This window comes from Olleya sp. UBA1516 (genome assembly GCF_002323495.1).
Classification (GTDB): Bacteria; Bacteroidota; Bacteroidia; order Flavobacteriales; family Flavobacteriaceae; genus Olleya.
The window spans coordinates 428,526-486,196 of sequence record NZ_DCQO01000009.1 but is presented as its reverse complement, the minus strand read 5'-3'; the positions used below and the strand labels follow the sequence as shown (position 1 = coordinate 486,196).

The following is a 57,671-nucleotide window of genomic DNA, read 5'->3' as shown; positions in this document are numbered from 1 at the left end:
TTTTGTTTTCTCCTTTTACTAATGTTAGCACTGCGTCTTGTTGTAAATTAATAGCAACATCGTAATTATTATCTTGTCCAATAGTATAATATAACGTACCTGTATTTAAACTTTGTTTGGCAATGTTGTAAAACGTAGGTACAATTAAATTTATATTTTTAAAATTAGAATTAGTATCGTTTATTGGAGCTGAAAATAAATACAAATTTCCGTTTTGAGACAAAAAGGATTTACCGTCTTCAAATTGTAAAACGTTAGTTGCTTTAACATTATTTTGCGGATAGTAACGTTCTACTTTTGGATATTGAAAATTATCAACGCGTTTTTCAAACACACCATTTGTGTATAATGGATGGCTATAATTTATGGTAGTAATACGTTTTTGTGTAGTTAATAAATCTCCAAAAGGAGAGGTGTTAAAACGTTGTAAGAAGGTATTATAGTCCTTAAGATTACCTTTGTCTGAAGGGATTAAAACAACATAACCTCCATTGTCCGTAAATACTTTTAATGCAGTAGTTAGGCTTTCTGGTATCGTTTCAATTTCATCTAAAATCACTAAATTTTGAGCATCAAATAAACTATAATCTAATGTATTGGATTGTATTGAAGTAAATTTAAATTCGTCTTCCGTAAAAATTCTGCTTAAATAATTGCCACCAGAGTTACTAATCGATAATATGTTTGTTTTAGTAGGTTTATTAATATTAAAATATAAGGTGTTATCAAATTGTAATTGTGTGTCATCAATGGTAATTTTTCCTTTTATAATTTGATTATTTGGAAGAGAAAACACAGTAGTACCTTGCCCATTTACTTCAACTGAAGCCTTAGATAGTAAATTATCATTATTGTATAATGAAACCGGAATATTACTAGTTGCTGTATCATTGTTTTTTAAAACAACAGTTAATTCTAAATTATTAGCATTTTGACTAGAAACATATACACTATCAATGGTTGTATTGGTTTTATTTACAGGTTTTAAATTAACTAAATTTAAAGTAGATGTTGAGTCTGAATCAATATTAAAGTCTGTATTTTTTTGCTGGAAATCTGATATAAATATCACATTTTTAAGCGTGTTAGCCTGATTAGAAAACGATTGCTTTGCTTTTAATAACGCTGCATTGTAAGCTAGTTGACTAGAGGAGTAATCTAATTGCAATAATTCGTTTTTTATTGCTTTTATAGTGGTGTTTTTGTAGCTATCTGTGTTGGTTATAAGCGATAAGGTTTCGGTTTCAGGAATGGTTTCAATTAAATCTTGGATAGCACGTTTAAGTAATTCGCCTTTGTTTCCTTTGGCTTGCATACTAAAGGAGTTATCTAGATAAATAACCATCTCTTTTTTAGCATTAAACGTATCTGTTTTTGAAGTAAAAGGTTGCGCAAAAGCTATAATTATAGCAGCTAAAAGCAATAGTCTAGTAAGCAGTGTTAACCATTTTTTTATGACTGCACTTTTTCTAGTTTGTAATTGGATTTTTTTTAAAACAGCAACATTTGTAAAATACTCTTTTTGGAATTTTCTAAGCTGAAATAAATGAACAATAATGGGAATAAGCAGTAAGAAAAGCGCGTAAAGAAGTTCGGGATATTTAAACTGCATTAATTTTAAAGTTTGTCAAAGATAATAATTGCATTTATATAAAGCCTATTTCAAAATTAACAATTTAACAAAAACTTAGTGTCAAGATTGTGTAACAAATTTTATTTTTGAGCGTCTTCTAAACAAGACCATTAACAAATAAACATAAAAAATGAAAAAACTTTTAGTAACAACTATTGCAACAGGACTATTATTGGTTGGATGTAATAGCACAAAAACATCTGACAAATTAGCGTCTCAGTCGCCAATTGTAACCTCTATTGATTTGTCTAAAGTACTTAATGACAAAGCACCTGTAACAATTAATCCAGGACGTTTTACAGAGCAAATAGTAACGTATAGACTACCTCGAGTTGTTCAAGGGACGTACTCTGTAAGTGATTTTGGAAAATATGTAGACGACTTTAAAGCGTTTGATTATAAGGGTAATGAGTTGCCAACAGTTAAAGTAGACACTAATACTTGGACTATTGCTAATGCTACTCAATTAGATTATATTACTTATAATGCTAATGATACTTTTGATCAAGAAGTAACAGGTGGAATAGGTGGAGAGGCTCCTTTTTCTCCAGCAGGAACAAATATAGAGCCTACTAACTACGTGTTAAACTTACATGGTTTTATAGGTTATTTTGACAACCTAAAAGACAGCCAATATAGTTTAGATGTTACTGCACCTGCAGATTTTAAACGTACTTCTGCTTTACAAGAAACTGGCAAAACAGTAAGTAAAGATGGTAAATTAGCAACATCAAGTTATTTTGCACCACGTTATTTTGATATTACAGACAATCCAATGTTTTATGGTGATTTAGATGTCGAAGAATTTCAGGTTGGAGATATCAAAATTGTACTAAGTGTATATTCTCCAAACAAAGTGCATAGTGCTGCAAGCATTAAAGAAGTAATGCAAAAAATGATGCAAGCACAAAAAACATATTTAGGAGACGTTAATAGTACACCTCGTTACGATATCTATTTATATTTATCTGAAGGTAAGCCAGAATCACCAAAAGGTTTTGGAGCTTTAGAGCACCACACATCTACTGTAGTTGTTTTAGAAGAAGATATGCCTTTTGAAGCTTTAGCAGAAAGTATGATTGATGTAGTATCTCATGAGTTTTTTCATATTGTTACACCATTAAGTGTGCATTCTGAAGATGTACATTATTTTGATTATAACCAACCAACATTTTCTAAGCATTTATGGATGTATGAAGGTGTAACAGAATATTTTGCAACACTTTTCCAAGTGGATCAAGATTTAATTGACTCGGAAGAGTTTTATGGAGATATATTAGGTAAAATTCAAACTTCAGCTAACTTAGATGATAGCATGAGTTTTACGGTAATGAGTGAAAACGTTTTAGATGAACCTTACGCACCACAGTACTATAATGTATACATGAAAGGTGCCTTAATTGGTATGTGTATTGATATTATCTTACGTGAAGAGAGTAATGGTAACAGAGGTATTTTATCTTTAATGAAAGAATTATCTAACAAATACGGAAAAAACAAACCTTTTGAAGATGATAAGTTAATAGAAGAAATTACTGCAATGACTTATCCTAGTGTTGGCGAATTTTTAAACACACATGTTGTTGGTGGTACACCAATAGATTATTCGGTTTACTTTAAAAAAGTAGGATTAAGTTTAGATACTGGAAAAGTTAAAACTAACTACATCCAAAACGACGGAACTTTAATTTTTGCTCCAGATAGAGCAACAATGACTATTCCTTTTAGCGAAGCGGTTAAGGATAATAGTTTTTGGAATGACAATGGTGTATTACCAGGAGATGTTTTAAAATCAGTTGATGGTAAAGAGTTAACTTTAGCTACAGCACAACAAATTTTAACTGCAATGTACATGTGGCAACCAGGTACAGACATTAATGTTGTTTTAGATAGAAAAGGAGAAGAAATAGTTATTAAAACTAAATTAACTCAGTCTTATACTAACGGAACAAAATTAGTCGAAGATGCTAACGCTACAGATGCACAAAAAGCAGTAAGACAAGCTTGGTTAAAAGGCTAAATATTTGATAAAAAGTTTGGCATAAAAGTTGAAATGTTTAACTTAGAGAATGATTTACAACTAATTATAAAATCATTTGGCTAAACTTAAAAATATATAAAATGAAAAAATTAATTCTTATTGCATTTACCGTTTTTCTTGGAATCAATACTATGATGGCTCAAGACGCTAAACAGATTGAAGATTCTAATTATGTTATACTTTTAGATAGTAAAGTGTTTCATTACACAGCAGATGGTGTCGCACCATTAAAAGGAGATTTAAAATTAAATAACGGAACAATTGTAAAAAGTGATGGTACGTACATTGTGGACCAAAAAACTTTACAATTAAAGGATGGACAATGCTTAGGAATGAGCGGTACGCTTTACAAAGATCAAGAGACTTTGACTAAAAAGCTTATGAAGCAGATGAAAAAATCTTAGTTTATCACTCAAAAATTTAAAAAGCCTAATCGAAAGATTAGGCTTTTTTTATTTAGAGATGGTAAAGGTAAAAGTGCTACCTATGCCAATTTGGGATTTTAAAACAATATCACCATTCAGTTTTTTGACTAAGTTTTTTACAGTAAACAATCCAATTCCAGTCCCTTTATTACCTTTTACGTCTGTTTGATTGTTGTTATTAAATAATTTAAATACTTCGTTTTGTTGCTCTTGCGCAATACCAATTCCATTATCTGTCACAGAGAAAATATGAAAATTCTTATTTTCAGAATAGTTTAAAATAACCTCTGGATTTGGTTTGTTGTTATATTTTAAGGCGTTGTCCACTAAATTTATTAAAATTTGAGTAACAGCAGCTTTATTAATAAATATGTTTTGGTTTTTTGTATTTGTTTTAAATTGTAAACCGTCTAACAGATGAATGCGTTTAACTTCTTCAAATAGCGTATTTAAGGCAATGCTTTGTTTATCTTCATTTAATAGCTCGTTAGCTTTATAATGAATTAAAATTCCGTCAATATAATTTTTAAGAGAATCTGCAGACTCCTCAATATAATTAATGTAATCAATAGATTCTTCAGTAAAAACATTACCTTCTTCTTCCTTTAAAAAAGCAGTTAAAGAAATAATGTTAGCTAATGGAGATTTTAAATCGTGAGACACGTGACTAGCAAATTTGCTTAAATCAGCATTACGCTCTAATAACTCTTTTTTGGATTCATCCAAAAGCCTATTATTTAATCTTAGATCAAATAAATTCATAACTTGTTTACCTAAAGTTATAAGGGCTTTTTTCTGAATTTCTGTTAGTTGTCTAGGTTCATGATCGTAAACACATAATGTCCCTAAAGCTAAGCCATCTTTGTTACGTAAAGGGACACCAGCATAAAATATAGCATTAAATTGATCTATTAATGGATTATCTTTAAAACGATTATCTTTTCTAGAGTCTTCTACCACAAAAATATCTTGACTTTGTAATATAGCATGACCACAAAAAGAGATGTCTCTTGGTGATTCTTGAACATTTAAACCATGATGAGATTTTAAAAAATTACGGTCTGTATCAAGTAAGGTAATTAAAGAAATTGGTACTTCGCAAATAGTCGCAACTAGACTTGTTATATTATCAAAATCACTTTCTGGTAAGGTGTCTAAAATCTTATATTTTTTAACTTCGGATAAGCGTTCTATTTCGTTTTTGGGAAAATCTGGTACAATCATAAATGGATAGTTCTACTTACATTTTGAAAATGTATGTACGAAAATAATGATATTATAGTTTTAAAAGATTAAAATTTTTCAAAAACACCTAATCCAAATAATGCAAAATCATATTTTACTGGATCGTTAGGGTCTAATAGTCTTAAACTTGAGTCTAATTGGGCTAATGCTTTGCCATCATTTTGTTTTCGTTGTAATAATCCTAATTTTCTAGCCACATTACCAGAATGGACATCTAAAGGACATGATAGTTGGGCAGGAGATAGGCTAGTCCAAATCCCTAAATCTACATTTGTATTATTAGGTCTTACCATCCATCTTAAAAACATATTGATACGCTTTGCAGCACTATTTTTTAAAGGATCACTAATATGTTTTTGTGTTCGTTGTAGGTGTTCGATTTCAAAAAAAACATGCTTAAAATTATGTATAGACTTTTGCAAACTATCCTTTTCGGAATGTTTTTTAAACACAGCTTCTAAACCGTCATGATTTAAATAAATGTGTTGTAAACCTTTTATAAAAGTTATAAAATCTAAACCATTAAATGTGCGATGTACAAACGATTCTAATTTCTCTAAATCTGATGGTTCATGATTCATTACAAAATCAAAAGGTGCTTGATCTAATAATTGCATCATTTTATGTGCATTGGTATTTATACTTTTTCTATTTCCCCAAGCAATTGTAGCACTTAAAAAACCAGCAATTTCAATGTCTTCCTTTTTACTAAATAAATGCGGAATTTGTATTGGGTCACTATCAATAAAATCAGGTTTGTTATATAGCTCTACTTTAGCGTCTAAAAATTCTTTTAACTCTTTGTTAGTCATTAATTATTTTGTTATTAATGTTTTATTTGTCAATAGTAAAAGTACTATTATCTAAAGTTTGTATGTTGAAAATTTAGTTAAAATCAAGTTTGAAAATAGGCCAAGCTAAATTTATCGTCTTAATTTTGGTTAAAATCGCTGTCTAATATAACCCAAGTATTGTTTATCTTCTTAAATTCAAAAAGCTCTCTACTTGTGTCGTTATAACCATTTATAATAGTTTTGGACATTAATATAGCATATGTAAAATCACTATTAAATAAAGGAACTGCTAAATTATGGTAAGTATATTGATCCGCTATTGAATTATACTTACGCAAAGCATCTTGGTAGACTTTTAAATTAACAGCAGCATTATTAGCGTTATAATTATCTTCAGCTTCTAGCATTGAATACTTTAGTTGATCCAAAGTATTTATAGCATTTGAGTCAATAATTTTTACATTTTTTATAGGTAGAACTTTCCAGTTTTTAAATGTAACCTTTAAGTGATTATCAAAATCACTACTAGCAAATGAATCATTAATTTTTTTAATAAAATAGGGTAATTGTCGCTTGTAATTATAACTGAGAGTTACTTCGTGTATTTGTCTATAGTTTAATCCTTGAGTATCAAATTGAGGAAAAAACGCTTGGTTTAAAACAGCTAGAGTTTCTGATTTATAACGGTCTGAAAAATCTACTTTTTGCGATTTACAAGCACTAACTATTATTGTTAGCAGCAGTATAAAAAAAGTGATTAAATTTTTCATTTTTAAATCATTTATCCAAGAATAATACAGCCGGAATTACTAAAATCCCGTTGTAACTAGCATGTAAAAACATAGAATAGATTAATCCTAAACGCACACGTACATAACCAAATACTGATCCTACCACCAATTGTGGAGCTATTAATAGTGGAGACAATAATAGTATTTGAGGTGTTATTTCGAAATTAAAAATATGTACATAACCAAATATAATAGTAAGCATGTAAAAGCCTAACTTAAAATATTTTTTATTAAATAAGGTCATAGGACCTCTAAATATTAATTCTTCAAGAACAGGAGCTAATATAACAGCACTTAGTATAATATTGATTTTAGATTGCTCTTCTAATAATTTATTTATTGAGTGTGAATCAGAACTGTAAAGACCTAAAGCTTCTAATATAATAGTTAATAGACCAAATCCCATACCAAGCATAATACAAAGTGGTATACATTGTAATACCAACCCCATTTTTTGCTTAAATGTAGCGTGCTTTAAAGGTTTTAACCGTGGATTTTTAATGTAGTTAAAAACAGATTTAAAAAGTATAATCATATTTTAAACTATTTTTCCATCTACCATTGTTAATTTACGATCAGCCAAATTAGCTAAGTCTGCATTGTGAGTAACAATTACAAAGGTTTGTCCAAATTGATCACGCAGTTTAAAAAATAGATTATGTAAATTTTCGGCACTTTCGCTATCTAAATTCCCTGAAGGTTCATCTGCAAAGATTAACTCTGGATTGTTTATTAAAGCTCTTGCTACAGCGACACGTTGTTGCTCTCCACCAGACAATTCGTTTGGTTTATGGTTGTATCTATGAGATAGACCTAAAAAATCAAGTAGCTCCTTAGCACGTTTTTCTGCATCAGATTTACTAGTGCCTTTTATAAAAGCTGGAATACAAACATTTTCTAAAGCGGTAAACTCTGGCAGTAATTGATGAAATTGAAAAATAAATCCAATATTTTGATTTCTAAATTGTGCCAATTGCTTTTCTGATAAACCTGTAATTTCTTTACCGTTTATTGTTAATTGACTGTCGGTTTTATTTTCAATAAAATCTAAGGTTCCTAAAATTTGTAACAATGTTGTTTTTCCTGCGCCAGAAGCGCCAACTATGGATACAATTTCACCTTTTTTAATATGTACATCTACACCTTTTAACACGTGTAAATCATCGTAATATTTATGTATATTTTTTGCTTTAATCATAGTCTAATATAAAGTACGGAAATTACCACTTTATAACGTATTAGGCAACTTTAAGTTGTTTTAGCTTTTTCTTTGAAATACTTTTTTTAAATCGTTATAATCTATAAAATAAACCATTCTTAAAGAAAAAGTATTACGTTGTTCTTGCTTAAATAAGTCTTCTGTACTGTCAAAAAAACCAGCTTCCGAGTTATTTGAAAAATTAAAAATTTGGTTTCTATACAACGCTGTAAGTTGGCTACCAGGAGCAAACTGCCATGTATAACTTAAATCTAAATTCCAAGTATTAAAATTAATATCTGGGTCAAAATCAGGATCACTACTTATATTGTCTTTAGTGTATATGTCAGATCTGTTTAGTGAGCCATCACTTTGTAAAGTATACATGCTATCATCATAAGTAACAGTACTTAAATAGTTTCTAAAACTTAATGTTAAAGCATTAAACGAATTAAAGTTATAACTACCAGATATGCTGGCTGTCATATCTATTCTGTCACGTTGACCAAAAATAATTTCATCATTTACTTCTTGTCCATTAACATAACCTCTGTCAGCAGTATAATTATCATAATCAAAACCTAAAACCATTAAAAATTTGTCATTAAATTTAAAACGTGGATTTAGTCCAAACCAAATGTTATTAAAGTTTTTGCGATCATCATTAAAAAAACGACCATATCCTAGATTAGCATCTAACGCAAAAAACAAATTATAATTACTAGAAATCCACATATTAGATTGTGCATAGTTTTCTGTAACAAAATAGCTGTCAAAACCGTTACGTGGTTCAAAATAGTCATATTGTTTTCCAAAATTCCAATTTCCATTAATTCCAAGGTTATGTAATGTTTTGGTCTGACCATTAAAATTAAAACCAGTATTTGCACCTGTAAAGGTATTTGGATTAGCTAATTGGTTATAGTTTAACCAAGTTCCAAAATAAGTATTATTAAAGTTTTTAGTTGGCTCAAACGTACGATAGCTAATTTCTGCATTATAGTTACTATAGTTATTTCTAAATAAGATTCCTAAATCATTAATATCATAGTTTTCATCTGCATAATCGTAAGTAACACTATATCTTATTTTCCCACTATTTTTACCAACACCTAATCTTGCAGTATATCCATTTTCTGTATCAGGAACATCATTAAATGTACTCATTTTAACTTCGGCAATTGCACCATATGTATTCTTCTTATTAACTAAGTCTAATAATAAACCTGTAACATTAGCATCTCTAAAATCACCATCTCTAGTAACATTAGTGTTGATTAATGTCACTGACGAGTTTTTATTAAACTGTTGATCCAATACCATAATATTATAATTAGCCAATGGTTCTACAATTTGAGATCGTTTAGCACCAGAATCTACATTGGTAATATCCACTTCTGTTTTTTTAGTTATAGCATTAAAAAATCCAATACCTAATCCGTTTTTAGTACGTCCTGAGACTTTAACAGCATTTAGTAATTGCACTTTTTCTGGATATTCACCAATGGTTTCATTAGCATTAAGGTTTAATCTTCCTGATGGACGATCTCCAATACGTCTAGAATAAAATAAATTACCCTTACTAAATAGGTCTACACCTTCAGTAAAAAACTGACGTTGTTCTGCAAATTGTTGCTCAAAAGGACCTAGATTTAATTGGACGTCATCAAAACCTGCTTGACTAAAATCAGGTATTAAAGTCGCATCTAAAGTTATATTTTCTGTAATTCCGTATTTAATATCTAAACCAGCTGCAAAGTCGCTTTCAGTCTCACCATCAAATGTACTTACTAATCCCGAAGCATAAGGGAAAAAGCTTAGTCTAGTAGGTGGCGTAATGTTTTTAATTCCTTTTAATTCGGCATTATATAAACCTATATTTCCTTTGGTAACATCAATAGGATTCCACGTCATTTGTTCGCGCGTTTTTCTATAATGTCTATGAAACTGAATACCCCAAGTTGGGTCTTCCTGTTGCGTAAAACGTAATGCTCTATATGGTATTTTAATTTCTACAATCCAACCATCCTTTACTATTTGGACACTACTTTCCCAAACCGCATTCCATCCAAAATCTTCACCATAATTTGGGCTTTCAACAGCATCTGCTTGTGTACCTGAGCTAAACACAAAAAACTCAGTATTGTTTTGTGCATCGTTATTTGGATTAAATATTAAACCAAAAAAGTCAGACTGTCCAAAATTATCACGTTGCGTAAATTGACGCATAATATCTTCTGGATTGTCATAACAGTAAGCAGACACGTATATACCAGAATCGTCATAAGTCATTCGGACTTTGGTTGTTTTATTGGCTGCTGCAGTATCACCAACATCAGGTTTAAACTCGGTAAAATTAGTGGCGATTTGTGCATCTTTCCAAGCAGTATCATCTAAAACGCCATCAATTTTTATAGGTATTTCTGTTCGTTTTATCTGATATAATTTTTTGTCTTGGGCTAGTGATTGATTAGATACTAGTAATGCGAAGATTAGAATAAAGAAAGGTTTCATTTAGCTTTTTGGTTGATTGTTACTGTATTAAAGACAGATAAAACTTTGCTTTGTTACAGTTTCCAAATGCAAATCTAATTTTGAAGTTAAAATAAACTCATAATTAAACGTTAAAACTCACTTCTGTTATAGTTTTCAGTGACATAAGCTAAACAGAAATAGTTATTTTTATAAGATGAAAAAAGAAAATTTAAAAGTAGCCACTTTTGCTGGAGGCTGTTTTTGGTGTACCGAAGCAGTTTTTTTAAGGTTAAAAGGGGTAGAAAAGGTTGTTTCTGGATTTACAGGAGGAGCAATTAAAAATCCTGCATATCGCGAAATTACAACAGGTAGAACAGGTCATGCAGAAGGTATTCAAATATTTTTTGATGATACAGTGATTAGTTATATAGAATTGTTAGAAGTCTTTTTTGCAACTCACGATCCAACAACATTAAATAGGCAAGGTCACGATATTGGAACACAGTATAGGTCTGCAATTTTTTATAATTCTGAACAACAAAAAGAAGAGGCTTTAGGCTTTATTCAGTTTTTAGAAAACGAAAAAGTGTTTGAAAACAAGGTGGTTACAGAGGTTACCGCTTTAGGTCCTTTTTATATAGCTGAAGCAGAACATCAAACCTTTTACGACCGAAATAGAGAAGCATCGTATTGTCAGTTTGTAATCGATCCAAAAATCACTAAATTGAAAACCTATTACAGTAATAAATTAAAAGAAAATAGCTCAAAAAATGCCCTATAAAAAATTTGAAGAGTACAATATCAAAGTGACAGATGATGTCAAAAACAGATATAAAAATATTATTGAAGATTTAGGTGAAGATACCACTCGTGAAGGTTTAATAAAAACACCAGAACGTGCTGCAAAAGCCATGCAGTTTTTAACGCAAGGTTATAATCAAGATGCAGCTAATATCCTAAAAGGAGCCATGTTTAAAGAAGAGTACAACGATATGGTTATTGTAAAAGATATCGAGTTTTATTCGCTTTGCGAACATCACATTTTACCTTTTTTTGGTAAAGCACACATTGCATACATACCTAATGGACACATTGTTGGATTAAGTAAGTTGCCACGTATTGTTGATGTATTTTCTAGACGATTGCAAGTGCAAGAGCGGTTGACACATCAAATATTGGATTGTATAAATGACACATTAAAACCAGAAGGCGTTGCTGTAGTTATTGAAGCTAGCCACATGTGTATGCAAATGCGAGGTGTACAAAAACAAAATAGTGTAACAACAACCTCAGGTTTTAGAGGTGCTTTTGAAAACATTGAAACACGCACGGAGTTTTTAAACCTGATTAGTACCAAATTAAGTTAGATTTTTGGAATACTATTTGCTTTATTTAAAATAGAATTACAAAATATTATCAATGAATTTTAATAACACAAACAAGTACACAAAACTATTTTTAGGATTAATCTTTGATGCCTTAGGTTATGTTTCCTTTATTATTCCTGGAATAGGAGAGTTTTCAGATATCGTTTGGGCTCCAGCATCTGCTTGGTTGATGACTAAATTATATAAAGGAAGAACAGGTAGGATAGCAGCAGTTTTTTCTTTTATAGAAGAAGCTTTACCAGGTTTAGATATCATTCCGTCTTTTACACTTATGTGGTTATATACTTATGTATATAGTAACAAGTCAGATAAAAATACAGTAACAACTTTATAAAACATAACAGCACTTTTTCAAGTGCTGTTTTTATTTGTAAAAACCTTTTCTAATAGCAATAAAAATAAATATCATTCCAGAATATCCTACAAAAAATGGGATAATCATGTGTTTTAACCCTAAGACTAAAAATAAAGCAATTAGTAATAACTGAAATCCTAATCCAAAAGTAGATATACTTGTCATTAACCATTTAGGAAATACTTTGCCATAAGCAGCTCTTGGATCCAAAAAGTAAATGGTTTTGTCAAATCCACCATAAAGTATTTTATATAATTTAAAAAGAATATTTACGTTGCTTTGCTTCTCACCAGCTAAGGCTGTAGGTGTTTTGGTTTCAAAAATGCGACTTGTGGTGTCACCTTCAAACTTATTTCTTAAAATCACATAATAGTAGTTATATAAAGTACCTTGTAATTGGACACCTAAAAAAGCTATAATGGTAAGCCAGATTGATGCATTAGTAACATACCAAATAGCACTAAATATAATTGCATTTAAAATAATATCTGCAACCGAGTCTAAGTAGCGTCCAGTATACGAAGGTGTTTGTTTTATTCTAGCTAACTCACCATCTGCAGCATCCAAAATAGATTTAAGTATTAAAAAAAATGCAGCTAACCAATATAGATTTTCCATAATACAATAAATAGCTATTAAGCCTGAAATTATAAATGCTAAGGTGACATGTACAGGAGTAAAATTGGTGTGTTTTAAACGATTTGCAATATGTCTTGCTATTGGTCTTCCATAATCAGAAAGATCAACAAATTTATGCGCTTTGGGTAGTTTTGACATGTAAAGTCATAAGATAGAAAGGTGTTGCGGAATATACCATGTTAATATTCAAAATAGTTTTTATTAATTGTAATGTAAGCAATTAGTAAGGTTACAATAGCTTCTTCAGAATTAAAAAATTGTGACTCAAGTTTTTCCCATTCATCTAATACAGTTTGCTTTAAATTAGACATCAATTGTCTTCTAACAAAAAGGTCTTTGGATACTGGTAACTCCGGAAACAAGGCTATAGCTTGACTTACAATTGTAGCAGATTCCTCAGCACCAATCGCTTGATAGGCATCCAATACTTGATGGGAAAAAGCTCCAGATGTATTGTAAAAAAAGTCAAACAATCCACCATTATTTAATTCACCTTCAAAAATATCAATGTAAACAAACGTTTTTTCGGGTTCAGAAAGTTGTTCAAAACTATTAACTTCACTGGCTTTGTTCCATAACACAGTACCTACCAATTCTATGATTTCGGTATCTTGTTTTTGGTTTAGCGCAAAGTCTATTTCTGTCATTAAAACATTTAATTTTAAAGTGAAGGCAAAGATACGACATTATTTTAGCTAAGTAATATGTTATAAAATAGTAGCCTTTAATTTTATTGCTGTCTTAATAATCTAATAAAAACATACAAAAAGAAAACACAAAACAACCAATCGTTTAGTCCATATATAGAGTAAAATATGCCAGCCATTTTATCTTCTATGTAAACTTGGCCAACATCATTAGTCATTATCCATTGCAACCAGACGCATCCATAAATCAATTTTTCAATAGCAAAAACAGCAACCAGCCATTTTAGATTCTTAAATCTATACGCAACGGATATATAAGCTAATCCCCAAATTAAAATCATCAGCATACCAAAATTGGACATTACATCTGGATCGTAAGTGTTAATAGTCTTGTTGGTAAAACCTCTAGAAAAAAGTATTACTGAGCTATTCATTATACCAGCAAGGATAAATCCTTTGCTAATTAATTTATTATTTATAGTCATATTTGATATTTTGAAGTTATTATTTTTTATAAGATCGATATTATAATTGATAACTTCAAATGTTAAAAAAATTAATATAAGCTTAAATAACCGTGTTTATTCTATTAAACTAAAGTTAAACCAATGTTTGTTTTTTGGTAAGCAAGCAATTAGCGGTTATATTTAAGTATGGAAAATATATTAGTAGCAGGTGCAAATGGTACCACAGGAAAAAAAATAGTAAATCTTTTAAACGAATCTCAATATTTTAACCCAATTGCAATGGTTAGAAAGGAGGAGCAAATCCCATATTTTAAAGCTAAAAATATCGAAACAGTTTTAGCAGATTTAGAGCAGGACGTTGCTGGTGCTTTTAATAAAAGTATTGATAAAGTTGTTTTTGCAGCAGGTTCTGGAGGAAAAAAAGTAGTGGAAGTAGATCAAGAAGGTGCAAAACGAATGATCGATGCATCAAATAAATATAAGGTGAGAAAATTTGTTATGTTAAGCTCTATGGGAGCAGATCAACCAGAAAAAGCTGAGCAATTACAAGACTACTTAAAAGCTAAGCACAATGCAGATGAGTATTTAAAGTCTAGCGGATTAAATTATAGTATTGTAAGACCAGGATCCTTAACTAACGGAGAATTAACCAACAAAATACAATTAGAAACAAAGCTAAATAAAAGTGGAGAAATTAGCAGAAACGATGTTGCGCAAACTTTAGTAAGATCATTAAATGATGATGTTGCAAATAATGCTACATTCGAGATTTTAAAAGGTGAAACTTTAATTGGTGATGCATTAAATACTGTATCAAAAGTTAATGGATAATCATTAAGTTGTAATCCAAACTATAAAAAAAAGCTGCCATTTGGTAGCTTTTTTTATTTTAAAATTATACTACTATTCCGCATTGTTTACTTCAATCCAATAGCCATCAGGATCTTGAAAGTAGATTTGTTGGACACCATCATCACGCACATAATCTTTTTTAGGTGTATCGCGCCAATCAGAATAATAAATATCTAAACTTTTAAGGTGTTTTACAAAAGCATCAAAATTGGGTGTTGCCAAAGCAAAATGATTGGCTTTATTAGTTTTAACCTCCAGTTCCGGTCTAGGTATTAAATGGATTTGTTTTTGATCCGTAAGTGCTAACCATCTGGTTTTGGAGTTAGAAGCTGTGTTATTAATTTCTTTTAATTTAAAAACACGTTGATAAAAATTAACCGATAGGTTAACATCCTTTACAGATAATGCAATATGGTCATGTACAAATGTCATTGTTCTGTTTGATTTTAGACTGTAAAACTAATCAAAACCGTCAATATTACGCCAATAAAAACGACTTTAAACCTTCGTAATCACTTATTTTAGTAGCTACTTTTGTTTTGTCCATTACTGCCTCAATTTGTGTTGGTAAGGCTTGCTTTTCTTTTATTACGTCTTCAACAACATCTAAAAATTTAGTTGGATGTGCAGTTTCTAAAAACACGCAATGTGCTTTAGGATGGGTTTTTAAATAGGCTTTACATCCTAAATACCCAACAGCGCCATGTGGGTCTGCAACGTAGTTGTAGATCTCGTAAATCTCTTTTAAAGCCACTTTTGTTTCTTCATCTGTAAAGCTAAAAGAGGATAAGTTTTCTTTTAATGTGCTAAAGTTGTTTTTATAGATTTCCTGGATACGGATAAAATTACTTGGATTACCAACATCCATAGCATTGCTTATGGTTTGTACTGATGGTTTTGGTGTGTAATGTTCCGTTTTTAAGTAATTAGTAACCACATTATTTTGGTTATTTGACGCAATAAAATGTTTTATTGGTAATCCTAATTGTTGTGCCATCATTCCTGCGCATACATTTCCAAAATTTCCACTAGGTACAGAAAACACAATGTCTTTATGTATTTTGTGTAATTGTTTATAGGCAAACATAAAATAGAGTAGTTGTGGTAACCAACGTGCTACATTTATAGAATTTGCAGATGTTAATTGCATTTTACTAGTTAACGTATCATCCAAAAAAGCACGCTTAACCATATCTTGGCAATCGTCAAACACACCGTCAACTTCTAAAGCTTTAATGTTTTGACCTAAGGTTGTCAATTGTTTTTCTTGAATATCGCTTACTTTTCCTGAAGGATATAAAATCACAACATTAACGCCTTTTACACCTAAAAACCCGTTGGCAACTGCGCCTCCTGTGTCTCCAGAAGTGGCAACTAATACCGTAACTTGATTGGTATTGTCTTTATTAAAATAGCCTAAACAACGCGCCATAAAACGAGCGCCAACATCTTTAAAAGCCATAGTTGGTCCATGAAAAAGCTCTAATGTTGAGATGTTATCATTCAGTTTTACTACAGGAAATTCAAACGATAAGGTTTCAGCAATTATAGTTTTTAAAACATCCTTTGGTATATCTGGACTTACAAATTGTTGCAAGGCTTCAAACGCAATATCGTTGTAACTTAAATTATCAATATTTTCAAAAAATGAAGCAGGTAAAGGTGTTATACTTTTTGGAAAATACAATCCTTTATCTGGCGCTAATCCCCTTACAACAGCATCTTTAAATGTTGTGTTTGGTGCTTTATGGTTTAATGAGTAGTAGTTCATTTTTTTATTTTTGTTTGTCTTTGTGTAAACAAAGGACGTGGTAATCTGTTTTCAATTTTTTATCTACTAGTAATGGCAATTAACTTAATATTTTCATGCCTTCTGTATTAATTTTAGATACATAAGTATTAAAGTTAATGTTCGTTTTAGCATAAATAGTAGTCATTGCTTGGGCTACAGCTTCAGCAGTTTCTTTACCTTTTGATAAAGCGAATATCGATGGTCCCGAACCTGAAATTCCGGCTCCTAAAGCACCTGCTTTTATAACTTCGGTTTTAACCGAATTAAAATGAGGGATTAATTGACTTCTGTAAGGTTCCACAACCACATCTGTTAAAGATTGGCTAAGTAAATTATAATCGTTAGTATGTAAAGCGTGGACTAAGCTACCAACATTTGACCATTGTGTGATGGCGTTTTGCAACGGAATCTGTTTTGGTAAAATAGCACGCGCTTCAGAGGTTTTAACTTCAATTTGTGGATGGATAATAGTCACAAATAAATCATCAGGCGTTGGCAATTGCAATACCTGTAAAGGCGATGTACTTTTTACTAATGTAAAACCGCCAAATAGGGCAGGCGCAATATTATCTGCATGCTCGCATCCACTAGCTAAAGCTTCGCCTTTCATAGCAAAATCTGTTAATTGGGTTTGGTTATACGGTCTACCTAACAACTCGTTTATAGCAAATACACTTCCCGCTGCACTGGCAGAACTGCTTCCAATTCCGCTTCCTGGTTTTATGTTTTTATAGATCTCTATTTCAAAACCACAATCAGGATTAGCGTGATTATATAAGGCTAAAGCCGAAACACTAGCAACATTTTTATCTGTTTCAAAAGGAAGGTTTGCACCAACAATTTTGGTTATTTTGATTCCTTTTTCAGTGGTTTTTCTAATCACCATTTCATCACCAATAGTATCTAAGCAAAAGCCTAAGACGTCAAATCCACAAGAAACGTTAGCGACTGTGGCTGGCGAGAATATTTTGATTTCGTTCATTTAAACTCCTTTTTATAATTTCCGCGAAAGCGGTACTATTTTTACTAAATGCTAACTGTGATATGCCTTATTTATTACCTATTCTGATAATATCTGCAAATAATCCGGATGCAGTAACATCTGCTCCAGCACCAGCACCTTTGACTATTAAAGGCTGTTCTGGATAACGTTGTGTGTAAAACATAACAATGTTATCTTTTCCTTCAAGGTTATAAAAAGGGTGACCTTCTGGTACTTCTTGTAAGCCTACTTTTGCTTTTCCATTTTTATATTCGGCAACATATTTTAGTTGACATTTGTTGGCTGTAGCCGAAGCATATAGTTTTTGGAAATGTGCTTCGTCATTAATTAAAGTATCATAAAAATCGTCAACTGAATCGCTTTTCAAGTTGGCTTCAGTTAAAAACGAGTCGTTTGTAATATCTTCGATTTCCATCGGAATTCCGTTTTCACGTGCAAGAATTAATATTTTTCTAGCCACATCAATTCCGCTTAAATCAATACGTGGATCAGGCTCTGTATAGCCTTCAAATTGCGCTTGTTTTACCGTGTCATGAAAATTCTTTTTATCACTAAAATTATTAAACACAAAGTTTAAGCTACCAGACAAAACCGCCTGTATACTAATTACTTTATCTCCAGATGCAACTAAATTGTTAAGTGTGTTTATGATAGGTAAACCTGCACCAACATTAGTTTCGTATAAAAAAGGTGCATTATATTTTAATGATAAATCTTGTAAGTTTTTATAGTTTGCATACTGGTCCGAACAAGCTATTTTATTACAAGCAACAACAGCAACACTTTGTTTTAAATAGTTTTCATAAACGGAAGCGACGTCTTTATTTGCGGTAACATCCACAAAAATGCTGTTTCTAAGATTAAGCTCTATTACTTTTTGATAAAACCCTTCTATGCTTGATTTGTCTGCATGATGAAATGGTTCTGTCCAATTATTTAAATCTATTCCGTTAGGATTAAAAATCATTTTTCTGGAGTTAGACATTCCAACAATTTTGACATCTAATTTTAGATTCTTTTTTAAAAAGTTATGTTGTTGTTTGATTTGATCAATTAGTTTTTCGCCAACATTTCCTATTCCTGTAATAAACACATTTAATTGTTTAGTATTGACTTCAAAGAATCGCTCGTGTAAACTATTTAATGCTTTTTTGACATCACTTTGATTAATAACTGCAGAGATGTTTTTTTCTGATGCGCCTTGAGCAATAGCTCTGACATTAATATTGTTTTTTCCAAGAGTACTAAAAAGTTTTCCGCTAATACCTTGGTGACTCTTCATGTTATCACCAATTAACGCTATAATGGATAATCCTTTTTCAACAATTATTGGATTAATTTTATGCAGCGAAATTTCGTATTCAAATGCTGTGTTTATGGCTTGTTCTGCTTGTTCTGCTTGTTCTGCATTACTAACATCTATTCCAAAACAAATAGAATGCTCAGAAGATGCTTGTGTTATAAATATGATGTTTATTTTCTCGTTAGCTAAAGTTTCAAACAATCGTTTTGAAAACCCAGGAATACCAACCATACCACTACCTTCCAATGTTAATAAGGCAACATTGTCAATATGACTAATCCCTTTAACCGTTAGATGACTTTCCTTTTTTTGATTAGAAATAATAGTCCCAAAAGCTTCTGGATGCAATGTGTTTTTGATATGTATTGGAATAGATAGATTTAAAACAGGTTGGACCGTTGGAGGATATAAAACCTTAGCACCAAAGTGAGATAATTCCATAGCTTCTTGATAAGATAAATTGGCTATTGGATACGCTTGTTTTACTAACTTAGGATTTGTGGTGTACATACCACTAACATCTGTCCAAATCTCTAATTGGTCTACTTTTAATGCTGCAGCAACAATAGCAGCTGTAAAGTCTGATCCACCACGACCTAAAGTTGTTGTTTCTCCACTTTGTGATTTAGAAACAAAACCTGGTAAAATAGTGATAAGTTGGTTAGCTTTATTAAAATAATCTACGATATTTTTATTGGTTACATCATAATTGACTTCAGCTTTTGTAAAGTTATTATTTGTAATTATTAACTCTTGGCTATTTTTTAAAACCGTATTTAGATTCAAGTCTTCCATGACTTCTGCAATGATAAATGACGACAATAATTCGCCATAACTTACTAATTTATCAGATGTTTTAGGAGACAACTCATTAATTAAATAAATACCATTTAATAGTTGTTTTAAGTTTTCAAACGTTGCATCAACTTCTTTTAAAATAGACTTAGGATTATTAACTAAGCCTTCAATAACTTTAAAATGAATGCTTTTAATTTTATCAAAAACAGTTAGATAACTTTTGTCTTTTTGTTTAGCTAACTCACCTGCTTGTAACAATTTGTCAGTGATACCACCAACAGCAGATACAACACACACTATAGGACTAGATAGTGATTCTTTTTGAAGAATGGCTATAACTTTTTTTATGTTTTGAGCAGTACCTACAGAGGTACCTCCAAATTTTAATACTTTCATTTCAAATTAATTTAAGATAGGAATTGTAGTTAAAAAACTACCCAAACGGAAGGATATATAGCTATTAACCCAAAAGGGTAATGGTCATAATTAACGTAAAAATAGTATGTCTTTTTTTCATTTTATGCATCTATACCTATCAAATGTATTACTTTTACTTTTATCAAAAAAACTAAACGTCAATTTTTGCGAGATTGATAATTATTAGCCAATATATTATTAAAATGAAAATATTTTCGAAAGAACAAATTTATGAAGGTGATGCTTTAACTGCTAAAAAACAAGGTATTACATCTACAGATTTGATGGAACGTGCAGGAACGCAAATCTTTAATTGGTTGCATATGCGTATGCAAGGTGCACAGGTTCCAATTCACGTATTTTGTGGGATAGGTAATAATGGAGGTGATGGTTTAGTAGTTGCAAGACACTTGACCACTCATGGATATAATGTAAAAACTTATATTGTTAACCATAGTACAACACGCTCTAAAGATTTTTTAAATAACTACGAACGCATAAAAAGCACTACCAAAGATTGGCCTGTTTTATTAAATGATACTAGTGAATTACCTGCTATAAATGAAAAAGATATAATAGTAGATGCTATTTTTGGTATAGGTTTAAACAGACCTGTGGAAGGTTGGATTAAGCAATTATTTAATTATTTTAGAGCTACAAAAGCTTTTGTATTATCAATAGACATACCTTCTGGTTTGGCTACAGATACAGCACCTGTGGATGCAGAGTGTGTGGTAAATGCTGGATACACTTTAAGTTTTCAGACGCCTAAATTAGTTTTCTTTTTGCCTGAAACTGCAAAATACACTGTACAATGGGAAGTTTTAGACATTGGTATTGATCCAGAATATCTTTACACCACACCAACCGAAGCGGAATTAATTGGAAAAAATGAAGTCTTACCGTTATATAAACCAAGAGAAAAATATAGTCATAAAGGAAGTTTTGGACATGTTTTAGTTATTGGAGGTAGTTACGGAAAAATAGGATCTGTTACTTTAGCTAGTCAAGGTGTACTTGCAATTGGAGCAGGAAAAGTAACAGCTTTTACGCCTAAATGTGGTTATATACCTTTACAAGTTGGTTTTCCAGAAGCAATGGTTATTACAGATGCAGATGAAGAAATAATCACATCCATAGCATTTGATATACATCCTAATGTCATTGCGTTTGGAGTAGGTGTAGGGACAGATGTTAAGACAATTGATACTTTTGAAGCATTTTTAAAAGTCAATAAAACACCTTTAGTTATTGATGCAGACGGAATTAATATATTAGCTAAAAAGAAAGCGTTATTAAAATTACTACCAGAAAACACAGTCTTAACTCCGCATCCTAAAGAGTTAGAAAGATTGGTTGGGAAATGGAAAGATGAATTTGATAAACTTAAAAAGACCAAGGCGTTTTCTAAAAAGTATAAATGCATTATTATAATTAAAGGAGCAAATACTATAACTGTTTATCAAGATAAATTATATGTTAATGCAACAGGGAATCCAGGGTTAGCAACAGCAGGAACAGGAGATGTTTTAACAGGTATAATTTCTGGATTAATAGCTCAGAGTTATGATCCATTAGTAGCAGCTATATTTGGAGTGTATTTACATGGTAAATCTGCAGATTTATTAGTAGAGGATTTAGGATATCAAAGTTTTATAGCAAGTCATGTTATTGAAGGTATTCCATTGGCTTACCTAGATTTATTTAAACAACCAGAGCAACCAGAAATAGAAAATGCTGATAGCGATGCAAAAAAATAAAAGTAAATAAATTAGAGCACAAAAAAAGCGAACTGAAAAGTTCGCTTTTTTTTATAAAATAATTGTACTTAGGATTAAATACCCATAGATGTAAAGTACTCTTTAATTTTTGGATAAGAAGGTCTTGGTGCATCAGCATTAACAATATTTCCATTTGGATCAATTAAGATAAATCTTGGAATAGAGTTAATTTTGTAACCTGTAACAAAGTCAGATTCAAAAGCATTATCTGCAAATAATTGAATGCCTCCCATTTCTTTTTCTTCAATCATTTTTTTCCAACCATCTTTAGATAATTTAAAAGATTCCTCTTTACTATCTGCTCTATAACCTCTACCATCATCAGTAGATAAACTAACAAAAGCAATGTTTTTACCTTCGTAATCTTTTTCTAAAGCTTTTAATGAAGGAATTTCTCCGATACAAGGACCACACCAAGTTGCCCATACATCTATATACACAAATTTACCTTTTAAGTCAGATAAAGAAGTTGTACCACCTTTATAGTTTTCATAATTTTCAAAAGTAGGAGAAGGTGATCCTGCAGGAAATTCTTCCTTAAGTTTAATACCACTTAAAACATAACCTTTTAATCCTTTTAACATTGGATCCACTTGCTTTCTAGCTTCTGAAATAATTGTAGAATCTATAGCTTCATTTTTGTCATAATAAGCAAGCATTTTAGTTTTAATACCCTCTAAACTAGCATCTAAATTTGAAGCATCAAGATTTTTTAAAGCTTCCACATCTACTAAATCTTGTTCAAATTTAATTCTATCCACTAAAAAAGTAGATTTCTCCGCACCTTTACCACTAAATTTAATTGACTCGTCAAACATTTTTGCGTCTAAAGTCATTTTTAAATCCATATCGTTTGCTAAAAATACAGTTGTTTGCTCTTTACCATCGTAAATTCCAAAAACACCAGTAGTTACTTTTAAAGTGTCACTAAATGTACCATCTTCCATTACCTTAATTGTTTTTTTAAAGTCTCGACCTTGGTATACAAATAAAGAATCGCTGTTTTTATTTTCTATTTTACCAGAAAAAGTGGCGTAATCTTTTGGAGCTTCTTTTTTACAAGCAACGATAGATAAAGCTGCTAAGCAAACTAATAGTTTTTTCATTATTTAAATTTTTATTTTCTCAAAAATATATAGAATAATACAAGTTTTAAAGTATTTGTTTAATTATTAACAAATACTTGCATATTATTTAAGTTATGATGACTTTTGACCAGACAAAAAATACAAATGAATACAACTCACATTATATCCTCAAAATCTTTAGATTTAGCAACAATTCAATCTATTATTTTAGAACAAAAACAATTGGAATTATCTTCAGAATCTGTTGATAAAATCAATGAATGTCGTACGTATTTAAATGAAAAACTAAAATCAGAGACAAGACCTATTTATGGTATAAACACTGGTTTTGGATCGTTATATAATGTTAAGATTAGTAATGAAAACTTAACAAAGTTACAAGAAAATCTAATGATGTCTCATGCTTGTGGGACTGGAGATTTAGTACCAGAACCTATTGTAAAATTAATGCTTTTATTAAAAATACAATCCTTAAGTTATGGTCATTCTGGAGTACAATTAGTAACAGTCAAACGTTTAATAGATTTTTATAATAATGATATATTACCTTTAGTTTATACTCAAGGTTCTTTAGGTGCATCTGGAGATTTGTCGCCTTTAGCACATATGTCTTTACCGTTAATTGGAAAAGGTAAAGTTACTTTTAAAGGAGCGGTATTAGAGGCTGAAAAGGTCTTAAAACAATTTGATTGGCAACCTATTACATTATTATCTAAAGAAGGTTTGGCGTTATTAAATGGTACACAATTTATGAGTGCTTATGGGACTTATTTGTTGCTTAAGTCTTATAAATTATCCTATTTAGCAGACCTAATTGGAAGTGTATCTATTGATGCTTTTGATGGAAGAATTGAGCCTTTTAATGAATTAATACATTTAGTAAGACCGCATAATGGGCAATTAGAAACTGCAAGTCGTGTTAGTTCGTTTTTAGAAGGTAGTCAAATAATTAGTCAAGAAAAACAACACGTACAAGATCCTTATAGCTTTAGGTGTATACCACAAGTGCATGGAGCAACTAAAGATACTTTAGCTTTTGTAGCAAAAACGTTTGAGACCGAAATTAACTCGGTTACAGATAATCCTAATATTTTTACTAAAGAAGATGAAATAATTTCTGGAGGAAATTTTCATGGGCAACCCTTAGCTTTAGCATTAGATTATTTAAAAATTGCTATGGCAGAATTAGGTAATATATCAGAAAGACGTGTGTTTCAATTAGTATCAGGATTAAGAGGTTTGCCAGCGTTTTTAGTTGATAATCCTGGCTTAAACTCAGGTTTTATGATTCCGCAATATACTGCAGCAAGTATAGTTAGTGCTAATAAGCAATTAGCATCTCCTGCAAGTATAGATAGTATTGTATCTAGTAATGGTCAAGAAGATCACGTAAGTATGGGAGCCAATGCAGCTACACAAGCGTATACTTTAATTAATAATGTAGAGCGCGTTTTGGCTATTGAGCTGTTTAATGCGTCTCAAGCATTAGCATTTAGAGCACCTTTAAAATCAAGCCAATTTATAGAGCAATTTATTTTTAGTTATCGTGAAGTAGTACCTTTTATTAAAGAGGACGAAATTTTACATGATGATATCCAAGCTTCGATTGAATTTATTCAAACTTTAGGTATAGATTCTGAAGAATTATTTTAATTCTATAGTCTTATTTAGTATTTGAATTGCCCAAAGTTTAGCGTCTTCAATATCTGAAAATATCTCGAAAGGTTTATTTAAAAATAAACGTTCGATTTCTGCATTTCTAGCTGCTAGAGTAGTGGATACTACTGCAAATCCTTTTAGGGTTTCTACTTGTGATACGCCTTTATATATTGTAGGATCTACTGCATATGAATGTATCCTATTAGTGATATATACAAATGGATTATTTTTAAAGGCTACACTAGCAAAATAGATAATCTCATCGGATATGTCTTGATTAAATACAACACCTTCATTTACTTCGGCAATCATTATATTGTCAGAAACCAATAGCGTGCAAAAAGATAATTTTGTTTTCGTAAAATTCATCAAATATAATTAATTAAAAAAGCTTCACTTAAGTTAGTGAAGCTTTTAATATTATGCAAATATATTTCTAATTTTAAGATTCTGCAGGTTTTTCTGCTTTTTCAATAGCAATAGTAATTTCATCAGTTTTTGTATCTAAATCCATTACTATTTTATCGCCTTCTTGTAATTTTGAAGTGATAATTTCTTCTGCAAGAGCATCCTCAACGTACTTCTGTATAGCACGTTTTAAAGGTCTTGCTCCATATTGCTTATCAAAACCTTTTTCTGCAATAAAATCTTTTGCTGCTTTGGTTAATTTTAATTTATAACCTAAACCATCAATACGTTTTAGTAATTTATCTAGTTCGATATCAATAATCTTATTAATATCTTCTTTTTCTAGCGCATTAAATACTATAACGTCATCAATTCTATTTAAAAATTCTGGAGCAAATGATTTTTTAAGTGCATTTTCAATAACGCTTCTAGAGTTAGCATCTTCTTGAGATTTTTGAGAAGCAGTACCAAAACCTATTCCTGTACCAAAATCTTTTAATTTTCTTGCTCCAATATTAGAAGTCATAATAATTATGGTATTTCTAAAATCTATTTTACGACCTAAACTATCAGTTAAATAACCATCGTCTAAGACTTGTAATAGCATGTTAAAAACGTCTGGATGTGCTTTTTCTATTTCATCTAAAAGAATTACAGCATAAGGTTTACGACGCACTTTTTCAGTTAACTGTCCACCTTCTTCGTAACCTACATATCCTGGAGGTGCACCAACTAATCTTGAAATCGCAAATTTTTCCATGTATTCACTCATATCAATTCTAATCATAGCTTCTTCACTATCAAATAATTGATTAGATAATACTTTTGCTAATTGCGTTTTACCGACTCCTGTTTGACCTAAAAAGATAAACGAACCAATTGGTTTATTAGGATCTTTAAGACCAGCACGATTACGTTGTATAGCTTTAACAACCTTTGCAACTGCATCATCCTGACCTATTACTTTACCTTTTATTAAATCAGGTAGTAAGGCAAGTTTATTACTTTCAGTTTGCGCGATACGATTAACAGGTACTCCTGTCATCATGCTTACAACATCAGCGACGTTGTCTTCGGATACTATCTCTTTATGTAGTTTAGTGTCTTCTTCCCATTTTTCTTGTGCAACAGCTAATTCTTTTTCTAATCGTTTTTCGTCATCACGTAAACGTGCAGCCTCTTCGTACTTTTGTTTTTTAACAACCGTATTTTTAGTCTCTCTAACGTCCTCTAATTTTTTCTCTAATTCGATTATTTGCTTAGGGACATCAATGTTTGTAATGTGTACCCTTGAGCCAGCTTCATCCAAAGCGTCAATTGCTTTGTCTGGTAAAAAACGCTCAGTCATATAACGGTTAGTTAACTTAACGCAAGCTTCAATAGCTTCATCGGTATACGTTACATTATGATGATCTTCATATTTAGCTTTAATATTGTTTAAAATTTCAATCGTTTCTTCCACAGAAGTAGGTTCAACAATTACTTTTTGAAAACGACGCTCTAAAGCCCCATCTTTTTCAATATATTGTCTGTACTCATCTAGAGTTGTAGCACCAATACATTGTATTTCTCCTCTGGCTAAAGCAGGTTTAAACATGTTAGAAGCATCTAAGCTTCCTGTTGCTCCACCAGCACCAACGATGGTATGAATTTCGTCAATAAAAAGAATAACATCGTCATTTTTTTCAAGCTCGTTCATAACCGCTTTCATGCGCTCTTCAAACTGTCCTCTATATTTAGTACCAGCAACTAAGCTTGCTAAATCTAAAGTAACCACACGTTTGTTAAATAAAATACGTGATACTTTACGTTTAACAATACGATTTGCTAAACCCTCAGCAATTGCAGATTTACCAACACCAGGCTCACCAATTAATAAAGGGTTGTTCTTTTTACGACGCGAAAGTATTTGAGACACACGCTCAATTTCTTTTTCACGTCCCACAACTGGATCAAGTTTACCTTCTTCAGCCATAGCTGTCAAGTCGCGTCCAAAATTATCTAAAACAGGTGTTTTAGATTTTTTGTTACCTTTTGCTCCAGGTGTATTAAATATGTCTTTAGAACCAGAGTCTTCTGCAGAGGAGTCATCCTGAAATGACTCAGCTTTTGGAGCTCCAGTTATATCTTCGAAGTTATCGTCGTTTGTAATCATAGACTTAAATTGTTCTTTAACATTATCATAATCTACTTTTAACTTATTTAAAAGTTTTGTAGTAGGGTCGTTTTCGTTTCTTAAAATACATAATAATAAATGTGCAGTATTTATTGATGTACTTTGAAACAGTTTTGCTTCTAGAAAAGTAGTCTTAAGCGCACGTTCTGCCTGACGTGTTAAGTGTAAGTTTTTCTTTTCGTTAGAAATTATTGTGGTATTAGGATTAGCAGGACTTAATATTTCAACTTTTCGTCTTAAATGATTTAAATCAATATCCAACGCATTTAAAATATTTATTGCTTTTCCGTTTCCGTCTCTTAATAAACCAAGCATTAAGTGTTCCGTGCCTATAAAGTCGTGTCCTAAGCGCAATGCTTCCTCTTTACTATAGGCAATGACGTCTTTTACTCTTGGTGAAAAATTATCATCCATATATTTATTCCTTTCAGCTTTAAAAATAGTAAACATAATTAGTAATGGCAAAAACTATACCTTAAATAATATGTTAATTAATTGAGGTTTGAAAGTAGTGAATATTTCAAAATAAAGCACAATTGAGTTATTAACTAAAAAGGAGTACGTAATTGTTAATAAAAAACATCAAAAAATAGACTTAAAAGGCTTACCGTTACTAATGAAAGTTTTATATTAGCGTGTTTTGAAATAATGAATAAAACTAATTAAATTTATATATGGCAGAAGGAGAAAAGGTCATTCCAATTAATATTGAAGATGAAATGAAGTCGGCTTACATTGATTATTCAATGTCAGTCATTGTGTCACGTGCTTTACCAGATGTAAGAGATGGTTTAAAACCAGTACATAGACGTGTACTTTACGGTATGCATGAACTGGGTGTTAGAGCAAGTTCCGCACATAAAAAGTCAGCAAGAATAGTTGGAGAGGTTTTAGGAAAGTATCATCCACATGGAGATACATCAGTTTATGACGCAATGGTACGTATGGCTCAAGAGTGGAGTTTACGTTACATGTTAGTAGACGGTCAAGGTAACTTTGGATCTGTGGATGGAGATAGTCCAGCTGCAATGCGTTATACAGAAGCACGTATGCGTAAGATATCTGAAGACATGTTGGCAGATATTGATAAAGAAACTGTAGATCATAAATTAAATTTTGACGATACTTTAGAAGAACCGACTGTTTTACCAACACGTATTCCAGGACTTTTAGTTAATGGAGCATCAGGTATTGCTGTAGGTATGGCTACTAATATGCCACCTCATAACTTAACAGAAGTGGTTGATGGTACAATTGCCTATATTGAAAATAATGATATTGAAATTGACGAATTAATCACACATATTAAAGCTCCAGATTTTCCAACAGGAGGTACAATCTATGGATATGATGGTGTAAAAGAGGCTTTTCATACTGGTAGAGGACGTATTGTAATGCGTGGTAATGCTAATATTGAAGAAGTTCAAGGTAGAGAGTGTATTATTGTTACAGAAATACCATACCAAGTCAATAAGGCAGACATGATTAAAAAGACTGCCGATTTAGTTAACGAGAAAAAACTTGAAGGAATAGCAACTATTAGAGATGAGTCTGATAGAAACGGTATGCGTATTGTTTACGTGTTAAAGCGTGATGCCATTCCTAATATTGTATTAAATAAACTATACAAGTATACAGCACTACAGTCTTCTTTTAGTGTAAATAATATTGCTTTAGTTAACGGTCGACCACAATTATTGAATCTAAAAGAATTGATTCACTATTTTGTTGAGCACAGACATGAAGTAGTTGTTAGACGTACAACTTATGAGTTGCGTAAAGCAGAAGAAAGAGCACATATATTAGAAGGACTTATTATTGCATCTGATAATATAGACGAAGTAATTGCTATTATTAGAGCTTCTAATAACGCAGACGAAGCAAGAAACAACTTAATAGAACGTTTTAAACTTTCAGAAATACAAGCAAAAGCTATTGTAGAGATGCGTCTACGTCAATTAACTGGTCTAGAGCAAGACAAGTTGCGTAGTGAGTATGAAGAGATAATGAAAACTATTGAAGACCTTAAAGATATTCTGGATAAAAAAGATCGCAGAATGCAAATTATTAAGGATGAATTAATAGTTGTTAAAGAAAAGTATGGAGATGAACGTCGCTCTGTAATAGAATATGCAGGTGGAGATTTAAGCATCGAGGATATGATACCTGATGCACAAGTAGTAATTACTATTTCGCACGCAGGTTATATTAAACGAACGTCTTTAACAGAATACAAAACACAAAATAGAGGAGGAGTAGGACAAAAAGCATCTACAACTAGAAATGAAGATTTCTTAGAACATTTATTTGTTGGTACAAATCACCAATACATGTTATTCTTCACTCAAAAAGGTAAATGTTTCTGGATGCGTGTATATGAAATACCAGAAGGAAGTAAAACCTCTAAAGGTAGAGCAATCCAAAACCTAATAAATATTGAGCAAGACGACAAAGTAATGGCGTTTATTTGTACTCAAGATTTAAAAGACGAAGACTACATTAATAGTCATTATGTAATAATGGCTACTAAAAAAGGTCAAGTGAAAAAGACTGCTTTAGAGCAATATTCTAGACCAAGAACTAATGGTATTAATGCTATTACTATTAAGGAGGATGACGAGTTACTAGAAGCTAAATTAACTACCGGAAACAGTCAAGTAATGATAGCACTTAAATCTGGTAAAGCCATTAGATTTGAAGAAGCTAAAACTAGACCAATGGGTAGAAATGCATCTGGTGTTAGAGGTATAACTTTAGCACATCCAAAAGATGAGGCAATTGGTATGGTAATCGTAGAAAATCCACAAGAAGAAACAGTTCTTGTAGTTTCTGAAAACGGTTATGGTAAACGTACTTATATAGATGATCCAGAAGATGGAGAAGCGGTTTATAGAATAACAAATAGAGGAGGTAAAGGAGTTAAAACCATCTCGATTTCAGAAAAAACAGGAGATTTAGTATCAATCAAAACAGTAACAGATACTGATGATTTAATGATTATAAATAAATCTGGAATTGCAATACGTATGGCTGTGGAAAGTTTACGTACTATGGGTAGAGCAACTCAAGGTGTAAAATTAATTAACCTAAAAGGAAAAGACTCAATAGCAGCAGTTGCAAAAGTAATGAAGGATGATGAAGAAGAATTAGATGAAACTTTGGAAGGTCTAGAAAACAGTACAGATGCTGAAGATGGCACAACTATTGATATTACAGAAGAAGAATAATTTTAAATTTAACAATTAATAAAAAACTAATAATGAAAAAACAATTAATTCTTGCGATAGCATTACTTGTAACAGTGTTTTCTTTTGCTCAGAAAAAAGAAGTAAAAGCTTTAGAAAAGGCAGTAAATAAAAATAATTATGCTGAAGCTAAAAGCTTAATCACGCAATTAGAACCTATGATAGGATCTATGGACGATAAATTAAAAGATAAGTATTATTTAGCTGCAGCAAATGCATATTTTGCTAACGGAACTTCTAGTGCTGAAGATGTTTTAAAAGCGACAACACTTTTAGATAAAGTAACAGCAGATAATAGTGATGTAAATGTTTTAAGACAAGATATTGAAAATGATCTATTAACTAAGGCTAATGGTTTTTTTACGACTAAAGAGTTTGGTAAAGCAGCAGTTGCTTTTGAAAATCTTTATAATGTAAATAAGGAAGAGCAAGCGTACTTATATTATGCTGCTTCTAGTGCTATTAACAATCAAGATATGGATGGTGCTTTAAAATACTATTTACAACTTAATGATTTAGGTTATACAGGTGTTGGTACAGAGTATTTTGCAACAAACAAAGCAAATGGAGAAGAAGAGATTTTAGAAAAAAATGCTAGAGATAACTACGTAAAACTTGGAACACACGAAAATCCAGGAGAAAGACAAACAGAATCTAGAGCAGGTGAAATCACTAAAAATATTGCTTTAATTTACGCTAATAAAGGCGAAAATGATAAAGCATTAGAGGCTATTGCTACAGCAAAAAAGAACAATCCTGAAGATGTCAACTTAATTATTAGCGAAGCTAATATTTATAATAAAATGGGTGATACTGCTAAGTTTCAAGAGTTATTACAAGAAGCAGCTTTAAAAGTGCCTAACGATCCTACCATCCATTATAACATTGGTGTTGTGTATATGAATAGTAATGAGATAGCAAAAGCTAGAAAGTCTTTTGAAAAGGTATTAGAATTAGATCCAAAAAACTCTGATGCTGCATTAAACTTATCAACTTCATACATAACAGAAGGGAATGCATTAATTGAGCAAATGAATAGCTTAGGAACTAGTAAAGCTGATAATTTAAAATATGACCAATTAAAAAATCAAAAAGGTCAGCTGTTTAATGATGGTGCAAATACGTTATTAAATTATATAAAAATAGATCCAAAAGCTCCAGATTCCATATACGAGCAATTGGCAAATATATATAATGCTTTAGGTGAAACTGAAAAAGCTAAAGAAGCTAAAAGCCATATTAATAAATAGTAGTATTTATTAAGTAGAATAAAAAAAGCCTTCATTTAATGAAGGCTTTTTTATGTTATATAATCTTTTTAATAACCCTAAGTTTATGGGTGTGCATTCGTTTATCAGAATTATAAATACCACTGTGATCTAAACGGTCTATTCTTACTTTACCATGAGCATGGATAATGTAATTGTCTTTCATTATAATACCAACATGCGTTATAACACCTTCGTTATTATCAAAAAAGGCTAAATCACCAGGTTCACTCTCTTCAATAAAGCTTAAAGCTTCACCTTGACTTGCTTGTTGCGAAGCATCGCGTAATAGTTTATAACCATTTAGTTTATAAACCATTTGAGTAAAACCACTACAATCAATTCCAAAAGGTGTTTTTCCTCCCCAAAGATAAGGTGAATTAAGATATTTAAATGCAGTAGAAATTATTTCAGATTTAGGATTTTGTTTATCAACATAAACACCTTCATAAGTATGGTTTAATAACGATAACCCATTTAAAGTTGAACCTAAAACAATCGTATTTAATAGCTGATTTTCGTCTTGAACAAATTCAACTAAATCAGACGATAGTTTTAGAGCTTCTAAATTTAGATTTTGATAGGATTCTTCAGTAATTTCTAAATACTGTTTATTATCAATCCAACCTTCATATTTATCATAGGCTAATCTAATCTTACTCCATTGTTTACGTTGCTCCAAAACCTTAAATAAATCGCCATATAGTACTTGCGAAACTAATTCGCTAGTATCAGATGGTTCTAATCTTAAAGGTAAAATACTTAAATTACAAATTCCGAACTGCATTTGTTGATTTTAGTGACGTTGAATAACCATAGCAGAAGCACCACCACCACCATTACATATAGCAGCAGCTCCAATTTTAGCGTCATTTTGTTCTAAAACGTTAAGTAGCGTAATTAAAATTCTAACTCCAGAACATCCAAGTGGGTGACCTAGTGATACAGCACCACCATTTACGTTAACATTAGAATCGTTTAGACCTAAAATTTTCATATTAGCTAATCCAACTACAGCAAAAGCTTCGTTAAATTCAAAATAATCAACATCTTTAAGATCGATGCCAGCTTTATTAATAGCTAATGGTAAAGCTTTAGCAGGAGCAGTTGTAAACCATTTTGGCTCTTGAGCAGCATCTGCATAACTTAAAATTGTTGCAAGAGGTGTTAAACCTAATTCTTCAGCTTTTTCAGCACTCATTAACACCACTGCACCAGCACCATCATTAATAGTAGATGCATTTGCTGCAGTTACAGTTCCATCCTTACTAAAAGCAGGTCTTAAACCAGGTATTTTATCCATTTTAACATTAGTAAATTCTTCATCTTTACTAACAATAATAGGTTCTCCACGTCTTTGTGGAACTTCAACTGGAACGACTTCGTTATCAAATTTTCCGGCTTCCCATGCAGCAGATGATCTATTGTAACTTTGTATAGCGTAGTTGTCTTGATCCTCTCTTGAAAAGTTATATTCTGTAGCACAAGCATCTGCACAAACACCCATTGCATTTTGATCGTATGCATCTACTAAACCGTCTTTTTGTAAACCATCAATTAAAGTAGCTGGACCAAATTTAGTTCCGGTTCTAGCATGAAGGTAATGCGGAATCATACTCATGTTTTCCATTCCTCCAGCAACTACTATATCATTATCACCTAAAGCAATACTTTGAGCAGCTTGCATAACTGTTTTCATACCAGATGCGCAAACTTTGTTAATAGTTGTACAAGGTACTGTATTTGGTATTCCAGCATAAATTGCAGCTTGTCTAGCTGGTGCTTGACCATTACCAGCCTGAACAACATTTCCCATTAATACTTCTTGTACTAATTCTGGTTTTAAATTTATTTTATCTAAAGCTCCTTTAATAGCTATAGCTCCTAATTTTGTAGCAGGTACAGTGCTTAAAGCTCCTAAAAAACTACCTATTGGTGTTCTAGCAGCAGAGACAATAACGACTTTTTTACTCATAATTTTTATGTAATATATTAGTCCCACGAAATTACTAATTTTTTAATAAAATTTAGGTTATTCTTGGGATTATAACTTAATAATAGGGTTATAATTTGTTACATTTGATAAACACGAGATTAAAGCATGAAAGATCAAATTAATACCATTTATAAAAACCATTCTCAGTTTTATAAGATATTATTGTTTTTAGCAACAACATTTTTAATCGTTTTTATTTTTCCAAAAAGCGGACGGTTTAAGTATAATTTTGAAAAAGGGAAACCTTGGCAAACCGAAAATTTATATGCACCTTTTAATTTTGCAATTCAAAAATCAAAGCTAAAAGTTGCAGAAGAGCAAGAGCTTATAAAAGCTCAAACCACTTATTTTTTTGATAAAAACGAAACCATTGAAGAAAAAGTAAAAAATGAATATGAAAATGCTTTTAATAAAACATTTAATGATTCAATTGGTAACTTTAATAAGTTAAAATCTAAAGGTTTAGTGATACTGAATAATCTTTATCAGTATGGTATATTAAATGAAGATCTTAAAATTAACGAAAAAAGTAACGTGGTAATTTTAGTTGATAATGTTGAAAAAAAATCTGCATTATATACTAATTTAAAAAAACAAGGAAATATAAAAGACAATATTGAAAAAGAATTGAAAGAGGAAAATTTATTTAGATATTCAAATAAATTGACAGCTTTGTTTTTTGATATCATACAATCCAACCTATCTTATAATAAAACCCTTACAGATAATGTATTACAAGAGTCTTTAGATAAGATTTCTAGTAATCGAGGTGTAATTGATAAAGGGACCTTAATAATATCAAAAGGAGAGGTGGTAAATGATGATAAATATCAAGTATTAAATTCATTATCAAAGGAATATGAGTCTCAGGTTTGGAGTAAGTCTAGCTATAATTGGATAGTTTTTGCATACACATTATTAGTTGCTTTAGCGTTATTAATGCTGTTATTATTTATTAGAAAATATAGGTTAGATGTTTATAAAAACAATACTAAAGTTACTTTTATATTTTTTAACGTCTTAATTATTGTATTACTTACTACGTTAATCATAAATTATAATTCAGAATATGTCTATTTGGTACCAATAGCAATTTTACCCTTAGTATTAAAAGCTTTTTTTGATGCCAGACTAGGTTTGTTTACACATGTAATTACTGTTTTGTTATTAGGCTCTATTGTACCAAATAGCTATGAGTATATGTTTTTACAAATAATAGCAGGTATAGTTACTATTTTAACAGTATCAGAATTATATAAAAGAGCAAACCTTTTTATATCAGTTGGACAAATTACATTGGTTTATATTATAGCTTACTTTGCTTTTTTTGTAATACATGAAGCAAGTATTGATAACTTAAAATGGGAAACCTTTGGACTATTTATATTATGCGGACTTGCAACCTTATTTGTGCAACCTTTAATTTATGTCTATGAAAAACTATTTGGTTTAGTGTCTGATGTTTCATTATTAGAATTATCCGACACCAATTCTAAACTTTTAAAAGAATTATCAAATAAAGCACCAGGAACATTTCATCACTCATTAAATGTAGCAAATTTAGCTGAAGCTTCAGCCAATGAGATTGAAGCCAATGCAATGCTAGTTAGAGTAGGTGCATTATATCATGATATAGGAAAAATGAAATCGCCAACCTATTTTACAGAAAATCAATCTTCAGGAATTAATAGTCATGATGAATTATCGCCAAAAGAAAGTGCAAAAATAATTATTAACCACGTCTTAGATGGAATTGAAATAGCTAAAAAATATAATCTACCTGATCGTGTAATAGACTTTATTAGAACGCATCATGGTACAAGTCAAGTCTATTATTTTTATATGAAAGAAAAGGCTAATAGTGAAGCTGTAAACATCGAAGATTTTACTTATCCAGGTCCAAAACCTTTTAGTAAAGAAACTGCTATTTTAATGATGTGTGATAGTGTAGAGGCAGCTTCCAAAAGTCTAAAAGAACCAACATCAAGTAAAATTGATAATTTTGTCGAAAATATCATAAATAAACAAAAAGATGACGGTCAATTTTTGAATGCTAACATAACTTTTAAAGAAATTGAATCCATTAAAAAAGTGCTAAAACGCAAGCTTGCAAATATTTACCATCTTAGAATTGAATACCCTGAATAATTTTTCAAAAAAAACAGTAAAAAATGTTGTGTAATTTAAGATGATATCTTAGATTTGCACCCGCAATTAATTGCAAAGTTCATTACAACATAATTAACGGAGAGGTGCCTGAGTGGCCGAAAGGAGCGGTTTGCTAAATCGTCGTAGGTGGAAACACTTACCCAGGGTTCGAATCCCTGTCTCTCCGCTATTATTTTCTCAAAATTTTTATTTTGATAACCTTTTTCGGGGTGTAGCGTAGCCCGGTTATCGCGCCACGTTTGGGACGTGGAGGCCGCAGGTTCGAATCCTGCCACCCCGACTTTTTATTGCTACGGGCTCGTAGCTCAGCTGGATAGAGCACCTCCCTTCTAAGGAGGCGGTCACAGGTTCGAATCCTGTCGGGCTCACTTAAAGCTTCACTAGAAATAGTGAGGCTTTTTTGTTTTATATTGATTTCTTATATTTTACTATTCTTTAAACTTTTTTAATATAGAAGTAATAATTGTAATATCATTTAATAATTAATCTTGATACCATTTTTATGGTATTATAAAAGATTCCTAAATTATCAATTAAGTACGCGTTAATTATTTTTGAAAGTTTAAATATTTAATAAATTTATTACCGACGAAAAAGGAAAGCAATATGAATAAAAAATTAGCTTACTTAAAGCTTCATTAGAAATAGTGAAGCTTTTTTTTTTAGCCCAACATAAAGTATTGGTTTTTAAGCGGTTATTTATTTAAATTGCATTTCATCGAATATTTTAAAAAAAATTATTTTGTTTCGAAATAAAGATTAATTTTGCACTCCCAAATCGCTATGTAAGCAAAAGTTTACATATAATAATTTTTATAAATGAATAACCTACTTAAATTCGTGGCATGTCTATGCCTTATTTTTTCATCAACTAGTTGTAGTCTAGAACCTTTAGAGGGTCAGAATTCTAGCAATTCTACAAAAATGAGTGATGAAATAGCAACTACTTTTTGTGATAATCAAGATCCACAATCTAGACTAATTAACAATGGAACGATAGCGTATACGTTTACAATTATAGATATTGACCAAAATGTTATTGAAATTTTAAATGTAGCTCCTGGAACTTCATCTTCTTGGTCAAGTTTTAATGAAGGAGAAACTATTTTTAGTATTGATGGGTCTGCAAACAATGTATCAGACAGTAAAGTTGTTTTAGATATGTCTACTTGTACTAAAGTAGAAATCGTAATTAACAATTTAAATGAAGTTAATGAACCAATCATTTTAACTTTAGATTAAATTTTTACTGAACTTATAATAGTTTTTGAGTTTTCGAGGATGGTGGTGAAAAATAAATAGTTTTTACCACCATCTTTAATTTTAAACTTATTTCTAATTTGAGCAACTGTTTCAGGAAAGTTTCGTGTGGTAACATTTGCTTGACTTAAATTTATTTCTTTTTTATACGATTTTTTATTGTATGGAATTGTTTTGATTATTTTAAAACGTCTTCCAGGAAATTCAATTAAATCATTACTTGTATATAAATGCGAGTGTTTGTGTAGTTTATATATGTTTTTAATACCTGCAATGCTATTAAATGCTCCTGACTTTAAAATGGCTGTATTTGGCTCGTATAGATAATTTAAAGGTTGACTGTAAGCAGGAGTAGTTTCTAATTCGTTTTTTAAATTAAAATTAAAACGCTGTGTATCTTTATTAGTAATATTTATTGTTTTGATTTCTATTTCATTATTAAAATCTTTTTCTAAAATCCATAAAAGCTCTTTTACTTCATTATTTACTGCTACACAATGAATGTGTTTTACGTTTTGTAATTCGCTAATTCCAGAGGTAATATCTAAGATTGGTGACGTTTTTATCATTATATTCTTAGAATACTGAAAAAGCATATCCAAGTTTTCTGGAACATTTGGTAAGCAATCTTTAAGTAAAAAAACTTTACCTTTAATATCATTTCTTCTTGATGGATCAATGTAAATCCAATCAACTTTTTCACCTATAGTTTTTAAAACTTCTAGGCCATCATTTGCATGAAACGTTATGTTGTTTACTTTTAACTTAGAGGAATTTTTTTCTACTATTTTAGATAAATTAGCGTTTAAATCGCAATGTATTACTGTATCTACTTTTTTTGAAAAATAGTAACAATCTACACCAAATCCTCCAGTTATATCAATGATTGATTTTCCTGAAATTAAATTAGATTTATATTGTGCTGTAACTTCTGAGGATGTTTGCTCTATATTAAGTTTAGGAGGAAAGTATATATTAGGCGTATTAAACCAAGTCGGTAATTTTTTTTCACACTTTTTTTTAGATTCAATTTGTGTGATTATATCTTGTTTTAAATTATTATCAAAGGGAATTCCTTTTAAAGCTAAATTGGCTACGTCAGAATTAATATTTTGATTAATGAATTCTTGTATTTTGGGGTCTAAAATGTCTTTATTAAAATTAGTCATCCAAGCCTTGTGTCAATTTATTTACCACCCTGTATTCTGATAAAAACTCCTTTGAAATCACTTTTATTGCTGTATAGGTTGGTACAGCTAATATCATACCTACTATACCAAAAAGTAATCCTGCTATGATTATTACTAAAAATATCTCTAAAGGATGAGAATTAACACTTTTAGAAAATATAAAAGGTTGGCTAATAAAATTATCTACAAGTTGTGCGATTATAAAACCAATCATTACATACATTGTTTTTGGTAAAATTACATCGCTAAAATTTTCACCTAAATTACTAGACATACTTAACAGGATTAGCAAAAATGCACTAATTATTGGTCCTACATATGGTATTATATTTAGTAATGCACATAGTGTTGCTATGATTACAGCGTTTTCGATTCCAAAAATTAATAGTACAATAGAGTAAATTGTAAATAATATTAATAGTTGTAATACTAAGCCTCCAAAATATCTTGTTAGTAAATCACGAATAGTTACAAACGATTTTCTTAATCTTTTTTCATGCTTTTTAGGAAGCACAGTTACTATACCTGTACTCATTAATTTGCTGTCTTTTAGGAAGAAAAAGGAAATAAAAAGTACTGAAAATAATCCTATGCTAAAGCTTCCTAATCCTGATATAAAATAGTTTAAAAATTCTGGTATAACGCCAAAATTAATTTTCGACATTATTTTAGAGTCTTTGAAAGATTCTTCCACTTCGTTTGTGCTTAAGCCAAAATGACTTATTGCTTCTTTATATAAGTTTTCGATATTAGATTGTAATAAATCTATATCTAATAAAGATAAATTTTGTCCTTGTTCTAGAATTAAAGGGATAAATAAACTAATTAACCCGAAAACAAGACTTAAAAATAATATCATGGTAGATACTACAGCCAGCGTATCGGAAAATTTTAATCTATTTTTTAAAAACACGACTAATGGTCGTCCCAACAAGGATACAACTCCAGCTATTACCAAATAAACAATTACAGATTGTATTTTATACACAAACCATATTAATAAGGCTAATCCTAATAGGACAGCACAAGCTTTTAAAATTCCGTTTGCAATTGTTCTTGAAGTCATATATGTAAATATATAATTATTGAAATTTATTTTAGCGAAAACTGTTTAGTAATTTCATATAGTGTGATACTAGTTGCTTGAACAACATTCATGCTACTATTTTGACCAAACATATTTATATGTACTATGGCATCGCTAATTTTTAAGATATCTTCGGATACTCCAAAGTTTTCATCTCCTATAATTAAAGCGATAGGTTGATTAGGATTAAATTTAACTTTATTTAATGCTTGACTATTTGTAGATATTTCTAAAGAAAGAATAAAATAATTGTTTTCCTTTAATTTGTTAACTACTTCTAATGCTGATTTATGCATTTCATAATTTACAGACTTTTCTGTAGCACGAGAAGTTTTGGTCATTTTTCGACCTAAAGGAATGTCTGTTCCACAAAATATTAATTTTTCTATACCAAAAGCATCACAAGCTCTAAACAAACTTCCAATATTTGGTGCGTTAGAAACGTTTTGACAAACAACTGTTACAGGAAATTGTTGTTGTTTAAATTTTGAATTGTAGTGTGTAAGTTGCAAATTTATGGATGCTATTTAATACCTATTAGTAAATAAAGATAATATTAGTAAAAATTAAAATGATTTAAGCTAATATAATTTAAAGTATGTAATAGAAGTTAGGCTTATTCAAATTAATTTTCAAAAGCATATTTAACAATATTAGCTCCCATTTTTAAAGCTTTAAGTCTGATGTCTTCTGGATCATTATGTACTTCTTGATCTTCCCAACCGTCTCCTAAATCACTTTCAAAAGTAAATAGTACCACTAATCTAGAGTCATGATATAATCCAAAAGCTTGTGGTCTTTTACCGTCATGCTCATGAATTTTTGGTAATCCGTCTTTAAATAAAAAAGCAGTACTAAAAATTGGATGTGTTGTTGGAAGCTCTTCTAATTCTTGATTTGGAAAAATTTGTTTTAAAGCTGCAACAACATAAGGTTGCATTCCATAATTGTCATCAATATGCAAAAAACCACCTGACTTTAAATAAATACGTAAATTTTCAGCTTCGTCATCGTCAAATATTACATTTCCATGACCTGTCATGTGTAACAAAGGAAACCTAAAAACATCACTACTTCCTGCTTCTACGGTTTCTGGTTTTGTATTTATTTTGGTATCAATATTTGCGTTACAAAACTTAATAAGGTTAGGTAGTGCTGTTGGATTACTGTACCAGTCTCCACCACCTTTATATTTTAGTATTGCTAAATCTTGACTATGTAAGAAAACAGAGAATAACAAAAATACTATTAAGTGTCTTAGTTTCATAAATTACTCGTTTATAAAAGCAATACTATGACATGCAACTATTGCTGCAGTCTCTGTACGTAACCTTGTTTCTCCCAAAGTTACAGGAATAAATTTATTCTGAATTGCCATTTTTATTTCTTTAACAGAAAAATCGCCTTCAGGTCCAATTAAAATGGTAATTTTTTTATTAGGAAGTACTTGTGATTTTAAAGATTTTTTATCGGTTTCTTCGCAATGTGCAATATAGGTATCTCCATCAAAATCTTGATTAATATAGTCTTTAAATGTTATTGGCGCATTTAAAATAGGGTAGTAGCAGCTTAAAGATTGTTTCATTGCAGATTGAATTATCTTATCAAAACGTTCAATTTTGACTACTTTTCTTTCGCTATGATCACAAATTATTGGTGTGATGCTGGTAATACCAATTTCTGTAGCTTTTTCTAAAAACCACTCGTAACGATCATTCATTTTAGTTGGTGCAACAGCTAAATGTAATTGATAATTTTTAGGCGCTTGATGTGTGGTGTTCAAAATATTTACAACACAGTTTTTTTGGTCTGCAATAGTCAACTCGGCTTCAAATAAATACCCTTTACCATTGGTAATATTAAGTAGGTCACCTGTTTTTTTACGTAATACTTTAACAATGTGCCTACTCTCGTCCTTAGGAAACGAAAATTGATTAGTATCTGGAGCTATATCTGGATTGTAAAATAATTGCATATCACTTATTTTGCGATTACCTTTAAAACTTTAATTTCCTTAATCTTTTTAATTCTTTCGGTTTTTAAAATAATATAAAAACCATTGCTTTCTTCAACTCTTACAGTATAAAGGGTGTCTAGTTTATTATCTAAATTAAAGGCTTGTTCTTCGACTTCTAAAGGCATTTTTCCTTCTTTTAGCCATCCAGAATCTCCACCACGTTTAGCGTTTTTATCCATAGAATAACGCTTTGCTAAATCGTCAAAACTTATACCTTCTTCAAAAGATTTAAATATTTCATTTTTATATTGTACAATTTGTGTCGCATCAAGCGTGTTACCATCAAAATAGATATAACTAATACGGTAATGTCTCTCGTCTGTTTTATCTATAACCTTGTAGTGTGTTGTATTAAATTCCGATTTAACGACCTCTGTACCACCAACACTAGTGTTCATTAATTTTGTAGCCAGTTTGGTTTTGTGCTTTTCTTCGTTAAAAATTAAAATTTTATTTTTTCTAGATTTTTTACTTACCAAAAATTTTTCAGCTTGTTCTACCGTTACAATAGTATCTAATTCTTTTTCTAAATCTTTTTGAGCATATATAGAAACAGTTAGTAAGCAAATAGTAAGTTTAATAAGGGTTTTCATTTTTTGTAAAGGAATTTTAATTTCAACAAAAAAACAAAATTAAAGTTTAAATGAAGATAAATTATTGCTTTTAGTACTATCGCAATTATATTTTAAGTCTAGAGTTGGCCATAACATTTTGTTCTGCAAAGTCACCATCTAAAAATTTTAGGTAGCCAACAATAGCTATCATTGCTGCATTGTCTGTGGTAAATTCAAATTTAGGCACGTAGGTTGTCCAACCATGCTTGGTTTCGGCATCTTTTAACGCTTGTCTAATTCCGCTATTTGCAGATACACCACCACCTATGGCAATATGTTTAATATCTGTTAATTTAACTGCTTTTTTTAACTTGTCTGTCAGAATACCAATTATAGTATATTGTATAGATGCACAGATGTCGTTAAGGTTTTCTGCTATAAAATTAGGGTTAAGTTTAACTTGTTTTTGGATAAAGTACAATACAGCAGTCTTAAAACCTGAAAAACTAAAATTAAGTCCATCCACTCTAGGTTTAGTAAAAGGGAAGGCTTTAGGGTTACCTAGTTTTGCAAGTTTGTCTATTTGTGGACCAGCAGGATATCCTAATCCTAATATTTTACCACTTTTATCAAAAGCTTCTCCAACAGCATCATCAATAGTTTCTCCAATAACTTCCATATCAAAGTAATGTTTGACTTTTACAATCTGTGTGTGTCCTCCAGAGATAGTCATGGCTAAAAATGGAAATGGAGGCTTTTTAAAACCGTCCTCTTCAATAAAATGCGCCAATATATGTGCTTGCATATGGTTTACATCAATTAAAGGGATATCTAATCCAAAAGCTAAGGATTTTGCAAACGATGTACCTACAAGTAGGCTACCCATTAATCCTGGGCCTTTTGTAAAAGCAATAGCACTAAGTTGGTCTTTAGTAATTCCTGCTTGCTTTAAAGCTTGATCTACTACAGGGACAATATTTTGTTGATGCGCTCTAGAGGCTAATTCTGGTACAACACCACCATAGGCTTCATGTATTTTTTGACTGGCAATAACGTTGCTTAATATTTTTCCGTTTAGGATTACAGAAGCAGCTGTATCATCACAAGAACTTTCAATTCCGAGTATATAAATATTTTGTGAAGTCATTAGTTATTTTTAGGCATAATAATTGTTAATTTTGATGAAATGTTTAACAACTCAATTACATTTGTTATAATAATTACAAAAGTAAGGTATTCCGTATAATTTTTAACTTTAAAAGCAATATCAAAAAAATTCTCAAAATAATAGGTAAACTGATAGCTATCTTGCTATTGTTATTCGTCATTGTGGTGTTAGTTCTATCTATTCCTGCGGTTCAAACGCGTTTAGGTAAATCTGCCACTAATTGGGTAAATGAGCAATATAAAACTAATATTAATATAGAAAAGATTGGTTTACAGTTTAATGGAGAAGTTGAGATTAAAGGCGTATTAATTAGAGATTATAAAAAGGATACATTAATTAGTGCAAGCCAGCTAAATACATCCATAGTTAATTTTAAAAATTTATATAAAGGAAAATTAAATTTTGCAGATATTGATTTAGAAGATTTAATTTTTAATATCGTTACTTATAAGGACGAAACAGATACTAATCTTGATGTTTTTGTTGCTAGATTTGACGACGACAATCCTAGACCAGAAAAAAGCACCTTTTTATTATCCTCTAGTGATGTAACAATTTCTAACGGAACGTTTAATTTTATAAACTATAATAAGGAGACACCAGAGATACTAAATTTTCATGGTATAAATTTAAATGGAACCAATTTTGTAATTGATGGTAGTGATGTCAAAACCAGAATAAATACCATGCAATTTGTAGATAGTCGTGGTTTAAAATTAGAAAATCTAACCTCTAATTTTTCGTATACTTTATCTCAAATGCGTTTTGACGACTTAAATTTAAAAACACCACAGTCTTATCTGCAAGGAGATTTAATATTTAGTTATAACAGAGCAGATTTTAAAGAGTTTGAAGACAAAGTTAAAGTAGAGGCTAATTTTACAGAAGGAAGCGTTTTATTAGACGAATTAAATGTGTTTTACAACGAATTTGGTATAAACCAAAGAGCAGATTTTTCGACAAAATTATATGGCACACTTAACAATCTAACTGCGCAAAATTTAAAATTAGAGACCAGTCGAAACACTAAAATTTACGGAACACTTAATTTTAAAAACCTATTTAATGCTGAAGATAATAACTTTGCTATGCAAGGTGATTTTGAAAATTTGTCTTCTAATTATAAAGACTTAAAAGCATTGTTACCTAATGTATTAGGACAATCAATACCAACCATATTTGATAAGTTAGGAAACTTTAAGGTGGTTGGAAACACTAATATTACAACACAAAAGATAAAAGCAGATCTAGAGATAAGCACCTCTTTAGGTTACGTAAATTCCAATTTAGAGATGTCTAACATTGATAATATTGATTATGCATCCTATAAAGGTAATATTATTTTGGACGAGTTTAATTTGGGTAAAATGTTAGACGATCCCAATTTAGGTAACACCTCGTTAAATGTAGATGTTGATGGTGTTGGTTTTAAAAAAGAAAATTTAAAAACTCAACTAAAAGGTGACATTTACAGTATAAATTATAACAAATATACTTACCAAGGTATTGTAGTTAATGGTCAATACAAACAAAGTAAGTTTAATGGTAAATTAGTTGCTAACGACAAAAATTTACAACTAGAGTTTAATGGATTAGCAGATTTATCTAAAAATGTTAGAACTTTTGATTTTGAAGCCAAAGTTGAGTATGCCAACTTAAAAGCACTTAATTTTTATAACAGAGACCAACAATCAGAGTTTAAAGGTATAGTGGACATGAAAATGACTGCTAATAATATCGATGATGCATTTGGTAGTATCAATTTTAAAAATACAGTGTATAAAAATGAGAACGACACCTATACATTTAAGGATTTTGCTATTAGTTCAGAGTTTTTGGACAACGAGCGATTTATTAAAGTAAACTCTCCAGAAATTGTGGAAGGACAACTAAAAGGAAACTTTAAATTTAATGACTTAGGGCTACTTTTTGAAAATTCGCTTAAAAGTATTTACACCAATTACGTTCCTAATAAAATCAAGGGTAATCAATATGTAGACTTTAATTTTAAAATTTATAATAAAATTATTGAAGTCTTTTTACCAGAAGTAGAAGTAGGCGCAAACACTTTTATTAAAGGTCGTGTAGAGAGTAACGAAAAAGCATTTAAACTAACGTTTAAATCTCCTAAGATTAAATTGTTAGACTATTTTGCAGATGCAATTGAGGTGCAAGTAGATAATAATAACCCTTTATTTAATACTTACGTAGAAGTTGATAGCGTGTACACCAAGCACTACAGCGTGTCCAAATTTAACTTAATTAACGTGACTTTAAATGATACTTTGTTTATGAGATCAGAGTTTAAAGGAGGTAAACGTAATGACGATTTTTATAACTTAAGTTTTTATCATACTATCAATAAAGATAACCAATCTGTAGTTGGTTTTAAAAAGAGTGATGTTACTTTTAAAGGTAATAAATGGTATGTTAATGAAGAAAAAAACAAGTTAAATAAAGTAATATTTGACAGAGATTTTAAAGATTTTAAAATTGAGGAGTTAGTTATGAATCATGAAAATGAAGAAATTAAACTAGCCGGAACTATAAAAGACTCAACTTACAAAGACATAAAATTAAATTTTAAAGATGTCGATTTAAATAAAATTGTTCCCGATTTTGATGGTCTTACCTTAGCAGGTAATATTAATGGTAATCTTGATGTTTTACAACAAAACGGAAACTATTTACCAAATTCTGCAATAACCATTGATAATTTAGAAGTCAACGACACTTTTTTAGGATCTTTTGATGCTAAAATTACAGGTAACGCTACATTATCTAATTACATTGTAGATGCCAAGATTAAGGATGATGACACCAATTCATTTACAGCAAAAGGTAATATAAATATTGCTGCAGATGATGCCTATATTGATGTGGATTTGGATTTCAATAAATTCAGTTTAAAAATACTTAACCCTTTCCTAGAAGGTGTTTTAAGCGATATCAGAGGAGATGTTTTTGGAACAGCTAAAGTGGTAGGTAGTTTAGATAAACCTAATTTTAACGGACAATTAAATATAGATAAAGGTGGATTAGGTGTGCCTTATTTAAATGTAGATTATGCTTTTCAAGATAAAGCTTCTGTAACTTTAAAAAATCAAAGTTTTATATTTAATACCATAAATATTACAGATACAAAAGAAGACTCAAAAGGTGTTTTAGACGGAAGTATTAGTCATACTAATTTTTCAAATTGGAAATTAGATTTAAACCTAGAAACACAACGTTTATTAGTATTAGATACTAAAGAAACAGAAGAGTCTTTATATTATGGTACAGGATTTATTGGTGGATCAGCCTCAATTTTTGGACCAACAGAGAGTTTAAGCATCAATGTTATTGGTGAAACTAAAAAAGGTACAGTCTTTAAAATACCATTAAATGATAACGAGTCCTTTGGTGATAATTCAATCATTCATTTTTTAAGTCCAGAAGAAAAGCAAGCCAAAAAAGAAGGTATTGTTTTGGAAAATCAAACAGACACTGGTTTAGATTTAAACTTTGAATTGGATGTAACCGAAGAAGCTGAAATAGAAATAGTAATCGATAAAAGTTCTGGTAGTACAATTAAAGGACGTGGTGTTGGTGGTTTATTAATTGAAATAAATACCAATAATAAATTTAATATGTATGGTGACTTTGTGGTTTATGAAGGCGTTTACAACTTCTTTTATGGAGGCGTTATTCAGAAAAAATTTATTGTAGAGCCATATACAAGTACACTAGCATGGAATGGTAAGCCATTAGACGCTATAATAAACATTGAGGCTAAATATTTAACACGTGCCAATCCATCACCATTATTAGATAGTCCAATTAATAGAAGCATTCCTGTAGAGCTTACTTTAGCTTTATCTGATCGATTAGAAAGACCAGAAATTAACTACCAATTTGACTTTCCAACAACAAGTTCGACTATTAAATCAGAGCTTGATTATAGGCTTGATACAAATGAAGAAAAAGAAAGTCAAGCCTTATTTTTAATTGCAACTGGTGCGTTTAGTAGTGGATTAAACGATATTAATTTTACGGGAACATTAACTGAGCGATTAAATGGATTAGTTAATAACCTATTATCTAGTGGTGACGGTAAATTTGATATTGGTGTAAATTTTGAAGCTGGAACCAATAACCCAGAATATCAAACAGACAATCGTGTTGGTCTAACATTGCAAACCAAAATATCTGATCGTGTATTAATTAATGGTAAGGTTGGTGTTCCTGTTGGTGGTTTAGGTGATTCTGTTATTGCAGGAGACGTTCAAGTAGACTTTTTATTAAACGAAGAAGGTACACTTACCGCAAAAGTGTTTAATCGCGAAAACAGTATCAGAAACTTTGGAGAAGAAATTGGATACACACAAGGTGTTGGTTTATCTTATAGTGTCTCGTTTGATACTTTTGGCGAATTAATGCGAAAAATTTTCAACCCTTCAAAAGTAGACGAAGAGGATAACGAAGGTGTTATTTTGGAGGACGAAACTCCAGAAAAAAAATCTGAAAACAATGCTCCCTTTCCTCAAAATATGATTATCAAAGAAGAGGAATAACAGATTATCAATTCTGTATTTTTCTTCATTTAACAGCCTGTATTTTATTAAGTTATTAACGAAAACGTTATAGTTTTGCGCTTATTGCAAAATTTTGTTAAAAGCGATGTCATATATAATATTTGTTTAGTAATTTTACTTTGATAATAAAAAATACATGTCAAAAACCATAAAAAAAATAGCTGTAATGACTTCTGGAGGAGATGCTCCAGGGATGAATGCAGCCATCCGATCTGTAGCCAGAACTTGTGCATACTATAACATAGAATGTGCAGGAATATATCGTGGCTATGAAGGAATGATAGAAGGAGACTTCAAAGAATTAACAGCACGTAACGTAAAGGGTATTATTAATAAAGGTGGTACTGTTTTAAAATCGGCAAGATCTAAAGAGTTTCGTACTAAAGAAGGACGTCAAAAAGCATACAATGCTCTAAAAGAAGCAAACATTGATGCCTTAGTAGTAGTAGGTGGTGATGGTACATTTACAGGAGCCCTAATCTTTAATCAAGAATTTGATTTCCCAGTAATGGGAATACCAGGAACTATAGATAATGATATTTATGGTACATCACATACATTAGGTTATGATACTGCTTTAAATACGGTTGTAGAAGTTATTGATAAGATTAGAGATACAGCAAGTTCTCATAACAGACTATTTTTTGTCGAGGTTATGGGTCGTGACGTTGGGCATATTGCATTAAATGTTGGTGTTGGAGCAGGAGCAGAAGAAATTTTAATCCCTGAAGAGGATTTAGGTTTAGATAGATTGTTAGAGTCTTTAAGACGTAGTAAATTATCTGGTAAATCGTCTAGTATTGTAGTCGTAGCTGAAGGTGATAAAATTGGTAAAAATGTTTTTGAACTTAAAGATTACGTTGAAGAAAACATGACAGAATATGAAGTGCGTGTATCTGTATTAGGTCACATGCAACGTGGTGGATCTCCTTCATGTTTTGATCGTGTTTTAGCAAGTAGAATGGGTGTTAAGGCAGTAGAAAGTCTTCTAGAAGGTAAATCTAATTACATGGTTGGATTGTTAAGCGATACTATACAATTAACGCCTTTAGAACAAGCTGTAAAAGGAAAATCAAAAATTAACGAAGAATTGATACGTGTGTCAGATATCATGACCACATAATATAAACTGATTACAAATAAAAAAAATAATATGTCAACATTAAAATTAGGAATTAACGGATTTGGTAGAATTGGTCGTATCGTATTTAGAGCGACAGTAAAACGTAGTGACGTAGAGGTTGTTGCAATTAACGATTTATTAGATGTAGATCACTTAGCTTACTTATTACAATACGATTCTGTACACGGAAGATTTGATGGTACTATCGAAGTAAAAGACGGAAACCTTGTTGTTGACGGAAAAACGATTCGTATTACAGCAGAAAAAGATCCAAAAAACTTAAAATGGGATCAAGCAGGAGCAGATGTAGTTGCAGAATGTACAGGTATTTTTACAACTTTAGAAACAGCTAACTACCATATTGAAGGTGGTGCTAAAAAAGTAGTAATCTCTGCACCAAGTAAAGATGCACCAATGTTTGTTATGGGTGTAAATGACGATAAATTAACTGCAGCTGATACAATCGTGTCTAACGCGTCTTGTACAACTAACTGTTTAGCGCCAATCGCTAAAGTAATTGAAGATAACTTTGGAATAGAAGAAGCTTTAATGACTACAATTCACGCAGCAACGTCTACACAATTTACTGTGGATGCACCTTCACGTAAAAATTACCGTTTAGGTCGTAGTGCATTAAATAATATTATTCCAACATCTACAGGAGCTGCAAAAGCAGTAGGAAAAGTAATTCCAGAATTAGATGGTAAATTAACTGGTATGGCTTTTAGAGTACCAACAGTTGATGTATCTGTAGTAGATTTAACGGTTAGAACTAAAAAAGAAACATCTTTAGAAGACATTAAAGCAGCTATGAAAAAAGCTTCGGAAGGTGCCATGAAAGGTGTTTTAGGTTATACTGAAGATGCAGTAGTGTCTCAAGATTTTGTTAGCGAAGTGCAAACAAGTGTTTTTGATGCAGACTCTGCAATCGAGTTAAACTCTAAGTTTTTCAAATTAGTATCATGGTATGATAATGAGTTTGGATATTCTAATAAATTAGTTGACTTAGCTCAAAAAATTAATACACTATAATACGTGTAACATTATGTAATTTAAGCACAGTAAATAGATTTTATTAATCTTTTTTACTGTGCTTTTTTTTATCTTACCATAAATATTTCAAAATATGATTTTAGTTGTTGATAGTGGCTCTACAAAATGTGATTGGATAGCAGTTGATAAAAACGGAAACCAATTATTAGAAAAAATTCGTACTAAAGGTTTAAATCCTGCAATACTAAGCGAAAAGAAAATAAAAAAAATCTTAAAAAATAGTCCTGCATTAAAGGATAATCAAGAGGTTGTAACGCATGTTTTTTTTTATGGAGCAGGTTGTGGTACAGAAAAACCAAGACTAATGTTAAAAGTTATTCTGCAAGAGTTTTTTCCAAATGCAGATGTTTTAGTGGACGAGGATACTATGGCTGCAGTTTATGCAACCATTAATAATCCAACAGAAGCTGCTGTAGTTTGTATTTTAGGAACAGGATCTAATTGTAGTTATTTTGATGGTAATAAATTACACCAACGTGTTAAATCATTAGGATATAGTATTATGGATGATGCTTCAGGAAACTATTATGGTAAAGAGTTGTTACGCGACTATTACTACAATCATATGCCAGAAGATATCAGAATTGCATTTGCAGATAAGTTTAACCTTGAGGCCGATTATATTAAATACAATTTATACAAACAGCCTAATCCAAATGCCTATTTAGCGCAATTTGCTGAGTTTATGATTTTAAACAAAGATTCTAAATATATAGTAGAATTAATAAAATCAGGAATAAGACGTTTTGCTAAAAATATGATTTTGCAATATAAGGAAGAATTAAAAACGGTTCCTGTACATTTTGCTGGGTCTATAGCGTTTTTCTGTCAAAAAGAAATCAAAGCAGTTGCTGAAGAGCTAAATTTTAAAGTAGGAAATTTTGAAAGAAGGCCAATTGAAGGTTTGGTTGCCTTTCATACCAATAATATTAAATAAATGGAGATAGCTATAATTGCACACGATGGTAAAAAAGCTGAAATGGTTCAGTTTTTAAACGAACATAAAAAGATATTACTTCAAAAAGAAATCTCTCTAATATCTACAGGAACTACTGGTAAAAAAGTTAAAAAAGCAGGTTTTGAAGTGTTAAGGATGTTGTCAGGACCAATGGGTGGAGACGCACAAATAGCAGCTAGAGTAGCAGAGGGTAAATGCCATATGGTATTGTTTTTTAGAGATCCTCTAGAAAAACATCCACATGAGCCTGATGTATTAATGTTGATGCGTCTTTGTGATGTGCACGATGTACCTTTAGCTACAAACTTAGCAACTGCAGAGCTTTTAATTAAAGCTATTTAACAGCAATCATACTAATTTCTACATTAACAAACTTAGGCAGGTTAGCAACTTCTACTGTCTCTCTTGCAGGAGCAGTTTCATCTTTAAAATAAGTACCATAAACTTCATTTATTTGTGCAAAGTTATGCATGTCACTTATAAATATTGACGTTTTTATAACGTGCTCAAAAGTCATGTCTGCAGCTTCTAATACTGCTTTCATATTTTCCATGACTTGTTTTGTTTCTGTTTTAATATCATCCATGACAAGCTCTCCTGTCTCAGGATGTAAAGCTATTTGTCCAGAAGTGTATAACGTATTGCCACTTAAAACTGCTTGATTGTAAGGTCCAATTGGAGCAGGTGCTTTTGATGTTGTAATTATCTTTTTCATAAAAGTAAAGTGATGTATTAGCTTAAAGTTAGTTTATAAACCTTCATCAGGTTTACGACGTTGCTCGTATTTTAAATCTTGTAATATACTAGACTTGATTCCTATAAAGAAATTCCAACGGTTATAAGTACCAAAAGGAACCCAAGTAAAATTCATTCGCCAGCTTAAAAGATCTCTTTGAAAACGTAATTGTGTTAAACCAAATCCTTTGTTTTTAAAATCATAACTTGATGATCCTCCAATAGACCAACGTGGTGCAATATCTAAATCTCCAGAGAACATTAACGAGTGTGAAGAAATTTCGTTTTGTCGTGCATTATTGGAGTAGTTTATGGCATAGGCTAATCTAAAATTCCAAGGAATTCCATAGTTGTAAAGTTCACTTGGTTCTTCCTCTTTATCTTCATCTTTATCATCATCTAAAAATCTAGAGTCCGCAAAATCCTGAGAGACACCAAATAAATCATCATCACGACCTCCACTTAATAAGCGTTCGTTTCTTGAATTTTCATTTTCATCTCTAGAAGCACTTAATCCTTTACTATCAAAAGAATAACCCATGGTTAGGTTAGCACTTGTCATTCTAAATAAACTTCCGTTATTGTCAATGTTATACGTATTGATTCTAACATTATTATTATCTAAGGCGTAAGGATCTAAAGTGGCACCAAAGTTTATATTCATTTTATTATTAAACAGTTGTGTACCTCCTGTAACTCTAATCGGACTCCAGTTTAAAGAGTCACCAGCAACGTTGTAAGAAGTTGAAAAGTTTAAGTTGTTAAGTAGTATTATCTTTTTAGGTTCGACTACTGTGGAGTCCTTATCGCGCACCTTAGCTTCAAAGTTATTTGAAACTCCAATTCCAATAGAACTAGAGTAGTTGTTGTTAGGTGTTCCAAAAAGATTATTTTCAAAACGTGTATATTCTGATTGTGTAGTACCATCAGCATCTATAACTTCTACTGTATCGTAATAATTATCAAATGCCGGATTAATGTTATAACTAATAGATGGTCTTATTACGTGTCTAATTGCTTGTAGCTTTTTACCTTGTTTTTTCTTATCAAAGTTAAACATACCATAAATTGTTGTTCCTAAACTCGTAGAAAAATTATAAGTTCTAAAGCTGTCAAAGCCATTAATATCTTCTGTTACAATTTCTTCTTCATCTGCATCATAATATTTGTTTACAGTGTTTAATGTCCAAACTTCGTTAAAGTTTGCACTTGCACTCATACTAAAATATTTAAATACTTTAAAGTTGGTTGATAGTGGAATCGAGTGTTGTGCACCTATTTTAGCATCATCAAACATTTCACTTTTAAAGAAAAATTCGTCTGTAGTGGTAATTCTATTTTCTGCTCTTAAATTGTACTGGACGTTTATATTTTGCAGCATCCCCTTTTTTGTACCTTCTTTAGGTGCAAACGGGAAAATACGACCAATACTACCTTGAAAAGTTGGTAAGGTCATGTTAATAGCTCCTGTTTGAGTGTTTTGAGAATGCGATGCAGTCAAGTTTATGTTAACCTGAGGCTCACCCAGAAATGTTTTGGAATAAGCAATAGAAGACGCTAACGTATTATTTTGTGTACTAGGTAAGTTGATTTGGTTGATAGATTGTTGGTAGTAATTTTGACTACCTAAGTTAACGTTAGCCGAGAATCTAGCATTTGGATTAGCTTTTGCATCTTGTTGATGTGACCAACGTAAGTTATAAATAGTTGTTTTTGCATAATCCGGAAAACCACGTTCACTGGTAATTAAGTTTTCATATCTAAAGGCTAGATTACCTCTAAATTTATAACGTCTTGCGTATTTGTTTTCTACTCTTAAACCATAGCTACCATTGGTATAATAATCACCTAATAAGGCTAAATCAAAATAATCACTAATAGCAAAATAATATCCACCATTTTGTAAAAAGTACCCACGATTACCATCCTCTCCAAAACTAGGAAAAATAACACCTGACGTTTGCTTTTTGGTTAAAGGAAAAAAGGCAAAAGGTAATCCTATAGGTGTTGGTACATCATATATAAATAAGTTAGTTAGTCCAGTAATAACTTTACTACCAGGCACTAATTTACCTGTTCTAATTAAAAAATAGTATTCTGGATCTTCTAAATCTTCAGCAGTTGTAAATTTTGCATTTTTTAAATAATAAACCGAGTCATTTACTTTTTTAGTAGTTTCTGTTATTAATGTACCACCATTTTGTTCGGTAACAGAATTATATATTAACCCTTGTTTAGTAACTGTATTAAATACAATAGAATCTGGTTCTATTACATTTTCGCCTTGTTTAAATACAGGTCGCTGTTTGTAAAGTTTAGTAGAATCGTCAATAATACCTTTGGCATAAATTAAATCTTTATTAAAATCTAAAATAATATGACCAGCAGTAACTTCCATATCTTCATAAAGCACTTCAGCTTCATTATAAAGATGCATTTTGGATTCCTTTTTCTTATAAGACATGTAATCCGTAGCTTTATAGGAAACAGTACTAGATAATAAAGGTTTGACTTTTATGGTATCTACAGTAGTGCTATCGCTAGCTTTTTCTGACAGTAAAGGAATATCTTTGTCAGTTTTTGTAGTGTCAATTATTGTATTGACTTGTAATTCGGTTGTTTTTACTGCAGGTAAATCAACGCCCTTTTTAGGGATTTCTCCTTGCGCAAAGCCTAGAGTGTTAATAAACACTGTAAAACTCAAAGTAAAAAGTATGTTAAGACTATGTGTACGCAACGCTTTTAAATGTATTTTTGTAAAAGTATGGCTTGGTATTTGAATTGACAAAACTACATATATTTTTTTGTGAATGTTTTAATATTCGTTAAAATTTATAAATCATACTAAACGCAAAATAAATTGGTTATAACATCTATGCAAACGAACATTTTTAAACTTATAGTATCCTTTATAATAGTATTAACATTTAATAGCTTTCAAACTAGCCATGCACAAGGTAGTAATGGTAAGTTTATTGTAGTATTGGACGCTGGACATGGAGGAAAAGACCCAGGAAAACATGCTAAGACAGGTTTGAAAGAAAAAGATATTGCCTTAAATATTGTATTAAGTGTTGGAAAAATATTAGAAAAAAATTCTGATATAAAAGTGGTGTATACCAGAAAAACGGATGTTTTTGTAGATTTATTTAAAAGAGGAAAGATAGCTAATGATGCCAATGCAGACCTTTTTGTATCCATACACTGTAATGCTCATAATACACAAGCTTCAGGATCCGAAACTTATGTTTTAGGAATACATCGTAATAAAACTAATTTTGAAGTTGCTAAAGCAGAAAACGAAGTAGTTTATTTAGAAGAAAATTATAAAGAAAACTATAATGGTTTTGATCCAAACTCACCAGAATCTTTTATTGGGTTATCATTAATGCAAGAAGAATATTTAGATCAAAGTATAAAATTAGCCTCTTTAATTCAAAATGCTTTCACTAATAAATTGAAAAGAAAAAACAGAGGTGTAAAGCAAGCTGGATTTATAGTTTTACATCAAACGGTTATGCCAAGTGTATTGGTAGAGACTGGTTTTATTACTAATACAGCGGAAGGTGCTTATTTAAACTCGGCTAAAGGACAAAAAGATTTATCTAAATCTATATCTGATGCAATTTTGGATTATAAAACCGAAATTGATAAAAATGTAGGTAGTATTGTAATGGAAGCACCTATTGTGGACACTATTTCGACAGAGGAAAAAACAATTAAAAACACTGTTTTTAAAATTCAAATAGCAGCTAGCTCAAAATCTTTAGAGCCTAAAGCCTATAATTTTAAAGGATTACAAGATATTTCTAGAGAAAAATCAGGTGGTCTTTATAAATATTATTACGGTTATACTTCAGACTATAATAAGATTCAAAAACTACAAATAGAAGCTAAAAATAAAGGTTATAAGGACGCTTATATTGTTGCTTTTAAAGATGGTAAACAAATCAAACTTTCAGAAGCATTAAAAACCGAGTCTAATTAGACCCATTCTTTTATAATTATTTTCTAATTTTGTTACCAATCTAAATTTCATATCTTGAAACTATCACTAGAAGTTAAAACAGCCATATTAGTTATTCTTGGAATAATATTTTTCATTTTTGGATTTAGTTATCTAAAAGGGAATAATATATTTGATTCTAACAATACGTATTATACAGAGTTTGATTATAACTCATTAGCAGTATCTGCTCCAGTAACCATAAAAGGGAATACGGTAGGTAAGGTTAAAGAAATCAAATATGATTTTGAATCTGGTAAAACAAGAGTCGCTTTCTCGGTAGATAAGCAATTACAGTTTTCTAAAAACAGTAAAATTAGCATGTATCAAACAGGTTTAATGGGTGGTAATGCCTTAGCAATAAAACCTGCAGAAGACAATCAAATGGCTAAAGATGGCGATTTAATCCAGTCAGACGTAGAGGAAGGTTTAGTAACTAGCCTTACCAGTGACTTCTCTCAATTAAGTACTAACCTTGACGGAACATTAAAAACGGTAGATACTTTAATGGGTAATCTTAATGGTTTAATTGCAGACAAATCTGAAAATGGATTACAAAATACGTTAGCCGAATTAAATGCTACCTTAAAATCTTATAAAGGATTAGCGTATTCGATTAACTCTGTAGTTAAAAAAAATGACGAAAACATAACTACAATGGTGGATAACTTTAATCAAACTAGTGGCAATCTAAACCAGATGAGCCAAAAGTTAAACCAAGTAGATATAGCAAAAACGGTTGAAGATTTGCAAGCAACCTTAGCTAGTGTAAATACCATGATGGCAAACGTTAAAAACGGAGAAGGATCATTGGGTAAACTACTTAAAGACGATGGTTTGTATACAAACCTAGAAGGCGCAGCATTACAAATGGAGCAACTTTTAGAGGACATGAAACTAAACCCTAAACGTTACGTACACTTTTCATTATTTGGTAAAAAGCCAAAACAATACGATGCAGAAGGAAACGAGCTTAAAGATTAATACAAAATAAAACTAACTAAACTAACCCTATGGAATACATACCTAACATAATTTTTGCAATAATACTTTTTGCAGGTATTGGCTACTTTGCAAACAATGTAAAAAAATTAGTCAGAAACATAAAACTAGGTAAAGACGTTGACGTATCAGACAATAAACCACAACGTTGGAAAAACATGGCATACATTGCTTTAGGACAAAGCAAAATGGTTAAACGTCCTATTTCTGGATTTTTACATGTTATTGTTTACGTAGGATTTGTAATAATAAACATCGAAGTTTTAGAAATTATAATCGATGGTTTATTTGGTACACACAGGATTGGTCATAGCTTACTTCCAGAAGCACTTTACGGTTTTTTAATAGGAAGTTTTGAGATATTGGCAGTACTAGTATTAGTAGCAGTTATCATTTTTTGGACGCGACGTAACGTTATTAAACTAAAACGTTTCATGAAGTCAGAGATGAAGGGTTGGCCTAAATCTGATGGTAATATTATATTGTATTTTGAAGTCGTATTAATGTGTCTATTTTTAGTAATGAATGCAACAGACACAGTCTTTCAAGACTATAATTCAGGTAACGTAATCAGTCAATTTATAGCACCATTATTTAGTGGATTATCAGAAGCAGCATTGCATACCATAGAGCGTGCAGCATGGTGGATTCACATAGTAGGTATTTTAGTATTTTTAAACTACCTATATTTTTCTAAACATTTACATATCCTTTTGGCTTTTCCAAATACATATTACGGTAAGCTTACACCAAAAGGACAATTTAAAAACAATGCAACCGTAACTAAAGAGGTTAAGTTAATGATGGATCCAAACGTAGATCCATTTGCAGCACCTGCAGAAGGTACAGAAGCAGCAATGCCAGAAAAATTTGGAGCAAGTGACGTAC

General features: G+C 30.9%; 48 protein-coding genes and 3 tRNA genes (2 of these 51 cut by a window edge). 23 read left to right on the top strand and 28 right to left on the bottom strand.

The genetic code is table 11. The features are described 5' to 3' along the window. Positions 1 to 1,612: the 5' portion of a vWA domain-containing protein gene (locus B2989_RS06415; protein ID WP_292945964.1), read on the bottom strand. The gene continues 317 nt to the left of window position 1, outside the view; only the first 1,612 of its 1,929 coding nucleotides appear in the window; the start codon lies at positions 1,610 to 1,612; its stop codon lies off the left edge, out of view. A 151-nt stretch (positions 1,613 to 1,763) separates the two neighbouring features. Here B2989_RS06415 and B2989_RS06410 point away from each other — a divergent pair, with 151 nt between their 5' ends. Both B2989_RS06410 and B2989_RS06405 read left to right on the top strand, forming a co-directional pair. Next, on the top strand, positions 1,764 to 3,653 hold the full coding sequence (locus B2989_RS06410; RefSeq protein ID WP_292945961.1) for a peptidase M61: 1,890 nt from the start codon (positions 1,764 to 1,766) through the stop codon (positions 3,651 to 3,653). A 101-nt stretch (positions 3,654 to 3,754) separates the two neighbouring features. Beyond that, the gene (locus B2989_RS06405; RefSeq protein WP_292945958.1) at positions 3,755 to 4,078 is read left to right on the top strand and encodes a DUF6799 domain-containing protein; all 324 of its coding nucleotides are present in this window, start codon (positions 3,755 to 3,757) and stop codon (positions 4,076 to 4,078) included. Between the two features lie 48 nt (positions 4,079 to 4,126). On the opposite strand, the gene B2989_RS06400 is transcribed toward B2989_RS06405, so the two are convergent. From B2989_RS06400 to B2989_RS06375, 6 genes are all read right to left on the bottom strand, one after another. Next, the gene (locus B2989_RS06400) at positions 4,127 to 5,323 is read right to left on the bottom strand and encodes a sensor histidine kinase (protein WP_292945955.1); all 1,197 of its coding nucleotides are present in this window, start codon (positions 5,321 to 5,323) and stop codon (positions 4,127 to 4,129) included. A 68-nt stretch (positions 5,324 to 5,391) separates the two neighbouring features. Then, complete coding sequence (locus B2989_RS06395) at positions 5,392 to 6,156, bottom strand: TIGR02757 family protein (protein ID WP_292945952.1); 765 nt, start codon at positions 6,154 to 6,156, stop codon at positions 5,392 to 5,394. A gap of 119 nt (positions 6,157 to 6,275) precedes the next feature. Continuing rightward, the gene (locus B2989_RS06390; protein ID WP_292945950.1) at positions 6,276 to 6,908 is read right to left on the bottom strand and encodes a hypothetical protein; all 633 of its coding nucleotides are present in this window, start codon (positions 6,906 to 6,908) and stop codon (positions 6,276 to 6,278) included. A gap of 7 nt (positions 6,909 to 6,915) precedes the next feature. Continuing rightward, entirely contained in the window at positions 6,916 to 7,464 is a 549-nt protein-coding gene (locus tag B2989_RS06385; protein ID WP_292945948.1) for a CPBP family intramembrane glutamic endopeptidase, read from the bottom strand. Between the two features lie 3 nt (positions 7,465 to 7,467). Beyond that, positions 7,468 to 8,127, bottom strand: coding sequence for an ABC transporter ATP-binding protein (locus tag B2989_RS06380; RefSeq protein ID WP_292945945.1), 660 nt, complete (start codon positions 8,125 to 8,127; stop codon positions 7,468 to 7,470). 60 nt (positions 8,128 to 8,187) lie between these two features. Beyond that, positions 8,188 to 10,641, bottom strand: coding sequence for a DUF5916 domain-containing protein (locus B2989_RS06375; RefSeq protein ID WP_292945942.1), 2,454 nt, complete (start codon positions 10,639 to 10,641; stop codon positions 8,188 to 8,190). 175 nt (positions 10,642 to 10,816) lie between these two features. On the opposite strand from B2989_RS06375, the gene msrA reads away from it, so the two are divergent. The 3 genes from msrA to B2989_RS06360 are packed head-to-tail and all read left to right on the top strand — an operon-like array spanning position 10,817 to position 12,324. Further along, positions 10,817 to 11,383, top strand: a complete 567-nt coding sequence (msrA, locus tag B2989_RS06370; protein ID WP_292945939.1) for a peptide-methionine (S)-S-oxide reductase MsrA — start codon at positions 10,817 to 10,819, stop codon at positions 11,381 to 11,383. After that, positions 11,373 to 11,969 (top strand): GTP cyclohydrolase I FolE, encoded by a 597-nt coding sequence (gene folE, locus B2989_RS06365; RefSeq protein ID WP_145001588.1) that lies wholly within the window; start codon positions 11,373 to 11,375, stop codon positions 11,967 to 11,969. Before msrA ends, folE begins: the two co-directional genes overlap by 11 nt. Before the next feature lie 52 nt (positions 11,970 to 12,021). Then, positions 12,022 to 12,324, top strand: coding sequence for a hypothetical protein (locus B2989_RS06360; RefSeq protein WP_292945935.1), 303 nt, complete (start codon positions 12,022 to 12,024; stop codon positions 12,322 to 12,324). 30 nt (positions 12,325 to 12,354) lie between these two features. On the opposite strand, the gene B2989_RS06355 is transcribed toward B2989_RS06360, so the two are convergent. From B2989_RS06355 to B2989_RS06345, 3 genes are all read right to left on the bottom strand, one after another. After that, positions 12,355 to 13,122: a CDP-alcohol phosphatidyltransferase family protein gene (locus tag B2989_RS06355; RefSeq protein ID WP_292945932.1), complete on the bottom strand. Its 768-nt coding sequence runs from the start codon at positions 13,120 to 13,122 to the stop codon at positions 12,355 to 12,357. A gap of 41 nt (positions 13,123 to 13,163) precedes the next feature. Beyond that, positions 13,164 to 13,631, bottom strand: a complete 468-nt coding sequence (locus tag B2989_RS06350; RefSeq protein ID WP_292945929.1) for a DMP19 family protein — start codon at positions 13,629 to 13,631, stop codon at positions 13,164 to 13,166. Between the two features lie 83 nt (positions 13,632 to 13,714). Next, positions 13,715 to 14,116 (bottom strand): hypothetical protein, encoded by a 402-nt coding sequence (locus B2989_RS06345; protein WP_292945926.1) that lies wholly within the window; start codon positions 14,114 to 14,116, stop codon positions 13,715 to 13,717. Between the two features lie 168 nt (positions 14,117 to 14,284). Between B2989_RS06345 and B2989_RS06340 the strand changes: the two genes are divergently transcribed. Next, positions 14,285 to 14,929, top strand: a complete 645-nt coding sequence (locus tag B2989_RS06340; RefSeq protein WP_292945923.1) for an SDR family oxidoreductase — start codon at positions 14,285 to 14,287, stop codon at positions 14,927 to 14,929. A gap of 72 nt (positions 14,930 to 15,001) precedes the next feature. Here the strand turns inward: B2989_RS06340 and B2989_RS06335 are convergent, their stop codons facing one another. From B2989_RS06335 to thrA, 4 genes are all read right to left on the bottom strand, one after another. Continuing rightward, the gene (locus tag B2989_RS06335) at positions 15,002 to 15,382 is read right to left on the bottom strand and encodes a VOC family protein (RefSeq protein ID WP_292945920.1); all 381 of its coding nucleotides are present in this window, start codon (positions 15,380 to 15,382) and stop codon (positions 15,002 to 15,004) included. A 46-nt stretch (positions 15,383 to 15,428) separates the two neighbouring features. Continuing rightward, on the bottom strand, positions 15,429 to 16,721 hold the full coding sequence (thrC, locus tag B2989_RS06330) for a threonine synthase (RefSeq protein ID WP_292945917.1): 1,293 nt from the start codon (positions 16,719 to 16,721) through the stop codon (positions 15,429 to 15,431). A 79-nt stretch (positions 16,722 to 16,800) separates the two neighbouring features. Then, positions 16,801 to 17,724 carry a homoserine kinase gene (locus B2989_RS06325; RefSeq protein ID WP_292945914.1) on the bottom strand — a complete coding sequence of 308 codons (924 nt, stop codon included), beginning with the start codon at positions 17,722 to 17,724 and terminating at the stop codon, positions 16,801 to 16,803. A 67-nt stretch (positions 17,725 to 17,791) separates the two neighbouring features. Beyond that, positions 17,792 to 20,242 carry a bifunctional aspartate kinase/homoserine dehydrogenase I gene (gene thrA, locus B2989_RS06320; protein WP_292945911.1) on the bottom strand — a complete coding sequence of 817 codons (2,451 nt, stop codon included), beginning with the start codon at positions 20,240 to 20,242 and terminating at the stop codon, positions 17,792 to 17,794. Positions 20,243 to 20,466: 224 nt separating this feature from the next. Here thrA and B2989_RS06315 point away from each other — a divergent pair, with 224 nt between their 5' ends. Beyond that, positions 20,467 to 22,023, top strand: a complete 1,557-nt coding sequence (locus B2989_RS06315) for an NAD(P)H-hydrate dehydratase (RefSeq protein WP_292945908.1) — start codon at positions 20,467 to 20,469, stop codon at positions 22,021 to 22,023. 74 nt (positions 22,024 to 22,097) lie between these two features. On the opposite strand, the gene B2989_RS06310 is transcribed toward B2989_RS06315, so the two are convergent. After that, positions 22,098 to 23,150, bottom strand: a complete 1,053-nt coding sequence (locus tag B2989_RS06310) for a TlpA family protein disulfide reductase (RefSeq protein WP_292945905.1) — start codon at positions 23,148 to 23,150, stop codon at positions 22,098 to 22,100. A gap of 126 nt (positions 23,151 to 23,276) precedes the next feature. Between B2989_RS06310 and hutH the strand changes: the two genes are divergently transcribed. Continuing rightward, entirely contained in the window at positions 23,277 to 24,785 is a 1,509-nt protein-coding gene (hutH, locus tag B2989_RS06305; RefSeq protein ID WP_292945902.1) for a histidine ammonia-lyase, read from the top strand. On the opposite strand, the gene B2989_RS06300 is transcribed toward hutH, so the two are convergent. Together B2989_RS06300 and B2989_RS06295 are read right to left on the bottom strand one after the other, a co-directional pair. Then, a complete protein-coding gene (locus B2989_RS06300; RefSeq protein WP_292945899.1) occupies positions 24,777 to 25,160 on the bottom strand; it encodes a hypothetical protein in 384 nt (127 codons plus the stop codon). The two genes, hutH and B2989_RS06300, sit on opposite strands and share 9 nt — an antisense overlap. 73 nt (positions 25,161 to 25,233) lie before the next feature. Beyond that, positions 25,234 to 27,789, bottom strand: coding sequence for an ATP-dependent Clp protease ATP-binding subunit (locus B2989_RS06295; RefSeq protein WP_145006604.1), 2,556 nt, complete (start codon positions 27,787 to 27,789; stop codon positions 25,234 to 25,236). A gap of 260 nt (positions 27,790 to 28,049) precedes the next feature. Here B2989_RS06295 and gyrA point away from each other — a divergent pair, with 260 nt between their 5' ends. Then, a complete protein-coding gene (gyrA, locus tag B2989_RS06290) occupies positions 28,050 to 30,602 on the top strand; it encodes a DNA gyrase subunit A (protein ID WP_292945895.1) in 2,553 nt (850 codons plus the stop codon). Positions 30,603 to 30,634: 32 nt separating this feature from the next. Continuing rightward, positions 30,635 to 31,870, top strand: coding sequence for a tetratricopeptide repeat protein (locus tag B2989_RS06285; protein ID WP_292945892.1), 1,236 nt, complete (start codon positions 30,635 to 30,637; stop codon positions 31,868 to 31,870). Between the two features lie 55 nt (positions 31,871 to 31,925). Here B2989_RS06285 and B2989_RS06280 read toward each other — a convergent pair whose 3' ends face one another. Continuing rightward, positions 31,926 to 32,675 (bottom strand): C40 family peptidase, encoded by a 750-nt coding sequence (locus tag B2989_RS06280; protein WP_292945889.1) that lies wholly within the window; start codon positions 32,673 to 32,675, stop codon positions 31,926 to 31,928. A gap of 9 nt (positions 32,676 to 32,684) precedes the next feature. Then, a complete protein-coding gene (locus B2989_RS06275) occupies positions 32,685 to 33,863 on the bottom strand; it encodes an acetyl-CoA C-acyltransferase (protein ID WP_292945887.1) in 1,179 nt (392 codons plus the stop codon). A gap of 126 nt (positions 33,864 to 33,989) precedes the next feature. Between B2989_RS06275 and B2989_RS06270 the strand changes: the two genes are divergently transcribed. The 5 genes from B2989_RS06270 (at position 33,990) to B2989_RS06250 (ending at position 37,295) form a co-directional block, all read left to right on the top strand. Further along, the gene (locus B2989_RS06270) at positions 33,990 to 36,032 is read left to right on the top strand and encodes an HD family phosphohydrolase (protein ID WP_292945885.1); all 2,043 of its coding nucleotides are present in this window, start codon (positions 33,990 to 33,992) and stop codon (positions 36,030 to 36,032) included. A 98-nt stretch (positions 36,033 to 36,130) separates the two neighbouring features. After that, positions 36,131 to 36,219: transfer RNA gene (locus B2989_RS06265), tRNA-Ser, on the top strand. Positions 36,220 to 36,258: 39 nt separating this feature from the next. Continuing rightward, positions 36,259 to 36,333 (top strand) — tRNA-Pro (locus tag B2989_RS06260). Between the two features lie 14 nt (positions 36,334 to 36,347). Then, positions 36,348 to 36,421, top strand: a tRNA-Arg gene (locus tag B2989_RS06255). 556 nt (positions 36,422 to 36,977) lie between these two features. Further along, positions 36,978 to 37,295, top strand: a complete 318-nt coding sequence (locus B2989_RS06250; protein ID WP_292945883.1) for a hypothetical protein — start codon at positions 36,978 to 36,980, stop codon at positions 37,293 to 37,295. Here B2989_RS06250 and B2989_RS06245 read toward each other — a convergent pair. From B2989_RS06245 to tsaD, 7 genes are all read right to left on the bottom strand, one after another. Further along, a complete protein-coding gene (locus B2989_RS06245; RefSeq protein ID WP_292945880.1) occupies positions 37,292 to 38,482 on the bottom strand; it encodes a class I SAM-dependent methyltransferase in 1,191 nt (396 codons plus the stop codon). The genes B2989_RS06250 and B2989_RS06245 overlap by 4 nt on opposite strands. Beyond that, the gene (locus B2989_RS06240; protein ID WP_292945877.1) at positions 38,475 to 39,569 is read right to left on the bottom strand and encodes an AI-2E family transporter; all 1,095 of its coding nucleotides are present in this window, start codon (positions 39,567 to 39,569) and stop codon (positions 38,475 to 38,477) included. Before B2989_RS06240 ends, B2989_RS06245 begins: the two co-directional genes overlap by 8 nt. Before the next feature lie 26 nt (positions 39,570 to 39,595). Continuing rightward, positions 39,596 to 40,102, bottom strand: a complete 507-nt coding sequence (locus tag B2989_RS06235) for a TrmH family RNA methyltransferase (protein ID WP_292945874.1) — start codon at positions 40,100 to 40,102, stop codon at positions 39,596 to 39,598. A 113-nt stretch (positions 40,103 to 40,215) separates the two neighbouring features. Then, on the bottom strand, positions 40,216 to 40,857 hold the full coding sequence (locus B2989_RS06230) for a DUF4159 domain-containing protein (protein ID WP_292945871.1): 642 nt from the start codon (positions 40,855 to 40,857) through the stop codon (positions 40,216 to 40,218). A 3-nt stretch (positions 40,858 to 40,860) separates the two neighbouring features. After that, positions 40,861 to 41,565 (bottom strand): 16S rRNA (uracil(1498)-N(3))-methyltransferase, encoded by a 705-nt coding sequence (locus B2989_RS06225; RefSeq protein ID WP_292945868.1) that lies wholly within the window; start codon positions 41,563 to 41,565, stop codon positions 40,861 to 40,863. A 5-nt stretch (positions 41,566 to 41,570) separates the two neighbouring features. Next, positions 41,571 to 42,200: a peptidylprolyl isomerase gene (locus tag B2989_RS06220; protein WP_145001613.1), complete on the bottom strand. Its 630-nt coding sequence runs from the start codon at positions 42,198 to 42,200 to the stop codon at positions 41,571 to 41,573. Positions 42,201 to 42,285: 85 nt separating this feature from the next. Then, positions 42,286 to 43,308 (bottom strand): tRNA (adenosine(37)-N6)-threonylcarbamoyltransferase complex transferase subunit TsaD, encoded by a 1,023-nt coding sequence (gene tsaD / locus B2989_RS06215; protein WP_292945861.1) that lies wholly within the window; start codon positions 43,306 to 43,308, stop codon positions 42,286 to 42,288. A gap of 161 nt (positions 43,309 to 43,469) precedes the next feature. Here tsaD and B2989_RS06210 point away from each other — a divergent pair, with 161 nt between their 5' ends. From B2989_RS06210 to B2989_RS06190, 5 genes are all read left to right on the top strand, one after another. After that, positions 43,470 to 47,885, top strand: a complete 4,416-nt coding sequence (locus tag B2989_RS06210) for a translocation/assembly module TamB domain-containing protein (RefSeq protein WP_292945858.1) — start codon at positions 43,470 to 43,472, stop codon at positions 47,883 to 47,885. Positions 47,886 to 48,042: 157 nt separating this feature from the next. Beyond that, positions 48,043 to 49,029 (top strand): 6-phosphofructokinase, encoded by a 987-nt coding sequence (pfkA, locus tag B2989_RS06205; protein ID WP_145001615.1) that lies wholly within the window; start codon positions 48,043 to 48,045, stop codon positions 49,027 to 49,029. A 30-nt stretch (positions 49,030 to 49,059) separates the two neighbouring features. Next, positions 49,060 to 50,061, top strand: coding sequence for a type I glyceraldehyde-3-phosphate dehydrogenase (gap, locus tag B2989_RS06200; protein WP_145001616.1), 1,002 nt, complete (start codon positions 49,060 to 49,062; stop codon positions 50,059 to 50,061). A gap of 94 nt (positions 50,062 to 50,155) precedes the next feature. Continuing rightward, positions 50,156 to 51,019, top strand: a complete 864-nt coding sequence (locus tag B2989_RS06195) for an N-acetylglucosamine kinase (RefSeq protein ID WP_292945715.1) — start codon at positions 50,156 to 50,158, stop codon at positions 51,017 to 51,019. Next, positions 51,020 to 51,382, top strand: coding sequence for a methylglyoxal synthase (locus tag B2989_RS06190; protein WP_145001618.1), 363 nt, complete (start codon positions 51,020 to 51,022; stop codon positions 51,380 to 51,382). On the opposite strand, the gene B2989_RS06185 is transcribed toward B2989_RS06190, so the two are convergent. Beyond that, positions 51,375 to 51,755 carry a RidA family protein gene (locus tag B2989_RS06185; protein ID WP_145001619.1) on the bottom strand — a complete coding sequence of 127 codons (381 nt, stop codon included), beginning with the start codon at positions 51,753 to 51,755 and terminating at the stop codon, positions 51,375 to 51,377. The genes B2989_RS06190 and B2989_RS06185 overlap by 8 nt on opposite strands. 33 nt (positions 51,756 to 51,788) lie before the next feature. Continuing rightward, complete coding sequence (locus B2989_RS06180) at positions 51,789 to 54,563, bottom strand: putative LPS assembly protein LptD (protein WP_292945705.1); 2,775 nt, start codon at positions 54,561 to 54,563, stop codon at positions 51,789 to 51,791. A gap of 87 nt (positions 54,564 to 54,650) precedes the next feature. On the opposite strand from B2989_RS06180, the gene B2989_RS06175 reads away from it, so the two are divergent. The 3 genes in view from B2989_RS06175 to B2989_RS06165 are tightly spaced (at most 54 nt apart) and all read left to right on the top strand, a layout consistent with a single transcriptional unit that may run on beyond the window. Next, positions 54,651 to 55,763, top strand: coding sequence for an N-acetylmuramoyl-L-alanine amidase family protein (locus B2989_RS06175; protein ID WP_292945702.1), 1,113 nt, complete (start codon positions 54,651 to 54,653; stop codon positions 55,761 to 55,763). Between the two features lie 54 nt (positions 55,764 to 55,817). After that, entirely contained in the window at positions 55,818 to 56,765 is a 948-nt protein-coding gene (locus tag B2989_RS06170) for an MlaD family protein (RefSeq protein ID WP_292945699.1), read from the top strand. A gap of 29 nt (positions 56,766 to 56,794) precedes the next feature. After that, positions 56,795 to 57,671, top strand: the 5' portion of a protein-coding gene (locus tag B2989_RS06165) for a (Fe-S)-binding protein (protein WP_292945696.1). Its footprint extends 437 nt past the window's final position; only the first 877 of its 1,314 coding nucleotides appear in the window; it begins with the start codon at positions 56,795 to 56,797; its stop codon lies off the right edge, out of view.

Excerpts from the sequence above, each read along its gene's own strand:
- B2989_RS06395 (WP_292945952.1), bottom strand. The coding sequence starts at position 6,156 with ATGACTAACAAAGAGTTAAAAGAATTTTTAGACGCTAAAGTAGAGCTA.
- B2989_RS06360 (WP_292945935.1), top strand. The coding sequence starts at position 12,022 with ATGAATTTTAATAACACAAACAAGTACACAAAACTATTTTTAGGATTA.
- B2989_RS06220 (WP_145001613.1), bottom strand. The coding sequence starts at position 42,200 with ATGAAAACCCTTATTAAACTTACTATTTGCTTACTAACTGTTTCTATA.
- B2989_RS06340 (WP_292945923.1), top strand. The coding sequence starts at position 14,285 with ATGGAAAATATATTAGTAGCAGGTGCAAATGGTACCACAGGAAAAAAA.
- B2989_RS06230 (WP_292945871.1), bottom strand. The coding sequence starts at position 40,857 with ATGAAACTAAGACACTTAATAGTATTTTTGTTATTCTCTGTTTTCTTA.
- B2989_RS06375 (WP_292945942.1), bottom strand. The coding sequence starts at position 10,641 with ATGAAACCTTTCTTTATTCTAATCTTCGCATTACTAGTATCTAATCAA.
- B2989_RS06385 (WP_292945948.1), bottom strand. The coding sequence starts at position 7,464 with ATGATTATACTTTTTAAATCTGTTTTTAACTACATTAAAAATCCACGG.
- B2989_RS06195 (WP_292945715.1), top strand. The coding sequence starts at position 50,156 with ATGATTTTAGTTGTTGATAGTGGCTCTACAAAATGTGATTGGATAGCA.
- B2989_RS06300 (WP_292945899.1), bottom strand. The coding sequence starts at position 25,160 with ATGAATTTTACGAAAACAAAATTATCTTTTTGCACGCTATTGGTTTCT.
- gyrA (WP_292945895.1), top strand. The coding sequence starts at position 28,050 with ATGGCAGAAGGAGAAAAGGTCATTCCAATTAATATTGAAGATGAAATG.
- thrC (WP_292945917.1), bottom strand. The coding sequence starts at position 16,721 with ATGAACTACTACTCATTAAACCATAAAGCACCAAACACAACATTTAAA.
- B2989_RS06310 (WP_292945905.1), bottom strand. The coding sequence starts at position 23,150 with ATGAAAAAACTATTAGTTTGCTTAGCAGCTTTATCTATCGTTGCTTGT.
- B2989_RS06190 (WP_145001618.1), top strand. The coding sequence starts at position 51,020 with ATGGAGATAGCTATAATTGCACACGATGGTAAAAAAGCTGAAATGGTT.
- thrA (WP_292945911.1), bottom strand. The coding sequence starts at position 20,242 with ATGAAAGTATTAAAATTTGGAGGTACCTCTGTAGGTACTGCTCAAAAC.
- B2989_RS06410 (WP_292945961.1), top strand. The coding sequence starts at position 1,764 with ATGAAAAAACTTTTAGTAACAACTATTGCAACAGGACTATTATTGGTT.
- hutH (WP_292945902.1), top strand. The coding sequence starts at position 23,277 with ATGAATACAACTCACATTATATCCTCAAAATCTTTAGATTTAGCAACA.
- B2989_RS06380 (WP_292945945.1), bottom strand. The coding sequence starts at position 8,127 with ATGATTAAAGCAAAAAATATACATAAATATTACGATGATTTACACGTG.
- B2989_RS06400 (WP_292945955.1), bottom strand. The coding sequence starts at position 5,323 with ATGATTGTACCAGATTTTCCCAAAAACGAAATAGAACGCTTATCCGAA.
- B2989_RS06335 (WP_292945920.1), bottom strand. The coding sequence starts at position 15,382 with ATGACATTTGTACATGACCATATTGCATTATCTGTAAAGGATGTTAAC.
- B2989_RS06315 (WP_292945908.1), top strand. The coding sequence starts at position 20,467 with ATGAAAATATTTTCGAAAGAACAAATTTATGAAGGTGATGCTTTAACT.
- folE (WP_145001588.1), top strand. The coding sequence starts at position 11,373 with ATGCCCTATAAAAAATTTGAAGAGTACAATATCAAAGTGACAGATGAT.
- B2989_RS06285 (WP_292945892.1), top strand. The coding sequence starts at position 30,635 with ATGAAAAAACAATTAATTCTTGCGATAGCATTACTTGTAACAGTGTTT.
- B2989_RS06240 (WP_292945877.1), bottom strand. The coding sequence starts at position 39,569 with ATGACTTCAAGAACAATTGCAAACGGAATTTTAAAAGCTTGTGCTGTC.
- B2989_RS06225 (WP_292945868.1), bottom strand. The coding sequence starts at position 41,565 with ATGCAATTATTTTACAATCCAGATATAGCTCCAGATACTAATCAATTT.
- B2989_RS06175 (WP_292945702.1), top strand. The coding sequence starts at position 54,651 with ATGCAAACGAACATTTTTAAACTTATAGTATCCTTTATAATAGTATTA.
- B2989_RS06355 (WP_292945932.1), bottom strand. The coding sequence starts at position 13,122 with ATGTCAAAACTACCCAAAGCGCATAAATTTGTTGATCTTTCTGATTAT.
- pfkA (WP_145001615.1), top strand. The coding sequence starts at position 48,043 with ATGTCAAAAACCATAAAAAAAATAGCTGTAATGACTTCTGGAGGAGAT.
- msrA (WP_292945939.1), top strand. The coding sequence starts at position 10,817 with ATGAAAAAAGAAAATTTAAAAGTAGCCACTTTTGCTGGAGGCTGTTTT.
- B2989_RS06390 (WP_292945950.1), bottom strand. The coding sequence starts at position 6,908 with ATGAAAAATTTAATCACTTTTTTTATACTGCTGCTAACAATAATAGTT.
- B2989_RS06185 (WP_145001619.1), bottom strand. The coding sequence starts at position 51,755 with ATGAAAAAGATAATTACAACATCAAAAGCACCTGCTCCAATTGGACCT.
- B2989_RS06345 (WP_292945926.1), bottom strand. The coding sequence starts at position 14,116 with ATGACTATAAATAATAAATTAATTAGCAAAGGATTTATCCTTGCTGGT.
- B2989_RS06325 (WP_292945914.1), bottom strand. The coding sequence starts at position 17,724 with ATGAACGAAATCAAAATATTCTCGCCAGCCACAGTCGCTAACGTTTCT.
- B2989_RS06275 (WP_292945887.1), bottom strand. The coding sequence starts at position 33,863 with ATGAGTAAAAAAGTCGTTATTGTCTCTGCTGCTAGAACACCAATAGGT.
- B2989_RS06245 (WP_292945880.1), bottom strand. The coding sequence starts at position 38,482 with ATGACTAATTTTAATAAAGACATTTTAGACCCCAAAATACAAGAATTC.
- B2989_RS06405 (WP_292945958.1), top strand. The coding sequence starts at position 3,755 with ATGAAAAAATTAATTCTTATTGCATTTACCGTTTTTCTTGGAATCAAT.
- B2989_RS06280 (WP_292945889.1), bottom strand. The coding sequence starts at position 32,675 with ATGCAGTTCGGAATTTGTAATTTAAGTATTTTACCTTTAAGATTAGAA.
- B2989_RS06295 (WP_145006604.1), bottom strand. The coding sequence starts at position 27,789 with ATGGATGATAATTTTTCACCAAGAGTAAAAGACGTCATTGCCTATAGT.
- B2989_RS06350 (WP_292945929.1), bottom strand. The coding sequence starts at position 13,631 with ATGACAGAAATAGACTTTGCGCTAAACCAAAAACAAGATACCGAAATC.
- B2989_RS06250 (WP_292945883.1), top strand. The coding sequence starts at position 36,978 with ATGAGTGATGAAATAGCAACTACTTTTTGTGATAATCAAGATCCACAA.
- gap (WP_145001616.1), top strand. The coding sequence starts at position 49,060 with ATGTCAACATTAAAATTAGGAATTAACGGATTTGGTAGAATTGGTCGT.
- tsaD (WP_292945861.1), bottom strand. The coding sequence starts at position 43,308 with ATGACTTCACAAAATATTTATATACTCGGAATTGAAAGTTCTTGTGAT.
- B2989_RS06270 (WP_292945885.1), top strand. The coding sequence starts at position 33,990 with ATGAAAGATCAAATTAATACCATTTATAAAAACCATTCTCAGTTTTAT.